The organism is Saccharospirillum alexandrii, assembly GCF_043641555.1.
GTDB lineage: Bacteria > Pseudomonadota > Gammaproteobacteria > Pseudomonadales > Natronospirillaceae > Saccharospirillum > Saccharospirillum alexandrii_A.
In genome coordinates, this window is sequence record NZ_JBHZRJ010000005.1 from 403,500 (window position 1) to 460,565 (window position 57,066).

At 58.6% G+C, this 57,066-nt stretch carries 47 protein-coding genes and 1 pseudogene (1 of these 48 cut by a window edge); 20 read left to right on the top strand and 28 right to left on the bottom strand.

What is annotated here, in order from left to right; genetic code table 11:
• Both ACHUE7_RS18800 and ACHUE7_RS18805 read left to right on the top strand, forming a co-directional pair.
• A protein-coding gene (locus tag ACHUE7_RS18800; RefSeq protein ID WP_394171421.1) for a 3-hydroxybutyryl-CoA dehydrogenase crosses the window boundary here: on the top strand, positions 1-209 show its 3' end. Its footprint begins 667 nt before the window's first position; the window shows 209 of its 876 coding nt (coding positions 668-876); the start codon falls outside the window, past its left edge; it ends in the stop codon at positions 207-209.
• Positions 210-341: 132 nt separating this feature from the next.
• Positions 342-3,689: a methylmalonyl-CoA mutase family protein gene (locus ACHUE7_RS18805; RefSeq protein WP_394171422.1), complete on the top strand. Its 3,348-nt coding sequence runs from the start codon at positions 342-344 to the stop codon at positions 3,687-3,689.
• Between the two features lie 281 nt (positions 3,690-3,970).
• Here the strand turns inward: ACHUE7_RS18805 and ACHUE7_RS18810 are convergent, their stop codons facing one another.
• The 8 genes from ACHUE7_RS18810 to ACHUE7_RS18845 all read right to left on the bottom strand — a co-directional run bounded on the left by ACHUE7_RS18810 (position 3,971) and on the right by ACHUE7_RS18845 (position 13,155).
• The gene (locus tag ACHUE7_RS18810; protein ID WP_394171423.1) at positions 3,971-5,578 is read right to left on the bottom strand and encodes a diguanylate cyclase domain-containing protein; all 1,608 of its coding nucleotides are present in this window, start codon (positions 5,576-5,578) and stop codon (positions 3,971-3,973) included.
• 62 nt (positions 5,579-5,640) lie between these two features.
• Positions 5,641-7,365 carry a BatD family protein gene (locus ACHUE7_RS18815; RefSeq protein WP_394171424.1) on the bottom strand — a complete coding sequence of 575 codons (1,725 nt, stop codon included), beginning with the start codon at positions 7,363-7,365 and terminating at the stop codon, positions 5,641-5,643.
• A complete protein-coding gene (locus ACHUE7_RS18820; protein WP_394171425.1) occupies positions 7,359-9,038 on the bottom strand; it encodes a VWA domain-containing protein in 1,680 nt (559 codons plus the stop codon). The genes ACHUE7_RS18815 and ACHUE7_RS18820 overlap by 7 nt, the downstream gene beginning before the upstream one ends.
• On the bottom strand, positions 9,035-10,006 hold the full coding sequence (locus ACHUE7_RS18825) for a VWA domain-containing protein (RefSeq protein WP_394171426.1): 972 nt from the start codon (positions 10,004-10,006) through the stop codon (positions 9,035-9,037). Before ACHUE7_RS18825 ends, ACHUE7_RS18820 begins: the two co-directional genes overlap by 4 nt.
• Positions 10,003-10,458 (bottom strand): DUF4381 domain-containing protein, encoded by a 456-nt coding sequence (locus tag ACHUE7_RS18830; protein WP_394171427.1) that lies wholly within the window; start codon positions 10,456-10,458, stop codon positions 10,003-10,005. Before ACHUE7_RS18830 ends, ACHUE7_RS18825 begins: the two co-directional genes overlap by 4 nt.
• Positions 10,440-11,354, bottom strand: coding sequence for a DUF58 domain-containing protein (locus tag ACHUE7_RS18835; protein WP_394171428.1), 915 nt, complete (start codon positions 11,352-11,354; stop codon positions 10,440-10,442). The genes ACHUE7_RS18830 and ACHUE7_RS18835 overlap by 19 nt, the downstream gene beginning before the upstream one ends.
• Before the next feature lie 16 nt (positions 11,355-11,370).
• A complete protein-coding gene (locus tag ACHUE7_RS18840; RefSeq protein ID WP_394171429.1) occupies positions 11,371-12,327 on the bottom strand; it encodes an AAA family ATPase in 957 nt (318 codons plus the stop codon).
• Positions 12,328-12,786: 459 nt separating this feature from the next.
• The gene (locus ACHUE7_RS18845; protein ID WP_394171430.1) at positions 12,787-13,155 is read right to left on the bottom strand and encodes a DUF6164 family protein; all 369 of its coding nucleotides are present in this window, start codon (positions 13,153-13,155) and stop codon (positions 12,787-12,789) included.
• Between the two features lie 270 nt (positions 13,156-13,425).
• Between ACHUE7_RS18845 and ACHUE7_RS18850 the strand changes: the two genes are divergently transcribed.
• Together ACHUE7_RS18850 and ACHUE7_RS18855 are read left to right on the top strand one after the other, a co-directional pair.
• Positions 13,426-13,797 (top strand): hypothetical protein, encoded by a 372-nt coding sequence (locus tag ACHUE7_RS18850; RefSeq protein ID WP_394171431.1) that lies wholly within the window; start codon positions 13,426-13,428, stop codon positions 13,795-13,797.
• Positions 13,798-13,849: 52 nt separating this feature from the next.
• The gene (locus ACHUE7_RS18855) at positions 13,850-14,335 is read left to right on the top strand and encodes a YajQ family cyclic di-GMP-binding protein (protein WP_213676359.1); all 486 of its coding nucleotides are present in this window, start codon (positions 13,850-13,852) and stop codon (positions 14,333-14,335) included.
• A gap of 194 nt (positions 14,336-14,529) precedes the next feature.
• Here the strand turns inward: ACHUE7_RS18855 and ACHUE7_RS18860 are convergent, their stop codons facing one another.
• From ACHUE7_RS18860 to ACHUE7_RS18890, 7 genes and pseudogenes are all read right to left on the bottom strand, one after another.
• A complete protein-coding gene (locus tag ACHUE7_RS18860; protein WP_394171432.1) occupies positions 14,530-15,036 on the bottom strand; it encodes a copper chaperone PCu(A)C in 507 nt (168 codons plus the stop codon).
• A gap of 114 nt (positions 15,037-15,150) precedes the next feature.
• Positions 15,151-15,522, bottom strand: a complete 372-nt coding sequence (locus ACHUE7_RS18865) for a hypothetical protein (RefSeq protein ID WP_394171433.1) — start codon at positions 15,520-15,522, stop codon at positions 15,151-15,153.
• A 58-nt stretch (positions 15,523-15,580) separates the two neighbouring features.
• Complete coding sequence (locus tag ACHUE7_RS18870) at positions 15,581-16,639, bottom strand: amidohydrolase family protein (RefSeq protein WP_394171434.1); 1,059 nt, start codon at positions 16,637-16,639, stop codon at positions 15,581-15,583.
• A gap of 13 nt (positions 16,640-16,652) precedes the next feature.
• Complete coding sequence (locus ACHUE7_RS18875; protein ID WP_394171435.1) at positions 16,653-17,279, bottom strand: DUF6962 family protein; 627 nt, start codon at positions 17,277-17,279, stop codon at positions 16,653-16,655.
• A 9-nt stretch (positions 17,280-17,288) separates the two neighbouring features.
• Positions 17,289-18,488 carry a pyridoxal-phosphate-dependent aminotransferase family protein gene (locus ACHUE7_RS18880; protein ID WP_394171436.1) on the bottom strand — a complete coding sequence of 400 codons (1,200 nt, stop codon included), beginning with the start codon at positions 18,486-18,488 and terminating at the stop codon, positions 17,289-17,291.
• Positions 18,489-18,539: 51 nt separating this feature from the next.
• Positions 18,540-19,253 carry a helix-turn-helix domain-containing protein gene (locus ACHUE7_RS18885; protein ID WP_394171437.1) on the bottom strand — a complete coding sequence of 238 codons (714 nt, stop codon included), beginning with the start codon at positions 19,251-19,253 and terminating at the stop codon, positions 18,540-18,542.
• Between the two features lie 392 nt (positions 19,254-19,645).
• A pseudogene (locus tag ACHUE7_RS18890) lies at positions 19,646-21,326 on the bottom strand (putative bifunctional diguanylate cyclase/phosphodiesterase).
• A gap of 249 nt (positions 21,327-21,575) precedes the next feature.
• Here ACHUE7_RS18890 and ACHUE7_RS18895 point away from each other — a divergent pair.
• The 3 genes from ACHUE7_RS18895 (at position 21,576) to ACHUE7_RS18905 (ending at position 26,395) form a co-directional block, all read left to right on the top strand.
• Positions 21,576-23,177 (top strand): methyl-accepting chemotaxis protein, encoded by a 1,602-nt coding sequence (locus tag ACHUE7_RS18895; RefSeq protein WP_394171438.1) that lies wholly within the window; start codon positions 21,576-21,578, stop codon positions 23,175-23,177.
• A gap of 231 nt (positions 23,178-23,408) precedes the next feature.
• Positions 23,409-24,158, top strand: a complete 750-nt coding sequence (locus ACHUE7_RS18900) for a TVP38/TMEM64 family protein (protein ID WP_394171439.1) — start codon at positions 23,409-23,411, stop codon at positions 24,156-24,158.
• Complete coding sequence (locus ACHUE7_RS18905; RefSeq protein ID WP_394171440.1) at positions 24,155-26,395, top strand: hypothetical protein; 2,241 nt, start codon at positions 24,155-24,157, stop codon at positions 26,393-26,395. The genes ACHUE7_RS18900 and ACHUE7_RS18905 overlap by 4 nt, the downstream gene beginning before the upstream one ends.
• Before the next feature lie 4 nt (positions 26,396-26,399).
• Here the strand turns inward: ACHUE7_RS18905 and ACHUE7_RS18910 are convergent, their stop codons facing one another.
• A complete protein-coding gene (locus ACHUE7_RS18910; RefSeq protein WP_394171441.1) occupies positions 26,400-27,134 on the bottom strand; it encodes a glucosaminidase domain-containing protein in 735 nt (244 codons plus the stop codon).
• Positions 27,135-27,287: 153 nt separating this feature from the next.
• Between ACHUE7_RS18910 and ACHUE7_RS18915 the strand changes: the two genes are divergently transcribed.
• Together ACHUE7_RS18915 and ACHUE7_RS18920 are read left to right on the top strand one after the other, a co-directional pair.
• Positions 27,288-27,563: a hypothetical protein gene (locus tag ACHUE7_RS18915; protein ID WP_394171442.1), complete on the top strand. Its 276-nt coding sequence runs from the start codon at positions 27,288-27,290 to the stop codon at positions 27,561-27,563.
• Between the two features lie 39 nt (positions 27,564-27,602).
• On the top strand, positions 27,603-28,592 hold the full coding sequence (locus ACHUE7_RS18920) for a Tll0287-like domain-containing protein (protein WP_394171443.1): 990 nt from the start codon (positions 27,603-27,605) through the stop codon (positions 28,590-28,592).
• A gap of 27 nt (positions 28,593-28,619) precedes the next feature.
• Here ACHUE7_RS18920 and ACHUE7_RS18925 read toward each other — a convergent pair whose 3' ends face one another.
• Positions 28,620-29,951: an RsmB/NOP family class I SAM-dependent RNA methyltransferase gene (locus tag ACHUE7_RS18925; RefSeq protein ID WP_394171444.1), complete on the bottom strand. Its 1,332-nt coding sequence runs from the start codon at positions 29,949-29,951 to the stop codon at positions 28,620-28,622.
• A gap of 280 nt (positions 29,952-30,231) precedes the next feature.
• On the opposite strand from ACHUE7_RS18925, the gene ACHUE7_RS18930 reads away from it, so the two are divergent.
• From ACHUE7_RS18930 to cls, 3 genes are all read left to right on the top strand, one after another.
• Entirely contained in the window at positions 30,232-31,017 is a 786-nt protein-coding gene (locus ACHUE7_RS18930) for an SDR family NAD(P)-dependent oxidoreductase (RefSeq protein WP_394171445.1), read from the top strand.
• A 203-nt stretch (positions 31,018-31,220) separates the two neighbouring features.
• Positions 31,221-32,465, top strand: a complete 1,245-nt coding sequence (locus ACHUE7_RS18935; protein WP_394171446.1) for an HD-GYP domain-containing protein — start codon at positions 31,221-31,223, stop codon at positions 32,463-32,465.
• Between the two features lie 87 nt (positions 32,466-32,552).
• Positions 32,553-33,995: a cardiolipin synthase gene (gene cls / locus ACHUE7_RS18940; protein ID WP_394171447.1), complete on the top strand. Its 1,443-nt coding sequence runs from the start codon at positions 32,553-32,555 to the stop codon at positions 33,993-33,995.
• A 51-nt stretch (positions 33,996-34,046) separates the two neighbouring features.
• On the opposite strand, the gene ACHUE7_RS18945 is transcribed toward cls, so the two are convergent.
• From ACHUE7_RS18945 to ACHUE7_RS18960, 4 genes are all read right to left on the bottom strand, one after another.
• On the bottom strand, positions 34,047-34,649 hold the full coding sequence (locus ACHUE7_RS18945) for a hypothetical protein (protein ID WP_394171448.1): 603 nt from the start codon (positions 34,647-34,649) through the stop codon (positions 34,047-34,049).
• The gene (locus ACHUE7_RS18950) at positions 34,646-35,728 is read right to left on the bottom strand and encodes a GGDEF domain-containing protein (RefSeq protein WP_394171449.1); all 1,083 of its coding nucleotides are present in this window, start codon (positions 35,726-35,728) and stop codon (positions 34,646-34,648) included. Before ACHUE7_RS18950 ends, ACHUE7_RS18945 begins: the two co-directional genes overlap by 4 nt.
• A 226-nt stretch (positions 35,729-35,954) precedes the next feature.
• Positions 35,955-36,419, bottom strand: coding sequence for an FKBP-type peptidyl-prolyl cis-trans isomerase (locus ACHUE7_RS18955; RefSeq protein WP_394171450.1), 465 nt, complete (start codon positions 36,417-36,419; stop codon positions 35,955-35,957).
• 237 nt (positions 36,420-36,656) lie between these two features.
• Complete coding sequence (locus ACHUE7_RS18960; RefSeq protein ID WP_394171451.1) at positions 36,657-37,256, bottom strand: alpha/beta fold hydrolase; 600 nt, start codon at positions 37,254-37,256, stop codon at positions 36,657-36,659.
• Positions 37,257-37,413: 157 nt separating this feature from the next.
• Here ACHUE7_RS18960 and ACHUE7_RS18965 point away from each other — a divergent pair, with 157 nt between their 5' ends.
• Positions 37,414-38,202 (top strand): hypothetical protein, encoded by a 789-nt coding sequence (locus ACHUE7_RS18965; RefSeq protein WP_394171452.1) that lies wholly within the window; start codon positions 37,414-37,416, stop codon positions 38,200-38,202.
• On the opposite strand, the gene ACHUE7_RS18970 is transcribed toward ACHUE7_RS18965, so the two are convergent.
• On the bottom strand, positions 38,197-40,773 hold the full coding sequence (locus tag ACHUE7_RS18970) for an EAL domain-containing protein (protein WP_394171473.1): 2,577 nt from the start codon (positions 40,771-40,773) through the stop codon (positions 38,197-38,199). The two genes, ACHUE7_RS18965 and ACHUE7_RS18970, sit on opposite strands and share 6 nt — an antisense overlap.
• A gap of 313 nt (positions 40,774-41,086) precedes the next feature.
• Here ACHUE7_RS18970 and ACHUE7_RS18975 point away from each other — a divergent pair, with 313 nt between their 5' ends.
• Positions 41,087-42,736: a methyl-accepting chemotaxis protein gene (locus tag ACHUE7_RS18975; RefSeq protein ID WP_394171453.1), complete on the top strand. Its 1,650-nt coding sequence runs from the start codon at positions 41,087-41,089 to the stop codon at positions 42,734-42,736.
• A 42-nt stretch (positions 42,737-42,778) separates the two neighbouring features.
• Here the strand turns inward: ACHUE7_RS18975 and ACHUE7_RS18980 are convergent, their stop codons facing one another.
• A complete protein-coding gene (locus tag ACHUE7_RS18980) occupies positions 42,779-43,714 on the bottom strand; it encodes a CAP domain-containing protein (RefSeq protein WP_394171454.1) in 936 nt (311 codons plus the stop codon).
• A 201-nt stretch (positions 43,715-43,915) separates the two neighbouring features.
• On the opposite strand from ACHUE7_RS18980, the gene ACHUE7_RS18985 reads away from it, so the two are divergent.
• Complete coding sequence (locus ACHUE7_RS18985; RefSeq protein ID WP_394171455.1) at positions 43,916-44,533, top strand: LysE family translocator; 618 nt, start codon at positions 43,916-43,918, stop codon at positions 44,531-44,533.
• Between the two features lie 10 nt (positions 44,534-44,543).
• Here ACHUE7_RS18985 and ACHUE7_RS18990 read toward each other — a convergent pair whose 3' ends face one another.
• From ACHUE7_RS18990 to ACHUE7_RS19010, 5 genes are all read right to left on the bottom strand, one after another.
• On the bottom strand, positions 44,544-44,975 hold the full coding sequence (locus tag ACHUE7_RS18990; protein WP_394171456.1) for a COG4315 family predicted lipoprotein: 432 nt from the start codon (positions 44,973-44,975) through the stop codon (positions 44,544-44,546).
• A gap of 148 nt (positions 44,976-45,123) precedes the next feature.
• Positions 45,124-45,930 carry a hypothetical protein gene (locus tag ACHUE7_RS18995; protein ID WP_394171457.1) on the bottom strand — a complete coding sequence of 269 codons (807 nt, stop codon included), beginning with the start codon at positions 45,928-45,930 and terminating at the stop codon, positions 45,124-45,126.
• 115 nt (positions 45,931-46,045) lie between these two features.
• Positions 46,046-47,017, bottom strand: coding sequence for a calcium/sodium antiporter (locus ACHUE7_RS19000; protein ID WP_394171458.1), 972 nt, complete (start codon positions 47,015-47,017; stop codon positions 46,046-46,048).
• 130 nt (positions 47,018-47,147) lie between these two features.
• On the bottom strand, positions 47,148-47,675 hold the full coding sequence (locus tag ACHUE7_RS19005) for a DUF3833 domain-containing protein (RefSeq protein WP_394171459.1): 528 nt from the start codon (positions 47,673-47,675) through the stop codon (positions 47,148-47,150).
• A gap of 142 nt (positions 47,676-47,817) precedes the next feature.
• Positions 47,818-50,085 carry an ATP-dependent helicase gene (locus ACHUE7_RS19010; protein WP_394171460.1) on the bottom strand — a complete coding sequence of 756 codons (2,268 nt, stop codon included), beginning with the start codon at positions 50,083-50,085 and terminating at the stop codon, positions 47,818-47,820.
• 194 nt (positions 50,086-50,279) lie between these two features.
• On the opposite strand from ACHUE7_RS19010, the gene ACHUE7_RS19015 reads away from it, so the two are divergent.
• The 5 genes from ACHUE7_RS19015 (at position 50,280) to ACHUE7_RS19035 (ending at position 56,930) form a co-directional block, all read left to right on the top strand.
• Entirely contained in the window at positions 50,280-50,726 is a 447-nt protein-coding gene (locus ACHUE7_RS19015) for a chemotaxis protein CheW (protein ID WP_348476712.1), read from the top strand.
• Positions 50,727-50,809: 83 nt separating this feature from the next.
• Positions 50,810-51,562, top strand: coding sequence for a TSUP family transporter (locus tag ACHUE7_RS19020; RefSeq protein WP_394171461.1), 753 nt, complete (start codon positions 50,810-50,812; stop codon positions 51,560-51,562).
• Positions 51,563-51,706: 144 nt separating this feature from the next.
• A complete protein-coding gene (imuA, locus tag ACHUE7_RS19025; RefSeq protein WP_394171462.1) occupies positions 51,707-52,357 on the top strand; it encodes a translesion DNA synthesis-associated protein ImuA in 651 nt (216 codons plus the stop codon).
• Positions 52,350-53,768 (top strand): Y-family DNA polymerase, encoded by a 1,419-nt coding sequence (locus ACHUE7_RS19030; protein WP_394171463.1) that lies wholly within the window; start codon positions 52,350-52,352, stop codon positions 53,766-53,768. The genes imuA and ACHUE7_RS19030 overlap by 8 nt, the downstream gene beginning before the upstream one ends.
• 3 nt (positions 53,769-53,771) lie before the next feature.
• Positions 53,772-56,930, top strand: a complete 3,159-nt coding sequence (locus ACHUE7_RS19035; RefSeq protein ID WP_394171464.1) for an error-prone DNA polymerase — start codon at positions 53,772-53,774, stop codon at positions 56,928-56,930.
• Positions 56,931-57,066: the final 136 nt, after the last annotated feature.

A 57,066-nucleotide genomic window follows, 5' to 3' on the forward strand; every position in this document is an offset into this window, starting at 1 on the left:
ATTCGGTGATGACACTGGGCATGAACCACCCCATGGGCCCGCTTAAACTCGCCGACATGATCGGGCTCGATACCTGCCTGTTTATCATGAACGTCTTACACGACGGTTTTAAAGACCCGAAATACCGGCCCTGCCCGTTGTTAGTACAGATGGTGGATGCCGGTTACACCGGCCGTAAAAGCGGCCGCGGGTTTTACAACTACGACTGAAGTTGCCGCTTTCACACAAGTTTCGGAGTTCGCTTGGGAGACTAGCACCCGGTGCGGGCCAACACCACTGACGTGAACCGAACTCCGAAACTTGGTTGATAACCTCACAGACACCTGTTGGGAAAACGCTTTATGAGCCAAGCTGAAAACACCGCACCGCTGCGCATCATTACCGCCGCCAGCCTGTTCGACGGCCACGACGCCGCCATCAACGTAATGCGCCGTTTGATTCAGGATCGCGGTTGCGAAGTGATTCATCTCGGTCACAACCGCAGTGTTGACGATTTGATCAAAGCCGCCCTGCAGGAAGATGCCGATGGCATTGCGATCAGCTCTTATCAGGGCGGGCATATGGAGTATTTTCGGTATCTGGTCGATCGGCTAAGAGCCAGCGGTGCCGGTTATATGGCCATTATTGGCGGTGGTGGTGGGACCATTACGCCCGAAGAAATCGCTGAACTCGAAGACTACGGCGTTACCCGTATTTACCACCCGAACGACGGCATGAAGCTTGGTTTGCCGGGCATGATCGACGATGCCGTGGCACGCATTCGGGCCGCGCGCGATGCCAGGCCTGCCTCGCTGCCCAGCGATGCCCACCCGGATCTGATTCAGGCATGGGCCCTGTCGGACATTGAAGCGCGTCGCAAAACACCAGACACCAAAAACAAAGGCGCACCAACGCTCGGTTTAACCGGCACCGGCGGCGCAGGCAAATCGAGCCTGACCGATGAACTGGTGCTGCGTTTCGCCACTGAATTCCCCGACAAACGTTTTGCCGTACTGGCGATCGACCCAACCCGGCGTCGTACCGGCGGTGCCCTGCTGGGTGACCGCATACGAATCAACAGCCTGCGCCTGCCCAACGTCTATTTTCGCAGCATGGCGACACGGCGCCAGCACCTGTCGACCAGCGAAGTATTGCAGGATGCCATTGCCGAACTGAGCCACCAGGGGTTCGATCTGGTGTTCGTGGAAACCGCCGGTATTGGCCAGTCCGACAGCGCCATTGTCGACCTGGTCGATTTACCGGGCTATGTGATGACCCCCGATTACGGCGCCGCCAGTCAACTGGAAAAAATCGACATGCTCGATCTGGCCGACTGGATCGTGATCAATAAATTCGATGGTAAGGGCGCCGCCGATGCCTTGCGCGATGTGCGCAAGCAATGGCGACGCAACCGCATTGATTTCGAAGCCAAAGACGCCGACTTGCCGGTCTTCGCCACCATCGCCAGCCACTTTTCCGACCCCGGCGTAAACCGCGTGTTCAATCATCTGTGCCGGCGCCTCAGCGAGACAACCGAGTCTGACTGGCTGTCTGAACTGACCGAGGGTGACCCGGAAGCGCATGTATTAATCCCCGGGGCACAGCAACGCTACCTGGCAGAGATTGCCGAGCAGGGACGTTCCCTGCGCGAACAGCTGCAGAACCAGGCCGACTGCGCCCGTACCGTGCAGCACTTGTATGAAAGCCTGCGCTTGCTCGGCATGGACGATCTCGCGCCATTGACAGAGGTCGCACCCGAAGGCCTCGACGCTGCACAAAAAGTGCTCGCCGAACGGCACAACGCCGCACTGGAACAACTGCTGCCGGAAAGCCGGCGCACCTTGCTCGACTGGGATGCCCTGATGGACTCGGTGCAACGCGACACCTTCGAATACCAGGTGCGCGGCAAGGCCATCACCGGCGACAACTACCGCGACACCCTAAGCGGCAATCGCATCCCCAAAGTCAGCGCCAACACCAGCCAGGACTGGGGCGAACGCGTCTGGTTCAGCGGCCAGGAAAACCTGCCCGGCTACTTCCCCTACACCGCCGGTGTTTACCCCTACCGGCGCAGCGGCGAAGACCCGACACGAATGTTCGCCGGCGAAGGCCCGCCGGAACGTACCAATCGTCGCTTCCACTATTTGTCGCTCGGCCAACCCGCCGCACGACTGTCGACCGCCTTCGACTCCGTCACCCTGTACGGCGAAGACCCGGCTGAACGGCCGGATATTTACGGCAAGGTCGGCAACAGCGGCGTGTCCATTGCCACGCTGGATGACATGAAAAAACTCTATTCAGGGTTTGATTTGTGCGCCCCGACGACCTCGGTATCGATGACCATCAACGGCCCGGCGCCGATCATTCTGGCGATGTTTCTGAACACCGCCATCGACCAGCAAGTTGAAAAACAGTTGCGCGACAACGGCGGATGGGAAGACGCACAACAACGCATCAAAGACATTCTGGGTGATACACCGGTCAGCTATCAGGGTGAACTGCCGGAGGGCCATTCCGGTTTGGGTCTCGGCTTGCTCGGCGTCACCGGCGACCAACTGGTCGATGCCGAAACCTACCAGCGTATTGCCGCCAAAACCCTTACCCAAGTGCGCGGCACCGTGCAGGCGGATATTTTGAAAGAAGACCAGGCACAAAATACCTGCATCTTTTCAACGGAATTCGCCCTGCATTTAATGGGCGATGTTCAGGCCTGGTTTATCGAACGGGCCGTGCGCAATTTCTACAGTGTCAGTGTCAGCGGGTATCACATTGCCGAAGCCGGGGCGAACCCGATCACCCAGCTCGCCTTCACCCTGGCCAACGGCTTCACCCTGGTCGAATATTACCGCGCACGCGGTATGGACATTAACGCCTTCGCGCCCAACCTGAGCTTCTTTTTCAGCAACGGCATGGACCCGGAATATGCCGTCATCGGCCGGGTCGCACGACGCATCTGGGCACGGGCCATGAAGTACCGCTATGGCGCCGATGCCCGCTCGCAAATGCTGAAATACCACATTCAAACCTCGGGCCGATCGCTGCACGCCCAGGAAATTCAGTTCAACGACATTCGCACCACCCTGCAGGCGCTGTATGCCTTGTTCGACAACTGCAACAGCCTGCACACCAACGCGTTCGACGAGGCCATCACCACCCCAACGGAAGACAGCGTGCGCCGCGCGGTGGCCATTCAGCTGATCATCAACAAAGAACTCGGCCTGAACCAGAATGAAAACCCGATGCAAGGCGCCTTTATTCTGGAGTACCTGACCGACCTGGTCGAGGCGGCCGTCTACGAGGAATTCGAGCGGCTGAGTGAACGCGGCGGCGTACTCGGCGCCATGGATACGATGTACCAGCGCAGCAAGATTCAGGATGAATCGATGCTGTATGAACACAAAAAGCACAGCGGTGAACTGCCGATCATTGGCGTGAACACCTTCTTGTCGAAAAAAGACAAAGAGGCCGAAGCCCCCATCGAGCTGATGCGTTCAACCGATACGGAAAAACAACAACAGATCGAACAGGTCGCCCGCTTCCAGCACCAACACAAAGATCAGGTAGCCGACGCACTCACCACCCTGGCCGATGACGCACGGGCTCGTCGTAACTTGTTTGCAACGCTGATGGACACGGTAAAAGTCGCCAGCCTCGGGCAGATTAGCCACGCGCTGTATCAGGTGGGCGGGGAATATCGTAGAAATATGTAGCAGCCGGTTGAGCTGCCACATGCCTACCTTCTCAAGTTTCGGGGTTGCCGACCAACTGAGTGTCAGGTGCCGGGTGTGCCTATCTGGGGAAGTCTGAGGCATGGACTAAAACGCCAGGAGCGTTTTAGCATGAGCGCAGCGAGCCCGAAGGGTGAATCCCAGGGAGGGGATTCATATCCCGAAGTCTAGGCCCCACGGACGGGTTCACGCCGGCCCCAGATAGGCATACCCGGTGCCCGACACGGATTCCTGGCACCAAAGCAAACCTAAACGCCGAAACTCTACCCCCGATTCAACCCGCGCTCTGCCGAGTAAACCACTACCCGGTTGCGACCCTCCTCCTTGGCCTGATACAAGGCATCGTCAGCGAATTCCGTCAGTTCTTTCAGGCTATGGTTCTCTGATGGTTTCAGTGTGCACACCCCGGCACTGATGGTGACAACCCGGGCGACGCTGGAATACTCGTGCCGCAGCGCCAGCGCCTCTATTCTGCGCCGGCACTTCTCGGCAATGTCGGCCGGGTCTTCAGTGTCGGGCAAGATCAGCGCGAACTCCTCGCCACCGTACCGGGCCACCAGATCCAGTGGCCGGGTGGCAACCTGGCGCAGGGCTTTGGCCACCTGCTCCAGCGCTGCATCACCCTCGGGATGGCCGTATTCATCGTTATAGGGTTTGAAATTGTCGATATCGAGCATGACCAGTGACAAGGCACTGTGTTGTCGCGCCGCCAGCGCCCATTGCTGTTCCAGATGCTGGTCGAAATGCCGGCGATTGGCGAGCCCGGTCAGACTGTCAGTCAGCGAAATGCGTTCCAGCTCGGATTTCGCCGCGTTCAGATCCTGGGTCTGGCGCTGGGTTACAAACACATAAATCACCAGTAACACCACCACCACCGTGCCCGAGCCAAACACCAGCCAGGGCACATAACTGCGTCGCTGGGAATACAGCGATGCTGCCGGCGTCACCTCGAAGTACCATTGCCGACCTGCCACATCGGGCAGATCGTGAACCACGGTTTGGGAAGTTAGCCAATGCTCGGACGGATCCGGCGGCATGCTGTACAACACATCTTGCGCACCCCGGGTCCTATCGACCACCTGTAACTGCATCTGCTGACTGAGCCGGCTACCGACCGACTGATTCACCAGTTCACCCACCCGAAAGACACCATTGACAAACACCACCCGCGGCTCGTTACCGATGGCTTCACGCTCGTTCACCGGCGGCAAAAACTGCGGAGTAAACACCAGAAACCCGCGCTGATTGTCGGGTTCCTGCACCAGTGTAATACCCGCAGTCGCCACCATTTTGCCACTTTCCATCGACTGCAACAGAGCCGCCAGACGGCGGGGCTCGCTGGCCAGATCAAAGCCGAGAGCCGCCTGGTTCGATTCGATCGGCTCAATCATCTGCACCGGCGCGTATTGGGGCCGCAATGACACCGGCACCACCTCGCCATTGGCATTGCGTTCGGTAACCCGGTAGCCCGGGTACCAGTCCTTCATACGGGATTCGAAGGCGACTAGCGTCTCGGGGGTCACAATCTGCGCCCAGGCAAAGGCCTGAATGGCCGGCGACCGGGCCAGAACGTCATCGGTCAGCTGATCGAAGCGGTCTGGCGTCATGGTCTCGACCAACGACACCGAGGCATTGAGCGCAAACAGAATTTCCAGATTCAGCACCACCTCTCGCTCAAACGACAGCGCCTGTTGCGCCACTTCCGCAGCAAAGGATTGATGAATAGCGTTGGTCTCAGCCTGATACAGAAACCGGGCCAGCGCTGCAAACATAAGAATGCTCAGCGCCGCCAGAATCAGTGTCACGATACGGATGATCGGTGATGCTTTGGCGATGGATGCCACTTCAGTGAAGGGCCGTTCTGACTGCACAGGCAATCCTCTGCGTGGGTATAGTAATGACACTAGCCAAATTTAGGGCGAGCGTCATCAATTCAGGGGTAAAGTGTCATGACATCCGGTTCAGGGGCTTTATCCGCCGGGTGTTGCAACGCCAATACCGCGTCGTTCAGTGCCACCAGCGCGGCCTGGTCGGGTGCTGTCGTTTCTGCACTGGCGGCGAATAAATACGCTTCCACCTGCATCAGCGTAGCCTGCTCTGGTTCTTCGAGCCGGGTGCGCAATTGTCCCGGCGTTCGTTCCGGCCGTGTTCTGAGCCAGCGCAGCAGTGCAGCATGGTAGGCACTCACATCGCCATCGCGGGCTGCTCGGGTCATCTCATCCCGGGCCGGGGGTGACGGGGGGGCTGCTTCACGCCCGGTGCTAAGCGAGGTCTCTCGCAGCCGGCGTTTCAGATAACGATTGCTGGCCCAGAACACCAGGGCCGTGGCCAGCCAGCCAATGCCCAGGCTGGCACTGACCCAGGGCCAGACGCCACTCTGACGGTCTGCCACCTGCTCTGCATCCTGCGCTTCAGCAGAGTCGCCAGAACCGGAGCCGGTCTGCCGCGCGGGGTCGGCCAGCCGGTCCATGGCTTCGTTGCTAATACCTTCTATACGAACGGTACGTGCCGGCAGTTCTGCGTACTGCAGTTCATCGGTACGGGTGTTCCACCAGGGCACGCGAACGGCAGGCAAGTCGTAGCGGCCGGGTTGTGCAAACACCAATGCCGCCTGATCGGTTCGTTGCTGCTGACCGCCGGGCTGGCTGAACTCTGGGCTGTTGCGGTAGAGCCGGAAACCCTCTTCCGCCAACGTCGTCAGTGGGTCGGGCAACTGGGTAGCAGGCTGGCCTTCAATGCGGGTAAGGATCTGCCAATCGAGGTGCTCACCCACCTCGGCCTGCACACTGGCACCCAGGTTATCGCTCAGGGTGACCGACTCGGCTGGCAGCCAGACGGCTTCGGCCGGGTACGAGGCCGGTATGGGCTTAACCTCAACGTCAAAGCCCGGGTGAATGCGGTTCATACGCATTTGCTGGCCGTAGTTGCTGCTTTCGTACTGCCCGACAAAGCGAATTTCGGGAATGGAGAGCGTGCCGTCCTGCTCCGGTGTCAGCCGGTAAACCAACTGGTAGCGCCGGTAGGGTTGGCCGCCGTGACGCGTCTGGGTGTTGTCTTCGTTCAGTTTCTCGGCATCAAAGGCGCTCAGATCCAGCTGGTCGAAATTGCCCTGTAAGCGCACCTGGTAGTCGAGATTGATGGTCAGGGTGGTGCTCTGGCCAATGTACAAGCGCTCATCATCGATCGAGACCGACAGAATCACGGCTTGCTCGGGCAAGCCTTCCTGACGGTCGGCCGGGTCCATCACGGTCACCATAATCGGGCTCGACTGGTCGCCGCTCAATGTGAAATTGGGAATTGCCAAGGTGCCGATTTCGCGCGGTTGCAACTGCAGCCGCCATTCCCGCCAGCGCTCCTGGCCCTGGGCGGTCGAGTACCGGCTTTGTGTGGTTTGCGATTGGCCAACCACCTCGAACAGGGTGGTCAGCGCCGTCAGATCCAGCGGCTCATTGGCGGCGGGAAAGTCGGCACGAATGGTCAGCGTCAGCAGTTCATCCTGATACAGCCGCGTGCGATCCACATCGGCCGTCACCGCCGCGACGGCGGCTGCGCTGACCAGCCACAGAGCCACCAGCAAGCCGGTGGCACAGCAGCGACGGCCGGCTTTCAGGGCATAGGCCGGCAAAGACATCAGGCGGTCGCGCGCGGTGTTTACCATAACGAATCAGGCTCCTCGTCCGTTGGGGCTTGTTGAAACTGGTACTGGAATTTTCGCTGCAACACCTGGCCCTGAACGGCGGGCACCCGGTTGAGCAATTGCTCCACGGCCTGGTCACGGCGCCGGGTTTCCAGGTCTGCCTCCGGTTCCGCCTGAGCATCGGCGTCTTCCGGTTCACCCGGTTCTTCATCGCTTCCGGCGTCATCCTCTTCCGGCGGCTGAGGTTCATCCTGGTTGCCCGGCTGTTCCTGTGACTGTTGAGCGGGGTCTTGCGACTCGGCCGATGGTGAGTCTGAATCGCCGTCTTGCTGGTCTTCGCTTTGCGAATCCTGTTGCTGCTGATCCTGCTGCTCTTGTTGTTGCTGTTGCTCCAGCGCTTCGGCTACCCGGTCTCTGTTGTGGCGGGCGGCGGCCAGATCGGCTCTGGCCAGGGCGTCATCGTAGGCATCGATGGCTTCTTGCAGGCGTCCCTGATGTGCCAGGGCATTGCCCCGGTTGTAGTGGGCCGCGGCGTTATCCTGCTGCTGCCAGAGCTGGGCAGCCTGCTCGTAATCGCCCTGTTCGAATGCCAGCTGGGCGGCCAGGTCTGGGCGCTCGGTCAGCGCCAGGCTGCGATCTGCCTCGCCTTCCTGATACGCCTGAAAGGCGCGCTGTTCCCGGTTTTTAAGCAGCGGGTCGGCCCAACTGGCGGCCTCTGCCGGCATGGGCTGCCACAGCAGGCCCAGCGGCAAGGCGTAGACCAGGCCACGCCGGTACCAGGGCAGTAACAGGACTAACGCCGGCAATAACAGCCAGAAACCCCACTCACGCACCTGGCGTTCACTGGAGGCCTCGCCCCGGTCGATACTGAGATCAAGATTGGCCACCGGTTGCTCCATGGGCAGCAGCGTCGCGTTCAACTGACCGGCGACATCCCGAAACCCGGCCCGGTCCAGCGTGGGCATCACCATGCGGCTGCCGTCCTGCAGGTAACCGCTGCCATCCGGCAGGGGAATCGGGCCGCCCGACTCGGTGCCCATGGGCATCAGCCAGAGGCGTTCCACCGGGGGCCGGGCTGCCAGCAGGGCGTCGATTCGGCCGGGGCTGGCGTCGTCGGTGATCCAGAGCAGCTGGCTGCGGCCCTGAAACGATTCAAGTCGCTCGCTCACCTGCTCAAACGCCAACTCTGGCCGGTTGCCGAACTGCGGCATGATGTAGGGCGACATCTGTTCCAGCTGCAACGCCAGGGTTTCGATATCCCGGGTAAGCGGTACCAGCCAGTGCGCCGAGCCCGAATACACCAGCACGGCGGTGCGTTCAAACACGCCCGACGAGGCCCAGTCTTGCACCAGACGCTCAGCTCTAACGGCGCGGGACGGCGGCGTATCCTCCACCGTCATCGACAGGGTGGCATCGAGTACCACGATCAGGTTACCTGCCGTGAGCGTCGTGCCGCCGGTCAATGGTCGCGCCGGCCCTGCTGCGGCAACAATCAACAGAACACCGGCCAGCAGCAAGGCACCTTGCGACAGAGACTGCCGCCGGGCACCGCCCTGGTAATTCAAGCGACGCAGCAGACGTTCATCCATCAGCCGGTGCCAGGCACCCAGTCGTTGCTGTCGCCGCCAGCGCCAAATAGCCCAGACCAGCCAGGGCAGCAACGCCAGCAATATCAGTGGACGCGTCCAGATCATGACGGTGCCCTCCTGCGTCGGCGCGGCAACCGGGCGTGCTGACCAATCACGATCACCAATACCGCCGCCAGGGCGGGCACCCAAAACCATTCGGCGGCCAGTCGCTGCGCCTGCCCGGCCCGGGGGCTGGGTTCCAGAGCGTCGATGCGGTCGTACACCCGGGCCAGTTCGTCGGTGTTTTCAGCGGCAAAGAGTTCACCCCCGGTCTCCCGGGCAACGCGGCCCAGGGTCTCCACATCGACCCCGGCGCCACGCATGATGCCGAAGAAATCGCCACTGCGCTGTTGCCCGAAGGCAATGGTGTGCACCCGAATGCCACTGTCGCGCGCGGCGCCGGCGGCGGCCATGGGCTCGAGTTCACCGGCGTTATTCTCGCCATCTGACAGCAGCAGGATCACCGGGTCGGTGACCGGCTGATCGCGCAGCTGCTTAACCGCCAGGCCCAGGGCATCACCAATGGCGGTACTGTCGCCCGCCATGCCGGGCAGAATATCAAACAGCAGGTCGCGCACGGCTTCGACATCCGGCGTCAGTGGTGCCTGGGTATCGGCAAATTCGCCAAACACCACCAGGCCAAGTGCATCGCCCTGGCGTTCGCGGGCAAAATCGCCGACCACCTGCTGTACCGCCTGAAACCGGCGCACCCTCTGGCCATCCCACTCCATATCCGGTTCTTCCATGCTGCGCGAGACATCCACAACCAACATGATGGCCCGGGCCGGTTGTTCGGGTTCAACCCAGGGGCCCAGCGTCTGGGGGCGCGCCAGGGCCAGCAACAGCAAGGCCCAGGCCAGCCACAGCCAGCGGCTGTGCACGGCCGAAGGTCCGCCACTCGAGGTTCCACCCGCCGACCAGCGCGCCAGCACCGGGTGATCAAGCCGGTCGCCCGCATCCACTGCCTTTACCCAGCGAGCGATCATCCAGGGCACCGGCATCAGCGCGAGCATCCACCACCAGGCCAGCGTCATCGGCACCACCGTTTGATCAGGGTGCGCGGTTCGCGCCAGTCGATGTCAACGTGGGAGTCTGGGCGATAGTGAGCATTGACCCAGGCAGGTACTTCGTTTCTGTTCAGGGTAGCCCGCACCAGTTGGGCGAAGGCGGGAGCGGATTCGGCTTTGTGCGCGGGCGCGTGCTGCGCGGCTGCGTTGCGTAGCAGTATGTGCAGCTGCTGCAACTGGCGTGCGCCATTGGGTTCCTGCTGCAGGGTTTTCAGGGCCAGCAAACAGCGCCGGCGCATGCGCCTCCGGCGCCACAGCCACGCGCCAGCGACGATGGCGGCAACCAACAGAATCACACTCAGCCAATACACCGGCGCCGGAGGCCAGAACCCCGGTGCGGCGGGCGCGGCATTCGCTTCAAGTTCGGCCAGCAAGGTCGCCAGCGCTGGATCTTGCGGACTCAGCTGTGGATTGGCCAACGGTTCACCTCCCCCCAGTCGAAATCGTGAACAAAATGGCTGATCAGCCGGGCCTGGTGTGCCGGTGCCCAGCGTTGCCAGGCCCGTTGACGGTGTTCAAAGGCCCGGTGGTGGGCGCTGCGCACCGAGGCTGAGCCGGTGTCGAGCTGAACGCGTTTATCGCGCGCGCGGCCCTGCAATACGCCAACGTCGGGCAAGTCGGATTCGAGCCGGTCGATCGGCTGCAGAATCAGGGTGCGGTTTATGCGCGCCTGCGGCAGGCAGGCAGCCAGGGCATCGGGTTGCCAGTGCGACAGGTCGGAGATCAGCCACAGGGTCGGGTTCTGGCGCAGCAGCGACGCTATGTCGCTCGACGCCGGCGGTACGGTACCCTCACGGTACTGTCCGGCCAGTTGGGCATGGGCGTCGACCAGTCGCTGGCAGAATTGAGCGACGTCACTTGAGCGGCGCAGCATCATCGGGCGGGCATCACCCACGCCGGTAATCACGGCCCGGGTCGGGTGGCGCAGCGCCAGCAGGCGCCAGGCAAGAAAGGCAGCCCAGTGGCAGGCCAGCACGGATTTCAGGGCTCTCTCGCTGCCAAAATACAGGCTGTCGGACAAGTCGACCCAGATCAGCTGCGCCGCCTGCCGGTCTTCTTCCATCACCTGCACATAGGGCGCCTGCTTGCGGGCAGTGACGTGCCAGTCGATGCGGCGTACGTCGTCACCGGGCTGATAGAGGCGCATCTCAACAAATTCGCGCCCCTGACCCCGAAACGGAGAGCGCTGCTCGCCCGCACCCAGCCCGAGCGCCCGGCGCACCGGCACCCGGCCGAGATCCGCTGCGACAAAGCGCAAGGCCAGTAACTCGTCTCGTTCTACTTCGGTACCCTCAACCGCAAAGGGTGTCGCCATGCCCGCTGTGCTCATATCACCCGACGGCCACCCGCTCCAGCAAATGGTTGACCACACTGACACCGCTCCAGCCCTGCGCCTGGCCAGACAGTGACAGCACCAGCCGGTGCGCCAATACCCGCACGGCGACCCGTTGCACTTGCTCGGGTGTGACGTAATCGTGCCCCTCGAGCCAGGCTAGCGCCCGTGCACAGCGGTCGAGTGCTATGGTGCCTCGCGGCGAGGCACCAAACTCGATTACTCCGGCCAGTTCGGCACTGTAGCGTTCGGCGGAGCGGGTCGCATCGACCAGATGCACCAGGTAATCGGTAACGGCATCGGCCATATACACGTCGTTAAGCGCCCGGCGAGCGGCAAGCACGTCATCGGGCGAAACCTGGGGCAAAGCCCGGATGTGATGGGCTTCCTCTTCCCGCGCCAGCTTTAAGATAGCGTGCTCAATGCCGACATCGGGATAATCGAGCGACACTTTCAACAGGAAACGGTCGAGCTGGGCTTCGGGCAAGGGGTAGGTGCCCTCGTGCTCCACCGGGTTTTGCGTGGCCATCACCAGAAACGGCGAGGCCAACGGGTAGGTGGTGCCGGCAACCGATACCTGGCGTTCCGACATGGCCTCCAACAAGGCCGACTGCACCTTGGCTGGCGCCCGGTTAATTTCATCGGCCAGCACCAGGTTGGCAAACACCGGACCGGGCTGAAATTCAAAGCGATGCTCATCGGCCCGGTAGATTTCGGCCCCGGTTATATCAGAAGGCATCAGGTCGGGCGTGAACTGCACCCGGCTAAAGGCGCCATGCACCCCTTCAGCCAGGGCTTTAATGGCGGTGGTCTTGGCCAGGCCCGGCGCGCCTTCCACCAGCAAATGCCCGTCGGCGAGCAAGGCCAGCAGCAGCGATTCGACCAGTTCCGGCTGCCCCAGAATCCGGTGTTGGAGGGCGTCTTTCAATTCGAGCAGAGGGTGTTGCGTTGCCATTGGCGAGCCTGTTTCATTCATGGAGTTGAATCGATCAGTGAACGCCGGTCCCGCAGACCGACCCGTCGATTCTAGAGCGCTGTCAGGCCGGGTCAACGGCACCGGCAAAAGGAGGTGGGGGGTTTACACTGACTTGACCATGCTTGTTCTTGGTTTATGGCTGTGGCGTCGTGCCCTGCGTTGGAAATTCTTGAGGGTAATTGACCTAGTGCCAACTTCAATTACAGCGTCATGCGGGCTGTCGGGCACATCTACTGGAGGCACGCTGTAAATACATCCATGTACGCTCGGAGACAAAATATGAATCCCCTCCATGGGATTCACCCTTCGGGCTCGCTGCGCTCGTGCTAAAACGCTCCCGGCGCTTTAGTCCATGTTGTCTAACGGCCACCAGTAGATGCACCCGACAGCCCTTGGGCAGCACGCAGGCAAATTAGAGAGAATTTCTAACGCAGGACACTAACCCCGCACCCAATTGAAAAATGGCCAAATCGAAATGGCGACCACTACTGCCAAACCAACCCACACCAGAATCAGAGTCGCAGGCTCGTCACGCCACCGATCTTTCCAACTGGGTGCCCGGCCCTCTTCGCGGGCTCGTTGCATGGCATCACGTTGCTCGATCTGACGCTGCCGTTGATAACGGTCGATGCAGGCTCGCGCGGCAGCATAATCGTCATCCTTAACTAACCAGATAGCGGCCACCGAAATACGCCAGCGACCCGCGCTGGTTTCATAAAACTCAAAGCCTTCTGCCGTGAGCAAGTCACGCACTTCATCTGCCTCTTGCTCACTGACGCCATTTAACCGGAATACCAAAACGGCCACGCCGTTCTCCTTTAGATTTCAATCTTAACACTTAGTAAAGTAAGAGTTAGTAGCCAAGTGAGTGCCAGGTGCCGGGTATGCCTCTCCGGGGAAGTCCGCAGCAGGGATGCTGCGGTCTAGGCCCCATGGATGGGTTGAGTAGGCGGCACCCCGCCCGACCCCAGACAGGCATACCCGGTGCCTGACACGGACCACTAACCGCCGAAGCTTGCGACTCTAACCGGTTTGGTCGTATGGTTGCTATCCCAGTCTTAGCCGGCACACCCGATCATGAACTTTGGCCCGTCCGACCTGGTTACCAACAGCGTAACCTTCACCCTGAGTAATGGCGAGCCTGCCGAGCAGCTGTGGTTGCGCGGTGGCTCTGTATTGGTGATCAGCGCGACGGCGCTGGCCCTGTACAAAGACGCCGCCGCCGTCGACGACCCGCTTGGCAATGGCCTGATTGCGCTGACCGATCTGCCCAAAACCTCACCGCTGACCCATCTCGACGGCCATTTTATGACCGAACATCGGGCCGGGTATATCGGTTTGCACGGGGAACGGATGCTGTTAATTACTCCGGTTGCCATTCAACTGTTCGATGAACGTCGGGATGCGCTGCAGAACCGCAACGAGCGGGCCCGGTTGCCGTTGGAATAACGGGTTGTGTTAAACTGCCCGCACTCTCACTTTCCGACTTAAGGACACCACCATGCCTTCCTTTGACATCGTCTCCGAAATTGATGAAGTGGCCCTGCGCCATGCCGTCGACAACGCTAACCGGGAACTGGCCACCCGCTTCGACTTTCGCGGCGTCGAAGCCAGCATCGAGCAAAAAGGCCTGGTGGTCACGCTGAAGACTGAATCTGACTTTCAACTGCGCCAGCTGGAAGAACTGTTCTCCAAAGCCTGCGTCAAGCAGGGCATCAGCGCCGCCGGTGCCGACAAGGAAGACACGCCCGTGCACAGCGGCAAGACGTTTTCCTGGAACATGACGTTCAAACAGGGCATCGACCAGCCAACGGCCAAGAAAATTATCAAGCTGATCAAAGACAGCAAGCTGAAAGTTCAGGCATCGATTCAGGGAGAACAGGTGCGGGTTAACGGCAAAAAGCGGGATGATCTGCAGGCGGTCATGGCCCTGCTGAAGCAGTCTGATATCGAAATTTCACTGCAGTACAACAACTTTCGCGACTGAGCGAACAACTCAAAAATGAGCTAACGTGGCATTGGCCCGCACCGGCTACCGGGTATGCCCCTGTGGGGTCGGCGTAGATCCATCCTTGGAGCCTAGGCCGCAGCATCCCTGCTGCGGACTACCCCACAGCGGCACACCCGGCAACCGTTGCTTGTCAGTTCAGGTACTTCAAAGCTCTATTAATCAATAAACTTCTAGTGACTCATATCACCATGGTCCATCTCCATGGCGTCCCCACCCTGATGCGGGCCCTGCTCACCCGGGCCTTCGATCGTGAGTTCAACCTCAATCTCACCAGCCTGTTCAAATTTCAGCGTCACGGTTTCACGCTCGCCTTCCACCAACCGACGCTGCAAACCGATAAACATCAGATGATAGCTTCCCGGACGCAGCACAAGTTCCTCCCCCTCAGGAACGGCTACACCGTCCGGCAGATGCTGCATGCGCATCATGCCATCGGCCATACTCGATTCGTGAATCTGAACCTCGGCAGCAAAGTCGACCACCGCTCCGATCAGACGGTCGGGCTGGTCGCCAGCATTGTTAATGCTCATGAAGCCCCCGCCAACCGGCGCCCCCGGTGCCGTTGCCCGCGCCCAGGGGTGATCGATCGACAAGGATCCCAGGGTATAGTCATGGGCTTGTGCCACAACAGAAAACAAGAGTGTGGCCAGCGCCACGGTCAGTTTGATGTTACGCATCGTTGAATTCCTCAGTGCATCGACGAAATGACGCAAGCAGGCCGATTCCGTCGTTAGATCATAGGTTTTATCAGTGATAGGCCGCGCGATGAAGACAACAGCCGATGGTATAACTTACAGGTGGGCAGTCAGGGGGGGAGCGCGGCTGAAATAGGCTTGAAACGAGGTTGCACGAGGTGAGACAAGGCGGTCTTGCCGGGTAACTACGGCCACACCTGGCAAGGTTGCAAACGGCCAGGCCTGGGGCAAACCCAGTGCCTGGTTCACGCAGGGGCAGTGTTGCGACGACGAGTCGGTCTCAACGGGCGCGTGCTCGGCTGTCTCCAGTGTATCAATCTGCACCCAGGTGACACCCAGGCCGGTGCACAGGCGCAGCCAGCCCTCAGCAGTCTGAATGCTGCTGGCATTAACGATGGGTATGGCGGTGAAGCACAGCCAGGTGATGACCTGGAGTGCCCAGCCCGCCCGGAGCTGCCGTCGGGTCACAGCGTCATGTCTCGCTATTAGGGTGGGTTACGATGACGCACGCGGCCGGGTGCGTCAATCAGCAAACCGGTGGCGCAACATCATCGATGTCGAGCAGATCAAAGTAACTCTGCCCCAGGGCGATGTAGCGAAAGGCACGTTTATCAAGAAACTGGTTGATGTAGCTGTTCTGCTCCAGTGCCCGCAGGTAATCGTTATAGCCGGTGTAGCTGGAGGCCACCAGATCAGTACCGGTCAGGATTCTGCTGGCGTATTGGTTCAGAAACCCGACATAGTGTTCACGCCGGTCTGCATCGCGGAAGTAGCCGTCGTACAGAACGTTCCAGGAAATATCGAACCAGAGGTTGGGATAAGCATCCATCAGCCGGCTCATTTGGGCGACGTGTTCTTGCGGGTCGAGTTCCATTTGCTCGCGCGACGTGCCCAGGTGCATCCACACCACGGTGTTCTCCGGGTACTGTTCCAGTACCGCTTCCATCAGGTGCACATAGCCGTAATCGTCTTCGTCGTTGCCCATGTCGGAATGCAGAGCCAGCGGCATGTTGCGCTCAGCCAATTGCTCCATAAAGGGGGCCCAGTTGGCAATGTCGTCCAGCGTGGCCGCTTCGTGGCCGTAGGAAAACAGCGCCTGCTTGACCAGATTCGCCTCACCCATCCACTGAAACAACCCCGGAAATTCCCGGTCCAGTATCGCCATGCGGTCGACTATGCCCTCGGGGTTTTGCAGATCGGGGAACGTCATTGAGGCACGCAGTTCCACCCCGGTTCTGGGGTAGGCATTCATGTTCACGCCGTTGACGAAATCGTTTTTCATCGTCGGAGCGATCACTGCACTGCCGCTGCAGTCGCCGCCGTTGAGACAAGCCCAGTCTTGAATGCGGGTCTGGCCGATGCCGTAGACATTGGCGTACTTGATGCCAGCGCGTTGCAGGTATTCGACCATGACCTGATGATCAATATGCGGGCCGCTGAAGGGTTGAAAATGCAGGTGGCTATCAACCACCAGCCGGTGCCCCTGTACACTGCGGTCATAACACATCTCTGCCAGCGCAGAACCACTGACGACCAGAGACAACAAAGCGCCCACCAGCGCTGTCTTCCTGCCACCCTGCCTCATTCCATACCCTCTTTTATTGCCTATTCTCATTCATTCTGTCAGCCGGCCAGGCAAACACCTGGACCATGCAATACGCCCAGAAAGCCAGCCCCAGATGAAATATATCCATACGCACAGGCAGCCCCAGCAAGGGCTCGGTGCCGCCGCCGATGACCAACCCATTGACCACAAACACCACGGCGGCAAGCAATAGCCAGCTCGCCTGTACGGGCTGCCCCCGGCGCCACAAGGCCACGGCTATAGCCACCGCGACCAGCGTCATGGCCAGCCCAATAACGAGTTGAAACACGGATAACCGGGCCAGCCAGTAACCGAGGATAAACACCAGCGCCGCATCGGCCAAATGCGCCAGCCATAATTTACGGTGCAGGCGCAGCCAGCCAATCCAGTCGAGCAATGCCATGGTCAGCAGATAGAGACCGGCAACACCAAAGACCCGGGAGGCCAGGGTGTGCAGGTCATCGAGCCGGGCCTGCCACTGAAAACCGAACTTGACTGCGCCAATCGCCGAGGCCAGCCCCAGCAATGCAAAACAGACTGCGGCTAAAAAGGCCGCCGACCGGCGGGTTTGCATCAAGCGCTGACTGGCCCACCAGGCACTGGCCGTCAGAATCACTTCGGCCACCCACCAGTGCGTCATCGGGCGGCCTTACTCTTCAGCCGACAGGGCTTGCAGGCGATTCTCCAGCTCGGCCATGCCCGCTGGCACATCCACCGGGTAGCCCAGAGCATTGAAGGTGGAACCAAAGGCATGCAAGGTGCGAAACAGGTTGTGAACCCGGCACTGTTCGCCCATCTGACCAATGCGCACAATGGGCGGGCCAAAGGAACCGGCGATCTCTACCCTGAAATGTTTAGAGATGTGGGCGCATACCGCTTTCGAATCCAGACCTTCAGGCAGGGCGATGCCCACCACCGAATTCAGTCGGGCCTCATTAGGCACATAGAGTGACAGACCCAAGGCTTCAATACCGCCCTGCAACGCCAGGCTGCTCTTGCGATGGCGCTGAAAACGACGCTCCAGGGTTTCTTCGCACACCAGACGCATGGCTTCGTGTAGGGCCAGCAGGCCCGATACCGGTGCCGTGTAATGATAAGAGGCTTCATGCCAGAACCGGGTGGCCAGCAGGGCATCGAGCGTCCAGTGCGGCATCGGCACCGGGCGTTGCAGAATGCGTTGCCAGGCCAGTTCGGAAAACGCGACCAGCGACACACCGGGTATTGAGCTCAGGCCTTTCTGGCCACCGGTGATCACCACATCGATGCCCCAGTCGTCCATGTTCAATTCCATGGTACTCAGCGTGCACACCGCATCGACAATGAGGCGACAGTCGTAACGCTGAGCCAGGGCGCCAATGGCAGCCAGATCTTTATTGTGAGTGGTGTTGGACGTTTCACCCTGAACAATGGTCATTACCTCAGGCTGAAACGTCTGCAGAATGTCTTCAATGCGACGGGGGTCAGCGCTGCAGCCTTCATCGACCAGCAAACGTTCGACTTCACCACCGGCCCGCAGGGCCATTTCAGACAGGCGCTGCGAAAAAAAGCCATTGCAAACGCACAGCACCCGCGTGCCCGGCCATACCAGGTTGGTAACCGCCATTTCCATCGCCGCCGAGCCGGGACCGGCCACACCCATCAGCCAGGGCGATTCGGTCTGAAAGATATAGCGCCCCATGCGCTTCACCTGATCGATGATCCGCGCCATGGTCTCGCCCAGGTGATTGATCACAATGCCGTTCGCCGCCGCCACCGGGCCGGGAATGGGCACCGGACCGGCCCCCATCATCAACAGGGGTTCTTCGGGCAATATCTGGTTGAGGCCATCAATGTGGGGAACTTGGATCATCCTGGGCGCGTCCGGCTGGGTGGGAAATCAGTAATCGAAACAGTGCCCATATCATGATGTGCGACGCCCGGCAGCGCAACCATCAGCCATGCCAGAATATGTCCCGGAGTTGTCTTTCATGGACAGAGCTCGTTCACTCGCCACCAGCAGCGCCTTGCGCTTGGCCAGCGTTTCGCTGGGCTTCTCACCGAATTGACTTGCATACAGTGCAGGCAGACGCCCCAGATGGTTCAGGCCATGTTCCAGCGCATGCCAGGAAATGCTGGGCGAATCGCCTTCACACGACAGCAAGGCCATGCGCAGTCGGAGCAGCTTGCAGCGCTGGTAATAACGGTACGGCGTCATGCCGATGTAACGTTTCATCTGGTAGTAAAGGGTGCGCTCGCTGCTGTGCACAATTCTGGTCAGGTCCTGCAGGTTGAACTCCCAGCCCGGGTTGTTGGCAATGAATTGAACCGCCTGCTCAATTTTTGGATCAATTATTCGCCGTCGGGGCAGGTTGATCTGGAAGGTCGGTTCACTCAGGCACGCCGTCAGTTGTGTCAGCATATACCGGGTCTCACGGACGGCACTGTCATAGTCCGGGAAATACCGGCTCCTCAGGTTATACTCCTCCAGCAGCGAGCGAACTTGCTGCCGTTGACGATCAGACTCCAAAAAGCTCCGGTCACTTGAGAACCTGGCAGCGTCTGATTCTGGAAACTGAACAATCGTCAATACCGAATGGCCGTCGGTAACCAGGTCAAAGGGTTCATCGGCACGCACAAGGAATACATCATTCTTAAATTGTATTCGCCCCGTGCATACCCAGATCAGCACCGGCTGACCAGCGTTCCGTCCAGTCACCCCCGTAGATCCGTCCACAACGATCTGACCCAGATTGCCACTGGCGGTATAAAGGATGGACATCCCGGGGAAACTTTTCACGCTGGGTGGGAATGAAAACTCAATACCGGGGAGACCAAGCAGTACTTTAACACTTCCCAGCCACTGCCCGGGACTTGACCGGGTAAAGCGCAAATAGGAAGCCAATCCAGATCCGTAATACATCATCAGACTCTTGTTATGGTGTCATTCGTGGGGCTCTTATATGAGACTATACTAAAACTGGATCACCCGATCGGTGCGGCGGACCACTGCAGCGATAATCTGCAACGCTATTGATCCATATCAAGGGCGTGAAACAATTGCTCGCTCCAGCGCTGGGGTTTTGCGAAAAGGAACCCCTGGCCATGTTTGCAATCTAACTGGCACAGAATCAGTCGCTGCGGTTCGTTTTCCACACCTTCTGCAACCACTTCGAGGTTCAGGGCATGGGCCATGGCCAGAATGGCCCTGACCAGAGTAATGTCAGCTTGTTGCTGGTTAAGCCTGGCAACAAAGCTCCGGTCAATCTTGAGAACATTGACCGGTAGCGACTGCAGATACGCCAGTGAAGAATATCCAGTACCGAAATCGTCAATCGCTATTCGAATGCCCTGTTCCTGCAATGACGCCAGTTTTAAACTCAGCTGATCATCAAAATGAACCAGTGATGTTTCGGTGATCTCCAGTTCCAATTCCCAGTTAAGCTGATCGGTATAACGGCGCATTCGGGTTATTTCCGAGACGAAACCGTCGTCCAGCATATGCCGGGCAGAAACGTTAATGGCCAGACGTATACCCATGGGTAGTCTGAAGGTGCTCTCCTTCAAGTGTACTTGAATATTCTGCAAAACAACGGTCGTCAACTCGGCTATCCATCCTCGTTTTTTCGGCAATCGGGATAAAGTCGCTGGGTGGTACCGGACCGAGAACTGGGTGATGCCAGCGCATTAGTGCTTCCAGCCCTGTTACTTCACCACTTTCAAGCATGTAATGTGGCTGATAAACCACACTGAATTCATGCTGGGATTCGACGATTGAGCGAGACAAATACTGCCCAATGGTTTCTTCATACAACAGCGTTCGGTTGATGTCCGGATTGAAAATCTGGTACCGAAACCGGCCCATACGCTTAGCGGAGTACATGGCCTGATCTGCTTTTTCAAGCAGCGATCTGTCTTCGTCTGCATGCAAGGGAAACAAACTGGCACCGATCGACAAGCTTATATAATGTGGCTCATCATTAACAACAAAGGGTTCTTTGAAGGCGTTCAGTATTCTCTCGCAAAACGCTTCTGTTCCGGCCATGCTGTCAACCTCGATGATGGCTGCAAATTCATCTCCTGAGAGACGCGCAAGTACATCCCCCTTGCGCAAGACCGAATGCAGCCGCTGTGCCACCTGCACCAACAACTCGTCACCCTTCGCATGACCATGAAGGTCGTTCACTTCCTTGAAGAAATCGAGGTCCAGGTACAGCACTGAGAAGTGTGCCGGGGAATGATCCTGCTGTCCGGTTCTCGATTCCAGGAATGCCTGGAACAAATGGCGGTTGGGCAGTCGGGTAAGCATATCGTAGTAGGCGAGGCTGGCCAGTTTTTCATCCATCGCAGCCAGGTCACCAACGTCCATGAAGGTGCCGACATAGCACTGCGACTCATTCACTTCGACGCCGTATATCGTCAGCCATTGTGGATATATCTCACCATTGGAACGCTGGTTCCAGATCAACCCTTCCCATCTATTTTCTATTGACAACTGTCGCCACATGCTGCGGTAAAAATCACGTCCATGATAGCCCGAGCTGAGAACCGAGGGTTTTTCACCAACCACGGTGTCGGCGTCGTATCCGGTCACCTGTTGAAAAGCCCGGTTGACGTAGACAATCCGGGGTTCCTGAGTCGCGAGCATCATGGCTCGGGGGTGGCCGTCGACAAGTGCCTTGAATTCCCTGTCCAGAATACCTGTGTCCATAAGTCAGAATGATTCAATGTGTCGGTGTGTATGAACAGGCTAGTGAAGTTTCAGGACCAGCCTATCCAGATAATGCAAATTAATGCGTCAATACATTGAAGAAGGTGACTTCTGGTTTTCGCAAGCAAGCTTTTTCGCTGGTGATTTCCTGAAAACTCCGAACCCGAATAGAAAATTTGCAAAATCTGGATGGCTGCATTTGGGTTGGCCACTCATAGTGGCTGACACCTAGAAAATCGAGACAGCAGAATGCGTAAAACAAGACCAGTCACTGGACATCAGCGGTTATACGCGGCCAGCGAACATCTGATTACTACAACAGAACTCGATAGCACCATTACTGCGGTTAATGACAGTTTCGTGGCCATTTCCGGCTACACGAAAGATGAGCTTATTGGCCAGCCACACAACCTGATACGACATCCGGATATGCCAGAAGGCGCCTTTGCAAATTTGTGGGAATCCATCCGGGCCGGCAATTCCTGGAAAGGGCTGGTTAAAAACCGGTGCAAGAATGGCGATCATTACTGGGTGGACGCCTTCGTAACTCCCATCACCAAAAACGGAAAAACCGTTGAGTACCAGTCAGTTCGGGTACTGCCAACTCCGGAACAGGTTGCACGTGCCGAGAAGGTCTACGAGGCCTGGCGTACGGGCAAACTGCCTTCACGATATCAGGCTCTGGCTTTACCCTTGCATCTCAAAATAACAGCCGCCTATTTGGCCCTCACCGGACTGCTGCTGATCAGCGGTCTCTTTCAGGCGCTATGGACCCTGGCATACGGTTTCACTGGCATGTCTTTGTTGTTTGCAGCGACGCTGTTTGCTGTCTGGCCTCAGGTAAAACTGGCCCGTGAAGCCCGAGCGGGAACTCATCCGGTTATGCCCTACCTCTACACCGGCAAGCGAGGCGACTCTGCCTGGCTGGAGTACGATCGAATGAAACGGGATTCAACGATGAGGGCCATCGCTGCACGCATGCATGCCAACGTGGGTGTCATGGGTGTGTCTAAGGAAAAGACACTCGATTGCATTCAGTTTTCAATGAACCACATTCACTCCCAGCGGGGCGATATTGTTTCAATCAATCAGGCTTTTGATGAGCTCGAATCCAGCGTTCACCGGGTCAGCGAGCTGACAAGCATTACTCACTCCGCCACTCAGTCTGCTCGTGAGTCATCAAAACTGAGCCATGAAAAAATGCAACAGATGACCGATGCCATCACTGCGCTCACGTTAACACTGGAGCAGGCGTCCACGGGTATCGAAGACCTGGCCCGTCGTAGCCTCGATATCAACAAAGTGTTGGACGTTATTACCGACATTGCTGAACAAACCAACCTGCTGGCTTTGAACGCTGCCATTGAAGCAGCCCGGGCGGGCGACGCGGGACGGGGGTTTGCCGTTGTCGCCGATGAAGTTCGCGGTCTCGCCCGGCGCACCCGAACTTCCACCGATGAAATTAGCACCATCATCAATGGTCTTCGGAACGTCACCGAATCGGTCGTGGCAACCATTCATCAGGGCCATTCGGCGTCCTCTTTGGCAACCACCATGACCCGGGAAGCGCAATCGAGCCTCAGTGATGTACTTAGTCACATTGAATTGATTGAACAACACGCTCAGGAAGTGGCCAGCGCTACCGAAGAACAATCCGCTCTCAGTATTCAGGTACAGCAGCAAAGCAGTAGCCTCGGTGCTCTTGGTGATCAATCGGTTACCAGCAGTGAGCATGCCTGCCACGAATCAGAAAATCTGGCACTTGCCGTTGACCGCGCGCAACTGCTGGCCAGCCACTTTTTAGCCATGCTAACCCGGGATATCAGAGAGGCAATCACAGAAACCCACTAACAACCAAGCACAGGCATGGCTGACACCGGTTGGCCTTCCTGGCCCGATTTTTATCAAGCCTCCGAAATCGCCACAGACCTCCAAACAAATCTTTACATCCTCTTTCATCCCTGCCACCACATAACCGCTGCAGATCACTACACTACTGAACACACCGTATTGTTTGGGCCAACCACCGGCCCGGACTCATCGACTTATGAACAGGGGAAGGACAATCAGGATCCGTTGCGAATGAAAGCACACACTCCCGCTCCCGCCAAAAGGGCTGCTTCACCCTTGCTGGGCCTTATTGCCAGCGTGGTGTTCGTGATGCTCTTGTTAGCGATCCTGCTGTATTTCGGCGTTCACTATTACATTATCGATTTGTTGCACTGGGTGGATGCCCAGGGAATCTGGGGACCTGTGCTGTTGGTATTACTCATGGCGCTGGTTGTGGTTCTCGTGTTGCCCGGTGTGTTGCTGACCACCGGTGCTGGCTTTGTGTTCGGCGTCGTTGAAGGGTCGGTTTACATTGTTCTGGGAACCACGCTGGGCGCGCTCGCGGCCTTTTTGATTGCTCGTTATTTGTTTGGCCCCTACGCGGTCGATTTTGTGCGCCGGCGCAACCGGTTGCGGCTGATCAATGAAGAGATGAGCGCCAACGGCTGGAAAATTGTCCTGCTGACCCGGTTGATTCCGTTTTTCCCCGGCAAGCTGTCCAACTACTTTTTTGGGCTGACCCGGTTTTCCTGGCAGGGGTACCTGGTCGGCTCGCTGATCGGTTTTATTCCGTTCTCTGTGCATAACGTCTACCTCGGCTCGATCGCTGCCGATGTCACTACGCTTGGCTTGCGCAATACAGAGCGCACCGGGTTTGAATGGATCCTTTACGGCGGTGGTTTTGTCATGACCGTGATCATCGTGTTCTATCTGAACCGGCTGGCACGGCGGGCCCTGAGCCAATACACCAAACCTGCTGACAACGAGGAGTCTGAATCATGAAGTGGACCAAGTGGCTGCCCTGGCGTTTTGCCATTTCCTACATTGCCAAAAAGCAGGGCATACTCGATCCCATTCCGATCATGGCGAGAGTGCAAGCTCTGGCCCAGCCCTCCGAGGTGGCAGAACCGATTGAACTGATTCGCTCCGGTGTTGTGTTCCATGCGCGCGGGCTGATCAACAGCCGCGTGATTCAGCACAACCTCGACTGGGTGTGGCCGGTCTGGATCGAACGGCAGTTCGACCCGAAAGACCCGTCTTTTATTCCACGGGCCTTTGCCATTACCCACATCAACATCAGTAATCGCAACTGGACGGCCGTGGGCTACCCCGATTGCCCGGACTTGCCGATCGTGGACCCGAATGGCCTGCTGACTCCCCTTTTCAATGGCTGGTCACTGGATGCCTGGCTGATCACCGAGAAGGGTCAGCGGTTACTGCCGTCCAAACTGAAACAGGTTGATCAGCGCCAGGAACTGGCAGACGGTCCTCTTATCAGAACGATTGCAACTGACGACGGGCTGGAGCTGCGCACCAAAGTCTGGGTTGAACGCGTCGACGGTAAAATGCAGTGTCGGTTGCACATCAGCGGCCACAGTGACCAGGCCGGGCATCTGGTGCTGGCATTGCGCCCCTACAACCCCGAAGGCATCTCCTTTATTCACGATGTTACCTTGAATGAGAGTCGCACGGGCTGGCGCATTAACGATGAAAGCACGGTTCAATTTTCAGCACCGGCAGACCGGCACCACGTTTCCCATTACCGGGAAGGCGACGTGAACATTCATCTGCACGATCGTGAAGACCAGCACAGCGGTCATTGTGAAGTGGGCATGGCCACCGCCGCGGCCCTATTCAACCTGGAGCCTGGTGTGACCAAAGAGCTGACCGCCAGTATTGAACTCGAAACCAAGCCAAGCACCCCGCTAATTGACGATGCCTGGGCGGCTGTCAACAGCCAGAGGTGCACCCTCACCTGCCCGGACCCGCACTGGCAATTCCTGTTTGATGCCGCCGCGACCTCTCTGGTATTGCATTCACCGGACGATGTATTCCCAGGCCCCTACACCTACAAACGTTTCTGGTTTCGCGATGCCGCCTACATTATTGATGCCCTGCTCAGCATCGGTTTGACGCATCGCGCGGAGCGGGCACTGGATCGCTTTATCGATCGTCAAACAGCGGCCGGCTATTTTCGCTCTCAGGAAGGTGAATGGGATTCAAACGGCCAGGTGCTGTGGATACTGGAGCGGTTTTTTAAATTCACTCACCGGCGCCCGGCCAAGTGGTTGAACATCATCAAGCGCGGTGCCGACTGGATCATCAAAAAACGGGTGTCAACGCATCTCGATGCCCCTCATGCCGGCCTGATGCCAGCCGGGTTCAGCGCCGAACACCTGGGGCCAAACGACTTTTACTACTGGGATGATTTCTGGAGCGTCGCCGGTCTGCACTGCGCCAGCCGTATGGTGGCCGCGACCGACCCGGAACTGAGCCAGCGCTATGTCGATGCAGCCCGTGATTTTGAACAATCGATCGAGCGCAGCCTGGCTGTTCAGGCCGACAAACTGCGTCGGCCGGCCATGCCTGCCTCTCCGTACCGGCGGCTCGACTCCGGTGCTATTGGGTCTGTGGTGTGCGGGTATCCGTTACAACTCTGGGCGCCGGATGATCCGCGTATGACCGACCTGGTCGAGTTTCTGCTGGAGCGTTGTTTCCTCAAAGGTGCTTTCTATCAGGACATGATTCACTCGGGCCTCAACGCCTACCTCACCCTGCACGTGGCTCAGGTCATGATGCGTGCAGACGACCCGCGCTATCTGGACCTGATCGACGCTGTGGCCGACATCGCCTCACCAACCGGGCAGTGGCCCGAAGCCATTCACCCGCTTACCGGTGCCGGCTGCATGGGCGATGGTCACCATGTCTGGGCGTCTTCGGAATGGGTATTGATGATGCGCTACTGTTTCTTGCGCGAAGAAGACGACCACCTGGTCCTGTGCCAGGGCATTCCCGAACGCTGGCTCGACGCTGAAGGCCCCATTTCATTCGGGGCCGCTCCGACCGAGTTCGGTGAAGTGACGGTGACGGTTGAAGCGAAAAGTGCCACCGAAACGGAAGTCCGCTGGGACGCCGACTGGCATGGCCCGGCGCCTGCACTGGCTATCCGTCTGCCCGGCCATCAGCCGGTCTGGATTGACGCGGGGCAGGCACAGAACCAGGCCGTGCTCAGCCGGTGAAGGGTCAGTCGTATTGTTGCAGGCCGTTGCCGCGAATCATCGCCTGCAACTCACTCACGTATTCCTGCCCCCGTTCGGAATAACGAATCAGGGCCGGTGCCAGTGCCAGGCCGCTGATGTCGTTGCCTTCGCTGCGCAGCGACGCTCGCCGGTTACGCAGATCAGCATAGGCGGGGTGGGTGTTGATGTTGTTCATGTATCGGCGCACCGATTCCCGAACCGATGCGAAAGCGGCCACTTCGTGGCTGGCCCCGGCGTTTCGCGCTTCGGGCACCAGCCCGCAACCGGCCACAAAGCACCACTGTCCGAAATAGTTGTTGCCCAGCCGGGCAAAGCGAGAGGTGCCCCAGGCACTCTCGTTAGCAGCCTGAGCCAGCGCAATGGACGGCGGTACCACGTCCAGCCGTTTGATCAGTTGCGCCCGGTCTGCGGTCTCGATCGGGTCAAATTCTTCCAGTTCATAACGTTCTGCCAACTGCAGCAGCCAGCGGCGCTCGGCCCACCCTGGCGCGCCGTGTTCCTGAATGGCCAGCAACCGCTCGCGACTGCTCAGTATGGCAGCGTTCTCCTGCTCGACCAGGGGCACCATATACTCAAAAAAAGCCGCTTTTCGGGCATCACCGGCGGCATAATCGTCGAAATTCGGGGCGGCTGATGGGCCCAGAGGCAACCAGAACCCCAACAAGGGGGCCAGAACAAACAAGACGGCTATGACGGCTAAAGGCCATATTTTGTTCATGCAAACTCCTGAAAAGTCGATTAATCACACCAACAGTCTACGTTAATAACCAGCAAGCAGGTTGATATAGCACTATTTCAGTCAACACTAGGGGGTGAATCTGGTATTTTGCCTCCTGCCCAAATGCAATCACACCTTATAACGAGACCCCCCATGGCATCACAGGGAAGCCGTTCGCAACGCCTGTTGGCAATGATCGACCATGAATTCAAATCCGCCGTCGGCCCGATTGGCGAGATACTCATAGAAGATACCCGGCAAATATGGCGCCGCAAGGGCTGGAAAGGCCCGTCAGCGCTGCGTCATTACATCAGCGAGCTGGCATCGAACATCGAGAGCGAACGGGATAAACAGGCTTTTCTGGAAGCCACCAGCAAGGTGGTTTACAGCATGACATCCGGTACCGGGCAGCCCCCGGCTCGCCGTTAATCGTATAGCAACATACAGGTATAAAAGGAGTTACCGCTCATGTTCGGAAAACGGTTTTCGATCAGCACCCAATTCGTGCTGCTGCTGTTGTGTGTCCTGGCATTAAACGCAGGCGCCTTCTTTCTATTGCTCAAGAATGTCTACATGCAAGAGCTTCGAGCCCAGGCGCAAACCGTTGTCGCCAACGTCGATGCCTTTGGCAGCTGGGTGGCAAAAACCGGGCGGGTCTGGGTGCGTGATGGGCAGGACAGTTTTCTCGGAGAATTGGACGTTCATCCGGTCGATAACCCAAGCCAGACCATCACTTTCTACTCGAAAAACCCGGCACTGGCTCAGCGTGAATTTTCAGAAACAGTGGCGGCTTCGGAATCGCCCGCCAAGTTCCGGATGACCTCGCAAAACGTGATGAACCCGGCCAATACCCCGGATGCCTTCGAATCACGGGCGCTGAACAACATTCAGTCGTTTAATTTGCCCGAGTTCTTCGAAACCGTCGGTGGTGAGTACCGCTATGCCAAGCCCGTGTTTCACACGGAAGCCTGCATCGTTTGCCATGGCAACGCAGCAAGCGCGCCGCGCGATGTACTGACCCGGTACGGCTCTGAAAATGGCTTTGGGTTTGAAGCAGGCGACCTGGCCGGCATCATCAGTGTGACCATTCCGCAACGCAACCTGCTGGCAGGCACAGTGTCGCTGTTCGGGATTGTGGAAATACTGGCCATTGCCCTGTCGATTCTGGCGATACTGTGGTTCGTAAGACGCACCATCATTCAGCCAGTGGGTGTGCTAACACAGATGGCCGACAACATTTCCAAGGGGCAGGAAACCGAACTCGATGTCAGCTCAATACCGCTGAACAGCCGCAATGAAATCGACCAGTTAAAGCTGGCGACCTCGCGCATGAAAACCAGCTTTAACCTGTCGATTCGCAAGGTAAAGGAAGCGCGCGCCGCTGCCCAGCAAGCCATTAAAGTCGCCAAAAGCCTGAAGGCACAACAGGCAAAACAGACACCGCCCAAAGAGGATTAGTTGTTAACTCGACGTTTCGAGTGCCACTCAGGTTTCCCGAACGCCCAACTTTGAGTTAAGCATCACAGCCACAAACATGGTGTCGGCGTCGTCTTCGGGCGCGCCGACCATGCTCTGGCTGAGCAAGGTAAACTCAGGGTGTTCTGACAGGAACTGGCTCACCCGGTCTTCGTTTTCCTCGACCAGCCAGCTGCAAGTCGCATACACCAAATAACCGCCCGCTTTAACCGAGGCAGACGCCTGCGCCAGCAACTGATCCTGAATCGGCTGCAGGGTGCTCAGTGAGGTTTCAGTCAGTCGCCAACGGCTGTCCGGATTACGTCGCCAGGTGCCGGCACCCGAGCAGGGGGCGTCAATCACAACCCGATCGAAGGCCCCGGCCTTCAGGTCAGCGACGGCATCCGGCCGGGTCGCATCCAGCGCCTGAGTGTGCAGATTGGTAAAACCCTGCCGCGCGGCGCGGCGTTCGGTTTCTTGCAGGGCATGGGCACGAATGTCCGTTGCCAGCACCTCACCGGCCGGCCCTACCCGACTCGCCAGTGCCACCGCCTTGCCACCACCGCCCGCACAGACATCCCAGACCCGGTGGCCGGGTTCGGCCGCCACCGCGTCAACAATGCGCTGACTGGCGCGGTCCTGGATTTCCACCCATCCGGCATCCCAGGCCTTGGTTTTGGTGATTGGGGAATCGGGCGCCAGCGCCAGCACATCGCCCGCCTGGTCCAGCACGGTGAGGCCGGCTGCGTGCAACGACCGGGCGGCCTGCTCACCCTTGCCAGGCAAGGCGCGCAACCAGATCGGTGGACGGGTCATTTGCATCGTGAGCCAATGCCCGGCCTGGGAATCCGACCAGTGGCTTGCCGCCGTGCGCTGATCCAGCCAGGGCTGCCAACCAGGCAGCCACCCCTGACTGGCGGCCTGAATACCGGGGTCGTCGCGCTGACGGTCCAGCCAGACGCGTCGCTGTGCAACGTCCGTCAACTCATTGGGCGCCTGCTCGTCCAGACCGTCCAGCAACACCAGCCAGCCCCAGAGCTCAACCGCAGGAATGGCCTTAAAGGCTAGCCACAGAGTGTCGGCAGTCCACACTGCCTGCCCGTGATTGCTGGAATCTGGCTGTGAATAACCCTGCTGCAGCATGACCGGCACCGCTGCCAGACGGCACAGCTGAAACAACCGGTCACTGTAGAACCGCCGGTCTTTGCCGCCGTAGGCCTTGCGCTCCCGAAACCGGGCGGCCAGCCAGCGATCCATCTGCGGCCACTCAGGTTCGGTCTGCAGCGCCCGCGTCAGGTCACACAGGTGCGGCCAGCGGTAGCCGGGCCACTGTGGCCGCGTTGAGGTGTCGGTGTGCGCCATGGCGAGAGGTCCTGTTGTCATTGCAAGGCAAGCGAGCCGCGCAGTATAAAGCAGCCGTAAGGTGGAATCACGGACCGCTGCCTTGCCACGCAAACCGTTCGCCCTGAGCCTGTCGAAAGGCCTTGGGGAGCATAACCAAGTGCCGGTTCAAGGGAAGCTCGACAGGCTCAGCCCGTACAGTGCTGAATACAGCGGTTCCTTGTTATCGGGTGTTTCGGTTTGTCCGGCGAAGCCACTCTGGCATGATCCCATTCGGTAATTTGCATGAGGATGCCTGTTCATGACCCACCCCCTGGCCGTAATAACCGGTGCCACCAGCGGCATTGGCGCTGCCTACGCCGACCGAATGGCCGCCGATGGCTACAACCTGCTGCTGACCGGCCGGCGCGAAGACACACTGGCTGCGGTATGCGCCCAGCTACGCCAGCGCTACCCGGTCGACATTGAGTACCGGCTTGTGGATCTGGCCGAGGCCGATCAGCGCGAGGCGCTGGTTCAGGAAGTGACCTTGCTGCCGCGGCTGGATGCTCTGATCAACAATGCCGGTTACGCCGAAGATGGCCGCTTCGGGGATCTGAACTGGTCCCGTCACCAGGCACTGCTCGATGTGCATGTCACCAGTACCCTGCAGCTGACCCATGCCGCCTTGCCCAACCTGATCCGGGCTCGAGGGCTGCTGATCAACCTGGCTTCGGTGGCCAGTTGGCTGCCCACGCCGCAAAGCGCCCTTTATGGCCCCACCAAAACGTTCGTTAGGGCGTTTACCGAGACGCTGGCGTTGAGTTATCGGCGCGAAGGGCTGCGTGCACTGGCCGTCTGCCCCGGTTTCACGGTCACCGATTTTCACGCCCGCCTGGGGCTCGACCCGGACAGTTTCTATAAACGCCACGGCATTACCCGAGCCTGGTCAGCCAAGGCCGTGGTCGAGCGCTCGCTCAACGACCTGGCCCGGGGCCGGGTGTTGTCGATTCAGGGCTGGAACTACCGGCTGATTGTTGCCGTTCTGCGCCACCTGCCGGTGCGTTGGCTGCACGCGGCACTGGACCGATCCGACCGGGCTCGCTAACAGTCGCTGACATCCGGTAACCAGGGGACGACCAAATTCGGCTTTAAGCCCGGCCTTTCGGGCCGATAATCCTAGACGGCCCGCACCCGTCCCAGACGTAAAGTTTCTCGGCATCTGGCGCAAGCGGCCCGTTATCTGCTATAAGTTGTGTGTTTATAAAGTGATGTGGTTCACATTATGTCTATAGCTCTGGATCGTCGGATTTGAGCCAATACAGTCAGCGCATTTCCGATACAACACTTCGCATGCCGGTTGCCTTGTTGCAAGTCGGTATGTTCGTGTGCCGGTTAGACAGACCCTGGCTGGGCACGCCCTTCCTGATGCAGGGTTTTCTGATTGAAAACCGCGACATGCTGCACCAGGTGCAAAGCCTGTGCAGCCAGGTGTGTGTCGACACCCGCAAGAGCCTTGTCAAATTCAAGGCGCGGCCCGGCAAAAACCAGACACCCCCAACCTTACCGGCCTCATTTGATCGCGACATGGCGCAAATGGGGTTGCGCAGCGTGCTGCCCACGTACACCCGCACGCTGAAACACGTTAAACAGGCCATGCGTGGGCTGAGCAAGGGCCACCCGCTTAACCCGGATACCCTGGGCAAGCACGTCGATGAGTGCATTACGGCCCTAATCGACAACATTCCAGCCATGACCTGGCTGTCACGCGTGAAAAGCCACGACGATTACACCTACGAGCATGCCCTGCACGTGAGCCTGCTGTGCATGGTGTTTGGCATTCACTGCGGCTGGCCCCGGGACGAGGTGCGCACGGTCGGGCTGGCCGGTTTGTTGTTCGACCTGGGCAAGCTGCGCATACCGAAATCGCTGCTGACCAAACCCGGCCCGCTGACTGAAACCGAATGGCAATTGTTTAACGAACATCCAAAATGGACGCGCTATCTTCTGGAAAAATCCGGCTTCGGTCACGATGTTGTCGCCGCTTGCTACTACCACCACGAACGGCCCGATGGCCAGGGTTACCCGGTGCAGAAGCTGGCTGGCCAAGTACCGTTGAGCGCCCGGCTGATTCACATTCTCGACGCCTTTGACGCCATGATCAGTTACCGGCCCTATGCCCAGCAACGTACGGTCTACGACGCCATTCGGGTACTCTACAAAGGCCGCTCTACGGAGTTCGATTCTGCCCTGGTCGATCAGTTCATCGAATTGATGGGGGTCTACCCCATCGGTACCCTGGTCGAGTTGAGCAGCGGTGAAGTCGCCGTGGTGATTGGCCAGAATCACGATGCCAGGCTGTTGCCCAAGATTGCCGTGGTTCGCGACCGTAACAAGCAACCGGTCAACGAACGCGTCGTTAACCTCAAACACCTGACCGGAAATGACGGCCTGCCCCTGTTTCGGGTGAAGACCATGCTGCACGATGGCAGTTACGGCATTTTCATGCAGGACTATACCCGCCAACTGGTGCTGGGAAACCAGGCCGCACGCTAACGACTCACCGACTTCACCTGCCCCGACCTTGTACCCCGCCGTACAATGGCCGACACTCTCTGAACCCCCGACAATGACTGGATACGCATGACCTGGGACTGGCTGCTGACACTGGGCCTCTGGCTCTACATTGCACTGTTGATCGCCCTGAGTTTTCGCATTCTGATGCGCAGACGCAGTGTGGGTGTCACCCTGGCCTGGCTGCTGCTGATTTACATCGTGCCGCTGGTCGGCTTTGGCCTGTATTTGCTGTTTGGCGAGCGCTATCTCGGCCGGTTGCGGGCCAAACGCGCCATGGTACAAAACCGGTTTTACAACCAGTGGCTGCATCAGGTCGGCGAACGCGACGCACTGAATACGCTGATCGATACACCACTGCGACCGGTCATGGAACTGACACTCGGCAGCCTTAAGCTACCGGCCTTGCGCGGCCACAACTGGCAATTACTGAGTGAGCCGGACACTGTCTTCGACGCCCTGCTGGACGACCTGAACCGCGCCGAGAACTGGATATTCATGGAGTTCTATATTCTCGAACCCGAGGGCCGGGTAGAGGAAGTTCTCACCGCCCTTACTGACGCCCGGGCGCGCGGTGTCGCTGTCTATTTGCTGCTCGACAGCGTGGGTTGCAACCGTTTTTTGAGAAGTGCCCGTCACCGCCAACTGGTTAAAGCCGGGGTAGAGGTACTGGACGTATTGCACGCCAACGTGCTGCGCATGTTCCTGCAACGCATCGACCTGCGCCAGCACCGCAAGCTGGTCAGCATCGACAATCGGATCGCTTACAACGGTTCAATGAACCTGGCCGACCCGGACTGGTTCAAGAAGCACAGCGGCTTTGGCCCCTGGGTCGATGTGATGGTGAGAGTCGAAGGCCCGATGGCGTCAATCATTCAGGGCACCATGATCTTCGACTGGGAAATGGAAACCGGCCACCGCCTGAACACCGCCCTAAGCTGGCCCGAAGCGGCCAGCGACGGCCCGGCGCTGATGCAATTTCTGCCGACCGGCCCGGCTTTCGATGAAGACATTCTGCTGCAGGTTTTGCTGACCGCGGTGCACAACGCCCAGCGCCGGGTGATCATCACCACGCCCTATTTCGTGCCCGACGAATCGTTATTGCAGGCGCTCAAGTCCGTCGCCAAACGTGGCCTGGCGGTCACCCTGCTGGTGCCGCGGCGCATCGACAGTCGCCTGGCCAAGTACGCAGGCCGGTCGTTCTACGAAGAGCTGCTCAGCCACGGCATTGAAATACTGCGTTTTGAAGGTGGCCTGCTGCACACCAAAAGCGTGATTATCGACGACCATCTGGTGCTGGTCGGCTCGGTCAACCTCGACATGCGTTCACTCTGGCTGAACTTCGAGGCCACCCTGGTGGTGGATGACCCGGCCTTTTGCAACGCCATGGTCGCCGTGGTGGCCGAGTATAAAAAGAAGAGTCACCGGCTCGACCTGAACCGGTGGCGTAAGCGCCGTTATCATAAGCGAGTCGTGGAGAACCTGGCGCAGCTGGCCAGCCCGTTGTTGTGAGCGCCAGAAAACCGGGCGGGCTGTAGGAGACCTGGAACCGGCCACCGGCAATTAGCCAACAGGCTTGGAATACACCCCAACCAGCATCAATACCGCAACCACACCCGTGGCCGGAATCAGCACCAGCACGAATTTAAGCGGGTGATACAACCCTGAGGCGCCGGCCATCAGTCCAATACCGCCACCCCCACCAATCAGCCAGTTGCCCGGCATATTAACGAGAACCGCCAGGGCGATATAAGGATGGCTGGCGAGTTTGTCGCTGGCAAAGCGCAGCATGCGATCGCCCGGGCGGTCACTGGTCGCAGCGGCCACCCGGTCTTCAAAGCGCTGTTGCAGACGTTGCACCTGCGGCCACTCGCGCAACCAGTAACCAATGCTGAAGGCCAGCAGCAAGCCCAGTGGCGTTGCCGCCCAGATGGCCAGAATACCGATGGGGCCGAAGGCCGCCATGATCAGCCAGCCCAACTCCACCGCAGGCAGGAAGGGCACTGACAAGGCGATGGCGTAGATCAGGGCCGTGCCGAGTACGATCCAGACATGAGGTTGATTCTGTGCTTCCAGCCAGCGCATCACCAGGCCTTGTCCGTCGGTAAAAAACACCAGCCAGATCATGGCGGCAATGGCGATCCAGGCCAGAATGCGCCGAATCATCGACCGGGGGCGCGTGACAAAACAGGGGAAGCCGTCGGCTTTTCAGCGCTGGTGCCGGGGTTAAGCAGGAACCGTTTACGCTCGTCAGCCCGCGCCAGCGCCAGCGCCTGCATCAGGCGCCGGTTGAGCGCCTGGGGCGACTCCGACATCTCGCTTAGGGTCGCGCCCAGACTGACCCGAAGCCGTTCGCTGGCGTTGCCCATTTCGAAGTTGCGCCGGGTCACGACTTCCTGCAACTGGAGCATCAGCGCTTCCGCCGACTCGGCCGACGTGGCCCGGTCACTCACCACCATGAACTGATCACCCCCCACCCGGGCCATGAAATCCGACTCCGGCAAGTGCGTGCGCAGACGTTGCGCCAGCTTACGCACCAGCACATCGGCCATTTCCTGGCCTTTGCGATGGTTTACCTCGCGAAAATCATCAATATCGAGGATCACCACCGAAAATGGCAAAGCCTGGTTATACAGTGCTGCCATACGCTCCAGACTGGCGTTGCGGTTAGGCAGGCCGGTCAGCTGATCGATCAGTGCCAGACGTTCAAGTTGGTCGCGTTGACGCAACAGCCGGGTAATGAAGGAACGGCAGACCACCGACATCGCCATCAGGCAGATCATCAGGTCGAGCCATTTGTAACCGGCATAATCGTCTGTCGACATGGGAAACCAGGGTGAGGAGCCCCGTGGCAACAAAAACACCAGCGTCATCAATACCACGGTCAGTGTTAACAGCGACAGTTGCCACTGACGCTGCTCGGGCGGCAGCACCATGAAGATCAGCGGGGGGACCAGCAGAAAATAGTATTCGGCCGACTGTTCGGGCGTGAAACCGTAGAGGTTCATGACTGAAATGCAGAACAACACTACGGCAATCATCCAGATAGAAGCCAGCAGGGGCCGGCTCAGGTAATACGCCAGGATGGCCAGGGCATGCAAGGCACCGCACAACACCAGAAACAACCCGAGTACACTGGGCGGTGCCGTCATTTCAAGCACCAGCGTATAAAGACCGTAGGCAAAAAGGCCAAACCAGAGGCAATGGCGCAGCGACTGGCTGCGTAAATCAGCATCACTGGGCACTGCGCTCGTCCAATATTTAACCGACACTGTTGTCAACCTGAGGTAGTGGATGTCGCCTGTTGTCGCTGCCTTTTCCTTGTGCAGGCGGGCTTAGTGGAGGGTTGGGTGCATCAGAAGGGCCTGATGCACCCTGGATTGCCTGCAAACAGACCCCCTTGAATGGGCCATGGGCGCAGTCGCTAGACAGCGCCTTCACCCGTCGCGGTCTGATGCAGCATGCACCGGTTTACTGATGCACGTGGCCGTGCTCGAGTTCTTCTGCGGTGGCTTCGCGGATATCCGCAACTTCACCTTTGAAGCTCAGCGATTTACCCGCCAGCGGGTGATTGCCATCGACGGTCACGGTATCGCCTTCAATGGCGGTAACGGTAACCTGCAGCGGGCCGCCCTGCGTTTGGGCGGTAAATACCATGCCTTCTTCTACTTTTTCGACACCCTGGAATGATTCCATTGGCACCGACTGGACCAGACCGTCCTGGACGTCGCCATAGGCTTCTTCCGGCGTTACCTGGACATCGAAGGCATCGCCCTGGGCCAGGCCGTCGAGGGCTTTTTCAAGACCGGGGATGATGTTCTGGTTACCGTGCAGGTAGACCAGAGGATCGCGCCCTTCGGAGGAATCTACGACAACGCCGTCTTCATCCTTCACTTCATAATGGATGGATACAACGCGTTGAGCAGCAATGTTCATAAGAGGCTCCTGTTTGGAGGTGGCTGCGTACTGCAGCCTGAGAATGTAAGACCTGTGCGTGAGTGCACAAGCCCTTGCCCTGGTTAGTCTCACTTGGGTCCGGGCACGGATCCGAAGCTCAGACCGGCAAGAATACCAGTGCAGAGCGCCGCATGAAAGGCAACCGGGGCGCTAAAGCGTTACCAAGCGTAGTGCCCAACCCCGGTTAAAATCCGACAAAAGCTCGACAGTGAGTAGTCAAACACCGATAAAACGAACCATGGCGTCGGTGGCCAGATCCAGGTTTTCAGCCAGGCTGACTCCGCTGACTTTGCGCGGCTTCAGACTGTGATCACCGTCCGGGCACCAGACCAGCGATACCGAATCCGGCAGGGTGTAGCCCGTCGCCTGCTCGCGGTTACCCAGCGCATCGCGCTCACCCTGGCAGATCAGCACCGGGCACCGGACGTCGGGCAGGTGCTCAAGCCGGGTATTTTCCGGTTTGCCCGGCGGGTGGAACGGATAGCCCAGTACGCAAACGCCTGCGACTTCCCGCTCTGTAGCCACCAGGGTCGCCATGCGACCACCCATGGATTTGCCACCGATATACACCGGCCCGTCGCCCAACTCATCCAGTACCTGATTAAAATGCGCTACCAGCCGGGGGGCTCTGTCGGGCGGGCGTTTCTTGCCCGTCGTCCGCCGCTCTGCCATATAGGGAAATTCAAACCGGATAACCCGGATGCCACGCTTGCTCAGCCGGCTGGTCATCTCATTCATAAAATCTGAGTCCATCGGTGCACCCGCACCGTGTGCCAGCACCAGCACCGGGCCGTTCTCGGGACCCTCTGCAATCATGGGTAGCTCCTCTTTCTTTGTGAACAACAGCAGAATGGTACCCCAGAAGGAAGACCCTGTTCGTCTTCGGCCTGTAAACCGACCGGACCATGCCTATGCTTCACTCCTGAAAACACTATACTGGCAGCCCTGATAGTCGCTTCGGACCTGATCTTTTATGCGCACCTACACCGCTTTGATTGCAAGCCTGGCACTGCTGACCGGCTGCAGCTCTGTCCCGCTCAGCAACGTCGACACCGAGGAACTGGAAGTCACGGTGGACTACCGCCAGTTGCCCGACCGGGTCGAACTGGATACCCAGTGGCGCACCGGCTTCTGGAATCGCCGCGTTGATGTCACCGGCAACCCACCGGAACTGGTGACACGCGGCGGTGAAATTCTGGTGCTCAATCGCGGGGCGGAAGACGGCGACTATTCCTTGTCGCTCGACCCCGAGACGGGCCCCTACCGGCTGACAACTCCAGACCTGGCCGACCTGACGTTACCGGTTGGAGAGACCGTCTCCCTGGCCGGCGCCAGCAGCATCGCCGGTGATCGCTTCGACCGTGAGGATGAGCTGGTGTTATCGGTGCGCGGCGCTACCGACCGGCCGCGGGGCTGGTCGTTCACCGCCTGGTGCGGCAACGAAAGCTGGACCATCAACCGCTCGCTACCGCGCGATGAAACCGAACTTGAACTCGATCTCGGCCGCCTGATGCAACAAATCAACAACGCCGCGGAAGCTGACCTGAACGGGCAAATTCGGGTGAGGGTCAGTTTGTGGGAAGCCTTCGACATGGACTGGCAGCCACCGTTCAAACCCGGCGTTGCCCGGGCCGAAGACCGCGTCGAGTTTGAAGTCGATACCGCCAGCTTCCGCTTCCAGGCCACAGTGCGCATTCAACTGGCGCAAAACGCCTTCTTCAGCCTGCAAAACCAGGCCTGGCCGGTGAGATACTGTTCATGACACCATCGGGCTGTGCGCAGCCAGCCAGGCGCTGAATTCCGGCAAGGGCATGGGCCGGGCAATCAGATAACCCTGAACCCGGTCGCAGCCGAGCTCGGTGCACAGGGTTAGGGTTGTCTCCTGTTCCACACCTTCGGCTACAACAATGGCGCCTATGCTGCGCGCCAGCCTGACGATGGCCGCAACGATATCCCGATCCACCGCCGACGTTTCCAGTTTACTGATAAAATCGCGGTCAATTTTTATTTCATCGGGTCGAATGCGGCTCAGGTAGGCCAGAGAACTGTAGCCAGTTCCAAAGTCATCGATGCTGATCTGACAACCCATCTGGCGCAACTTATCCAGCATGGCCATGCAGGCATCCGGGTTTTCCATCAAGACGGATTCGGTCACCTCTACCTTGAGCCGGGTCGCATCGACTCCGGTTGCCGCTATTCGCATGACCAGGTCCTGGTCGTCGACCCGGGTAATCAGATCCAGTACCGACAAATTCACCGATATGGATACCGCCTCGTCCGGGTGTGCCGACAGCCAGCGAGCCGCTACCCGCAGTACCTCCCGGGTTAGGCTGGATATCCCATAGGTTTGCTCAGCCAGCGGAATAAACTCGCCAGGCGACACGTTCCCCAGCGTCGGGTGCTGCCAGCGCAATAACAATTCGCCGCCAACAACCACTCCGCTGGCAAGATCGATAATGGGCTGCACATGACAGCGCATCTGGTCGCGCTGAATCGCCTGCGGCAATGCGCGGTTGAGTTCATTTTGACGAATAAAAAAGTCGTTTTGCTGATCGGAGTAATAATGGATGTAGTGGTTTTCACGCTCTGCAGTAATCAGCGCGACATTGAGTTTGCGCAACAGCTCATCCAGCGATTCAGTCATGTCAGTGACCGCATAGGCAGCCATTCGGGAGGACACTTCAAACCGGTGGTCATCCTCTTCCAGCACCAGGGTGCGCATGGGAGCCATGGTGGCATCGAGATCGGTCAGGTCGGCGGCATCAAAAACCGTCATGAAACTGCTGCGCGACCAAAGCACCACCGCCGCTCTCGATTGCCGGCTGCCAGTGGCGTCGGCTTCGTTCCCGGCCAATGGCATAACCCCCTGCTGGCTGAGCAGAAACTGGTTCCAGCGCTCGGTTGCCTGCATCCACAGCCGATGGGCCACCGTTGGCCCGAGCAGGCGAATCATGCTGCGAATGCCATCGATTTCGATCAGTACCACTACCGGCTCTGACATCTGCGCACTGAGCCTCGCCCAATTCGGGCTCAAGACCTTGCTGAAATAAGCCCTGCTGGGTAATCCGGTTTCCGGATCCTGCAGCAGCAATTGCTTTTGTCGGGCCTCCAGAAATCGCATGCGCGAAGTAACGGCAAACGACATTAACAACAGCTCAATGACGGTGGATGCGAAAAACGCATTCAGGGTAAACCAGGATACCGGTAACTGACCGGCGTAGGTGGCCGTACCTATAGCGCCGCCCACGATTTGAACCGCAATGGACCCAAGCAGGAAAGCCGCCGGGCCGTACCCGCGCTGAATCTGTTGCGCACTGATGTACAGCACTGGCCCGAAGGTCACCAGTTGCATCAGCACGAGCGGAATGAACAAATAGACGTCGGGCATCACCAGGCTGATCAGCGCAAACGCCAGATTCACCCCCTGCAGCGCACGCACCAGTGGCAAGCGGAACAGCAAACCCTGATCGGCGCCCTTGCCCAGAAAAGGGATGGCAAAGGAGAAAATCAGGAAAATCAGCAGGTAGTTCATGGCCATGATGTGGGTCGACAGAAATTGCACAACCGACAACGGCATAAAAAGATGACCGAAACCGGTCAGCGCCGAGAAATAAAACACAATGAGAACGTGGAACACCATGAACCAGCGGTAGGCGGCGTCGGCCCGTCCATACAACAACACGGCATTGAAGGCGAACATGGCCAGCGTCAGCACCAGCATCACCCAGTCCGTCGCAATACGGTTCTGGTTTAAGTGCTCCTGTTCCACCTCTGGCGAGATCAGTAACGCAGGGGCCAGAGGCGTCGAACTGAACAGGCGCAGCACCAGATGGTATTCGCCCGGGCCCGGTACCTGAATGCGGTCCTGGTAGCGTGCGGCGGGTCGCTTCTGCGCCAGCCCCGGCTGGTTCATGCCCAGCGGATGGGAACTGATCAGCCGGCCCCTGTCATCTAGCAAGTACAGGGTGAACTCGGCCAGAATGACGTTTTCGTTGGTCAGGATAAAGGTCTGGGGAACACCAGGTTCGCCCTGCAGCTCCAGATCGTACCTCAGCCACAGCGCCTGGCGACTGACCATGGGCGAGTCGGACCGGGCACTGAGAAACAGAACCGCTTGAACGTCTTCCAGTTGTTCTTCCGGCGCGGCCAGAACCGCCGCCTGCGGTTGAGTAAGCCACTGATGATCAGGCCAGGGGTTCATCGCCGACGCCTGGCTGGCAAACGCCAGTACCACAATAAGCGCCCGCCACCCTCTGGCGGCGTAGCATTGACGGAACCAGCGCCACCCGCCGTAAGCCTTCCCTGCTGTTTTTCCGTTATCGGGTTGGATCATCGCTGTCACGGTCGATACATACCTCACGCCCTGGGACATTCCTGCGAACTCGAAAGGCCATGTCCCTAACTGGCCAGGACCTGTTTCCAAAGTCTAGTTGGTATCTACGACAATGCAGAGCAAACCAGACTGAATTTCGCCAATTTCCCGTCGATCTGTACCCAGCGTTTATCAAAACAGAACAGTGTACGTCTTAATTCGATGCGATAATTGTCGATAATGATTATTACTGACAGCCTTATCAGGGCAACACCGTGGCAAGGTGTGTGCCTGGCCCCATTCTCCATGCTCAACCGTTCAAGGATCCGATGCTATGTCCTGGCTTAAAAACCTGTCGATCGCCAACAAGGTGCGACTCCCCCTATTACTTATTCTGATCGTCACCCTGGTCAGCACCATCAGCGGCGTACGCAGCCTAATGACCGTTACCTCCAGTTCCGATGTGCTGATTCAGCGTTACCAGCCTGCCCTGCTGACCCTGGCCGAGATGGACACCTCGCTGCATCAGGCGCTGCTGGCACAACGTGCTTATATCCAGGCGGCATCCTGGGGCTCGGTTCGCGACGAGCTCGATGGCTACCAGGCCACCTTCACGACCGAATCCGACAAGGCATTGCAACTGGCCAGCGCCACGGCCGCAACGCTGGCGACCGACAACAGTGCAGCGCTGATGACCCAGTTCACCACCGCGATTGAAGCCTGGCAGACCCTGAATACCGAGATTACCGGGTTCGCCGATGGCGGCGCCGCATCGGTTGCCCTTCAGATTGGCGAACTGGAAGGAGCGCCGTTATTCAATGAGGCCCTGGGCATTAAGAATACGCTGTCCGAGCAAATCAATACTGACTCCACGGCCCGGGTTGAAGCCGCCGAGTCAATCAGCGACCAGGCCATCATTCAGGCGTGGGTGCAATTGGCGGTTAGCCTGGCGCTGCTTGTTGCCATCGCACTCTGGCTGCCATTGTCGTTATCGCGGCCAATTGCCCGTCTGCGCGATCGTCTGAACGACCTGGCTTCCGGCGAAGGTGACCTGACCGCGCGCCTGGCGTCAGACCGGGCCGATGAAGTGGGCCAGCTGGCGCACCATTTCAACCGGCTGATGGAAAAGCTGCATCAGTCGATGTCACACATCACCCGGGTCAACGAAGAATTGCGCGACAGTAGCCACATTTTGAACCAGGCCAGCAGCGGCAACATGTCGCTGGCACAGCAACAGGAAGCAGCGCTGGAGCAAGTGGTCACTGCGGTCGAAGAATTGCACGGGTCTGCGCGCGAAGTGGCCAGCAATGCCGAACGCGGTTCCAGCACCGCCAACGAGGCACTCGAGAACGTACGCACCGGCACCCAGCGTGCTGCAGAGGCCAACAACAAAGTGACCGAACTAAAAGCCCAACTCGACAATGCCACCCAGGCGTCTCAGGTACTGGCCGAAGAAGCCACCAGCATTACCAGTGTGCTGGACGTTATTCGCAACATTGCCGAACAAACCAACTTGCTGGCGTTGAACGCCGCCATTGAAGCAGCCCGAGCCGGGGAGCAGGGCCGGGGCTTTGCCGTCGTCGCTGATGAAGTGCGCAGTCTGGCGCAAAAGACGCAGCAGTCCACCGCCGATATTCAGCAGCGCATTGAACGCTTGCAACAGGGAGTCGATAAAACGGTGAACGCCATGCAGACCGGCTCCAGCATGGTTCAGGAGACCGCTGGCAATGTCGGTGACACCCAGAGCTCCTTCATCGCCATCGAATCCCTGATGCAAGATATCAACGACATCAGCGCCCAGATTGCGACGGCCACAGAGGAACAAAGCCAGGTAGTGTCCGGCATTACCGAACATCTGGTATCTATTAGTGACTTCTCCAAGGAAAATACCCGACATTCGCAGGAAATCGATCAGGCAACCGACCAGGTAGTGGAACAATCGAGCCAGGTTCAGACAGTGTTGTCGGGGTACCGGCTGAGCTGATGCTCAGCCCATCCGGTCATCTTCGGGTGGCCGGGTTTGCTCTCAGTCGTCCGACTGTGGGTTGAGCGGTGCGGCCAGATTGAGCGTCCAGTAAACATCGCCATTATCGGATCTGGCCTGGCCCATGCCCAGCGACGTGAACTCGGCTTCCATGATATTGCGACAATGCCCCGGGCTGGCCAGCCATTGCTGAACCACATCGGCGTCGCCGGTTGCGGTCATGGCCACGTTTTCGCCCAGCGTGGTCGCTTCATAGCCCTGCTGCTGCAGGCGCCGGTAGGCATCCTGCCCATCACTGCTGAGATGACTGAGCATGCCGTGTTGCGCCATATCGTTGCTGTGCCGCTGAGCGGCACCTGCCAGGGTACACTGATAGCTCAGTGGCTCGGCGGCGGCCTGCAATACCCGGCCACAATAGCGCGCTTCGCTGCGTGCCTGGTTGACTTGTTCCAGCCAGGTCTGTTCGGTTGCATCCAGGCAATGATCGAGTGTCCACTGCGAAGTGGCGCCAATAGCCCCTGCGGTTTGAAACTGCCATTGCGCTCCGCTGTAAAGGTCGCCCTCGGCCGACATCAGCTGCGGATTCAATTGCACGCGGTAACGTTGATTCGGAATCAGGTTGGACGTCGGGATCAGGCGAAGGCTCTGGGTGTCGGCGACATAGACGGTTCTGGCGGGAACGCGCCGATCATCCAGCCACAGTTCAACACTGTTGTCGGTGATCGATTCAATTAACAGCGGGGTATCGAAGGTGATGCGGATGTCCCGCGTCAGTGCCTGGTTCTCGGCACCATCCACCGGGCTGTGATCGATAACAGAAAACGCACTGGCACTGCGCGCCTGAAGCGGCGTGCCGGCCAATACGTTGTTCGTTGCGAGCGGCTCATCGACGGCTGTATTGCAGGCGGCCAGTGTTGTTGCCACCAATACACCCAGACTGACCCGTCGCCACGTCTGTTTCTCTCTCACTGTATCCATACTCGTTTCTGTTTTTAGCAGTGTACCTGCGCGTCAGCAGGCGCCAAGACTTTTCCTGATCTTTTCATAAAACAAAAACAAAAAATGCCAACCCGGTCCGCAAAATAGGCTTAATTGAACCAACAAAGATGCCAAGCCACGCTTCACGGAAGCACAGGATACTGCGAGAATAGTGCTTTCACCGGCCCACCGAGCGTTAGCATGACCCTGACCAGTGCCCTGACCTTTTTTGTCGCCATTTTTATTTTCGGCATCACCCCGGGCCCGGGCATCTTTGCCATTATAGCCCGCGCGTTAAGTCAGGGGGCCAGAGCGTGTACGGCACTGGCCTTTGGCATGGTGATCAGCGATGTGGTGTATCTGGTACTGGCGTGTTTCAGTCTGTCGGCCATCGCTGCTAACTACGGCGCGCTGTTCACGTTAATTCGCTATGCCGGTGCGGCCTATCTGATATATCTGGGCTGGAAACTCTGGACTGCACCAGCCCCGACAGAAGCGGACGGCATACCGGTAAAGCGTTCGGGTATCGGGGCCAGTCTGCTGCAGGGCATCGCCATCTCAGCCTCCAACCCCAAGGTTATTCTGTTCTACATTGCCTTTTTGCCGACCTTTATGGACCTGACCCGACTCAGCCATACCGACATTGTGCTGGCCGCCGCGCTCACCGTTGTGGCGCTGATGGCCGGCTTGATGCTGGTTGCCTGGGGCGCTTCGAAAGCCCGCAAACTGGCCCGGTCCAGCCGGGCCATGCAACGGCTGAACCGGGCCGCCGGCAGCATCATGATCAGTGCCGGCGCCCTGCTGGCCGTCAAAAGCTGACGGCGTTGACTTACTGACCCGTCTGGGCAGCGAACCAGACGTCACTGACTTCATGGCCATTGACGTCACCGCGCTGACGATCTCCTACCCAGGTGTACAGTGGCTGGTTTTCATACGCCCATTGGTAACTACCATCTGTCCGCTCGATCACCGTGAACGCGCCCCAGATTTCAGCATTTTTTGATGCGGTGAACGGAGGCCAGCTTTCCGCACAGCCGTCGTAGCAGTTTGATACCGAAGCTGTGTCGCGGGTAAAGGTGTAGAGCGTCATCCCTTGCGTTGTGGCAAACACTTCGCCAATGGCCGTATCCACTGTCGAAACCACACCGCTTGCCGGTGATTCATTACTGCTGCCATAAGAACTCGCATAGGAGTCAGTAGCGCAACCGGTTAATACCAGTGCAGATGCCAGAGCGAGTGTGCTGAGTGTTGGTAATTTCATGGTGTGTTCCCTTTGAGTCATGATCAAGAATGTGTCGTCCAAGTGCATTGAACGGTGAAGATAGGGTCCATTGGACGTCCTACTTACCCCTCAGACGACTTGATCAGCTCAAATGGATGCAGGCACCCAAAATTTTTTTGCAGCCAGGTTAGGCAGCTACCACTCCGTTCTCATCAGATTCAGCATTCAGTTGACGCTCTTCATACAACTGCTTGAAAGACACCGACACCAGAACAACACCCAGCACCGTGTTCACACTGACAATGAGCGGCTGAAGCCACCAGTAAACGACGGTTGGCAGACTCATTTGAATCAAAATATCCAGCATTCCAAATGCCAGCAGGGGCGCCACAGTCACGGCCACCATTCGCCAGCCGTTACCTTTGGTTAATGCCATTGAACCGGACAGAGTGACCGAAGGCTGCTGGCTGATGGCCGCCGACGGCAAAATCAGTGTCATTCGGGCCCACAAATACAACATAGGCAGCATCATTAACCAGATAAGCGGCAGCGCCAGCAACGGCTGTTCAACGCCGAAAGACTCGATATTCCAGTTTGAGAAAACGGCGGCAAGAATACCAACAAGGACCAGAGCATACAGGACGGAGGGTACAATCATGACCAGGGTCAGTTTAAGCAACCCCCAGGCATAGCGCGTTTCAGCTTTCCCCCAACGAAGCGGCATCTGCCGATCAGGAGACTGCAGAAATTGACGGTGAACACTGACGGCAACTACGACACCCGCCAATAAGGCAACACCAACCACAACCCAGTATTGCCAACTAAGAACGGGAAGGTATTCAGTGGTGGGCTTGGTGAATTGCAGCAGCCCATACTGCACCACCAGAAAGGGCAGTGCCAGGATCAGCAAGGCCCGGGCATGGCTGACGCTGTAACGAAGGCTATCGGTGATTAATGCAAAAACGGGTAAACGGCGGGCAGGTACAGAGGACATGGTTGTCTTCCTTGTTGGTCATGAGTTGAATGACCCGAAGCGATCCTCGCCCCGGGCGGTGAGCATGGTAATTCCCGTTACCACGACTCACCACGGTTTCTCATCCGTTATGTGATTAACTTAACACCACCGAAATCAGGTAGCCGGTGTAGCCGGCGTACGCCAGCAATAGCATGCCGCCTTCAACCCGGTTAATGCGCCCCTGGCGGCCGCGCAGACCGATACCCATGATCAGCAGCACTATGGTCAGCGCCGCCATCACTACCCAGTCGCGGTACAGTACCTCCGGATCAACCGCCAACGGGTGAATACCGGCAGCAATGCCGACGACCGCCAGCGTGTTGAACAGGCCTGAACCCAACACGTTACCCAGAGCCAGTTCATGTTCGTTCTTCTTAATCGCCACCAGCGAAGACGCCAGTTCCGGTAGCGAGGTACCAATTGCCACGACCGTCAACCCAATAATCAGATCACTGACGCCAAAGCTCTGGGCGATGATCACAGCACCCCAGACCAGCAGACGCGAACTGATCACCAGCAATACAAGACCAACAATCAGCCAGGTGATGGCTCTGGACAAGCTCATCGGATGTGAGTCGATCTCTTTCAGGTATTCCGCTTCGAGTGTGTCAGCCGGTTTCTGCCGCCCCTGCAGAATCGACCAGCCCATGATGCCGAAAAACACCAGCAACAGAATATAGGCATCCAGCCGGCTCAGTTCACCGTCCAGTAGCTGGTAACCCCCCAGAAGCGTCACGCCGAGCAATAATGGCAGCTCTTTGGTTAGAATTCGCGATTGCACCCGAATCGGCGCTATGACCGCGACCAGGCCTATAACCAGGCCAATGTTGGTGATGTTCGACCCATAGGCGTTACCCAGTGCCAGGCCGGGGTTTCCTTGCAACGAAGCGATGGCTGAGACCACCATTTCCGGTGCCGAAGTGCCAAAACCAATAATCACCATGCCGATCAGCAACGGTGACATACCCGCGTATTTGGCGGTAACCGAGGCGCCCTCAACAAACTTGTCGGCACTCCAGACCAGTAAGGCCAGTCCGGCGATAACAGCCAACCAGGCTAACAACATAGAGCTCACTCCAGGTAGAAAATAGTGGCGCCAGTATAGCGGGGCGCGTCTTAAATGTCGGGGGTATTTTCCTGCGCGGCGTTCAACCAAAAAAGGCCCCGAAGGGCCTTTATCACAGCATTGTCCGGACTCAGAGCTTGCGCATGGTCAACACAACCTCGCCCACCCGAATGCCGAACTTGCTCATCTGGGTTACATTAATCAGCGTCTTGTCATTTACCTGGTACAACCAGTCGTCCATGGTGACGTTAATGGTATTGCCATTCGCCATTGGCACCGCCAACACGTATTTCATGTTCACCGCATTACCGGCAAAGCGCATCTCAGCCGGCTTGACCACATCCCCTGCCGTGCCGCGATAATGCTGCTCACCAACACGTTCAAAATTCCAGACCCGGGTCTGGCGTTCGCCATCGCTCCAGATGAAGACCTCATCGAGCACACCACCAGCTTCATCCCAGCGGGCGTCGATGGTCGCGTTAAAATAGCGGCTAACCTCGCCGTTGCGGCCCCGCACGACGCCTTCCGCAACCAGGGGGCCGTTAAAAAAATCAATCGGGTCGAACACCAGATCGGCGTCTTCATAGGTTGCGACGGTCACACTAGCGCACCCCGTTAGCAGCGCGACAAGCGCTGTGCTTGCAATAAGTTTCCACACAAAAGAGCTCCGTTGATTGGTTGCTCAGTTGTACGCACACCAGCGCTCTACGGATGGACTGTGGTGTTCATGTCTTGCGTCTTTTACTGTGTTTCATCCCTCAATGGCCCCCGTCCTTCAATGTCCCGCGTCGCTCAATCCCCTACAACCACTCCAGAAAAGGCTCGACCGTTGCCCGGTCGAAGGTTCGCTCCTGGCCATTGCGTACAAAGCGGATACGTAGTCGCTGTGGGTCCTGCTGCACCACCCGGCCGACGCCCCATTGCTGATGCCGCACGCGCCGGGCATCGGGCGGGGCGTCATCGTCGACAGCACCGGCAACCGCGTCAATCGGTCGCGGTGCTGCCTCCCAGTGAACGCGAAGGGCAGCGCCTACCGCATTCAGGTACCGGCTGACCATGTGCGTGTCCATCGCATCGTTCAGGGTCAGGTCGGTACTGCCGTCATTCAGGGCGTGCGCCAGGTCGGTCGACCCCAGCCAGCGCAGTTCGTTAACAAAAGGGCTATCCGGGTGTTCGCTGCGGTCGGCCGGGGTTAGCAGTACCAGGTGTTCACGGGCCCGCGTCATCGCCACATAAAGCAAGCGTCGCTCACTGTCTTCCGAGGTCGGCCGGGTCAGGTCACCTTCGGGATGGTAAGGGTAAAACCGGGCATTGACCTCGGGCAGAATCACGATCGGCCATTCGCGCCCCTTGGCTTTGTGAATGGAGGTTATGTGCACGCCCCGTTGCGACTGGCCGGAAGCATTCTGCCCGCTCTGGTGCTGCTGCCACTGGCGCAAACGCGGCGAGGCCTCAGCAGCGGGCCAGTCCTGCGCCGCAACAAACTGGGCAAAGGCTTTCACCGTCGCAACCTGATCATCCACCTGCTGGGCAGAAAACGCCGACTCTTTCAGCGCCGCGTAATACTCCGTTCCGCGAATCCAGCCACTGAGCAATTCAGAGGCACTGACTTTTGCCTCCTCCGCCTTTTGCAGCAACCGCGCCCGTTCCATCAACTGATCAGCCTGGTACCCCGACAGCGACTCGGGAATGGCATTGCGCAGATGCCGGGCGACATCCACCGCCACCGGGGCCAGCCGTTTGACCAGATCATCAATGATCGCCTTGCGGATTTTCAGATAAGGCTGGGTCAGCAGCGTTTGCCACGCCTGGCGCCGCCGGTCCGGGTCATAGCGGCTGAAATCGCCGCTGGCCAGATCAAACAGCACCCAGAAGGGGCGCAGTTCAAACCGCTCCAACACCGTCTGATGGTGATCCAGATGGTAGGGAACATCAGCCGCCATCAGCAGCAACTCAAGCCGGGCACTGTTCGCCCACAGGCGGTTCAACACCGCGACGTCGCTCAGCGGACGCTGCTGGCGAATCTGCTGAATCAACCCCAGCGCCGTGCTGGCGCCGTCGTCACTGCGCACCTGCTCCACCCGGGTGGGCGGAGTGATGACATGGGAGTAGCACAGAGTCCGGCTATCCGGATGCGAATGCCCGGCGCCGATCAGATGGTTGGCCAGCAGGCTCAGGTGGTGGCCATACCGAAAGGTCCAGCTCAGTTCGTAGTCGTGCACCGCCTCGAATTGCTCGGTAAAACCTTCGGTCAACAGCGTCGGTTCCGAACCACGAAACTCATAGATGGTCTGGTCCGGATCCCCCACCACCATCACTTGGCCGCGCCCGCCGTGCACGATCTCAAGCAACCGCTGCTGAATGGGGTTAATGTCCTGGTACTCATCCACCAGAATTTCCTGCATATGACCACCAAACCGCTCGGCCAACTCGGGCCGACTGTTCAGGCAACGCACCGGGTCGTATAGCAGATCGCTGAAGGTGACACGTCGCTCTGACTGACGCCACTGCTCGAAGCGCTCAAAGGCTTCAATGAAAATCCGGCACTGGGCAGGCAGGTGGCTTTGTTCAAACACCACCTCGGGCGGGTTCAAACTGCTTTTTACCAGTTCAAAATAAGAAAGTGCCGGTTCGACCCATTTCTTTTTACGGGTCAGAATGTCTTCGGCCTGATCATCATCGGCCAACTCCCGCAGAATACGCCAGACCAGCGGCTCTACCTGGGCATCGGACAACAGTGTCCGGTCAAACGGCGGCAAGTCACCATCCTGAACCAGGCGCTGATAAATGCGATAACCGAGCGAATGGAAAGTCCGCACTTCCGGCAAGCGCGTTCCCGCCGGGTTCTGTTCAGTCAGACGACGAGCGAAATCCCGCTGTGCGGTTTTATTGTACATCAGCACCAACAGACGCCGCGGCGACAGCCCCTCGCGAATGCGGCGGCTGACGTAAGCCGTCAGCGTCGCCGTCTTGCCCGACCCGGCCACCGCCACAATACGCGCATGTCCACCGGGGTGGGCGATGATGCGTTGTTGCTCGTCTGTGAAGTCGGTGTCGGAAAAGCGCATGCGTGGTCTATGTTTGAGGCGGCGGACAAGGCTAGCAAAGTCATGCTGACTTGTCTGCGATTTAACTATTGGCATTGCCGGTCGATAACCTGAACAATGCTTACCCCGCCAGCCCGCTTGCAAGGCCACCGGGGCATGACTAATCTGATTGAATGCGGACTGCATCCGCGCAGTAAGGCATAGGAGCCCGTCGAATGTCGATGTCGAACGAAATGTGGGTAGTAGTTCAGCTTGATACCGAGCCGCTGGCATTCCCGGCCACCCTGATCAAAGAAGTGGTTCCGTGGCAGCCTTTGCATCCTGTCCCCAGTGATGCCCTGGGCGTCATGGGGCTGGTCAGCCTGCGCGGCGAAACCCTGGCCGTTATTGATGTACAGCAGATGACCGGGTACGGCCAAATCACCGAGCCCAGCTTTCTGCTCGTGCTCGACCTGTCGGAAACTCGGGTTGGCATGGCCGTTACCAAGGTTGAAGGGGTGCAATACTTTGCCATGGAAGACGCCGACACCAACATGGCCGGCGGCTACATACAAGGTACCATCGAAAAAGACAACCGCCTGTATCAGCTGATCAGCCCCGCAGCGCTCGAACAGGTAATTGCCCAGCACACCGATGTCAAATCCCTGATCGACGAACTGTAACACCCCCGGTCCGGCCCTTCCCCTGGGTTCGGACCGCACCATTCCACCTCGCCGCAGCCACTCAAACCCCGTAAACTTGCCGCATGGACATCACCAACGCTGCCCTGCTGCTGGGCCTGTTTTTTCTGGGCAGTTACATTCAAACCGTCACCGGCTTTGCCTTCGGCCTGATCGTCATGGGCCTGAGCTCGGTTCTTGGCCTGGCCGACCTCGCCTTTCTGGCGTTCGCAACCAGCACCCTGAGCCTGGCCAACACCGGCATCGCCCTGCGCGGTCACACCCAGCATGTACACCGCCCGGCGGTCATCGCCATGCTGGCAACGGCCATCCCGTTAACCGGCCTGGGCTTATGGCTGCTCAACCACTTCAGTCAAAGCAGCCTCAGCCTGCTGCAACTGCTGCTCGGCATTACCCTGGTCATCAGTTGCCTGCTGATGATGCTCAAACCCAAACCCCGGGCCGACGTAAACGGTCGTTTCGCCTTTGCCACAGCAGGCGCCATCGCCGGCTTGCTCGGCGGCCTGTTCGCCACCTACGGCCCGCCGCTGGCGTTTCTGATGTATCGCCAACCCCTGCCACTGCTCAGCATTCGCCTAACCCTGCTGATGACCTTTTTCGCCACCTCAGTGATTCGCATCGCCCTGGCGTTACCCTTTCTGCAAGACGCAATGAACGTTCTGCTGATCTGTGCACTGGGCCTGCCACTGGTCATTCTGGGCACGCTCATTGGCAAACGCTTCGGACCTCCCCTCCCGGAACTCTGGATGCGCCGTCTGGCGTTTGCCCTGCTGATGGGGTCGGGCCTGAGTCTGCTGGCCTCGGGGTTGATGGCTTAGACATTCGCTCAGGGTCAACCACCTGTGATGACCCAAGGACTGCCCTACAAAAGCACCGATACAGATCATTACGAATCAACCACTGGCATCCTGATCGCGGCTGATTATACTGTATATCCATACAGCTTATTGAGCACTTTCATCATGTCATTGCTGAACGATCTGACCCGAAGCGGTCGGCTTTGGTCCGCCAGCGACTGGCGCATGGCCCGCATTCATGCCGCTCCCAGCGGCTACTCGGCACTGGATGCCGAGCTGCCCGGCGGTGGGTGGCCGCTCGGGGCCGTCACCGAAATTCTCTACGCCCGGCCTGGCCAGGGCGAACTGAGACTGCTGATGCCTTACCTGGCCACACTCAGCCAGACGGGCCAGCTATGGCAGGCCTGGTTCAACCCGCCTTACCGGCCCCATGCCCCGGGACTGGCCCACTGGGGGATCGATTTATCCCGGCTGTTGCTGTGCCAGGCCCCGCGCCAGGACGACCTGCTGTGGAGCCTTGAGCGCTGCCTGACCACCGGCGGCTGCCAGGCTGTGGTGGCCTGGGTCGACCGGCTCGACAACGCCCACATGCGCCGCCTGCAACTGGCTGCCGAGAGCAACCGGCTGCCGGTGTTTCTGCTGCGCCCAGAACGCTGGCGCGATCGTGCGTCCATCGCTGCCCTGCGACTTCAGGTGTGCGCCGAGCAGGCCGACCGGGTGCAGCTGCACATTCTCAAACGCCGCGCGGGCTGGCCACTGCACAACCTGGCAGTGACCGTGCCGCTGCAGCCCGACAGAGTCCAACACCATGGCTGACACCCGACTCTGGTTGTACATCGACTTTCCCCGGCTTGCCTTGCAAGCCCGGTTTGGCACCCTGGAGAGCGCCACGCCGCAATTGCTGCTCAACGCCCGGTCCGGCATTGAGCAATGCAATGGCGCAGCGACGGCCCTGGGTGTGCGACCCGGCATGAACACCGCCACTGCCTATTGTCTGCTGAGCGACGTCGAAACCACCCAGTACGATGCGCTGGCCGAACAGGAGCAACTGCAACGTCTGGCGCTGTTGCTGTATCAGGCCTGCGCCGATATCCGGCTGTGCCCGCCCTCGGGTCTCAGTCTCGAAATCGGCTCCATGTTGCGCCTGTATCAGGGGCTGGATGCCCTGGTCGGCAACCTGCAAAAGCGCCTGGATCACAGTGGTTTTCACTATCGCTGGGCCTGTGGGCACACCGCCCAGGCCGCTCAGGTGTTGGCCATCAACGACCAGCCGCTCGTCAGCAGCGACCGGCAACAACTGATCAGCGCACTCGACCCCATGGCCATCGACCGGCTAGGCCTCGACACCAAAGACGCCGCCCGGCTGAAATCCATGGGCTTGCACTGCTATGCCGATATTCGCCCGCTACCCCGGGCCGAACTCGGCTATCGTTTCGGCCCGACCCTGTTGCAGCGGCTCTCGGCTCTGGAAACCCCCGACACCCTGGGCCACCGCTTCGACATCCCCCCGCATTTCGACGAACGCCTGGAACTGAGCCACGAGGCCGAGCACAGCGCCAGCCTGCTGTTCCCGGTCAAGCGCCTGCTGACCAACCTGGAAGACTACCTCAAAGCGCGCCAATGTCTGGCCGACAGCCTCTACTTGCGCCTCACTCACCGTAACCAGCCGCCTACCCGCTTGCGCATTCAGGCGGTACAGGGCTCACGCAGCGCCCAGGAGTGGCTCAGCCTGATCAACCTGCAGCTCGACCGGCTGTTCTTACCGGAACCCGTGCTCTCGCTGCACCTGAGAGCGCGGCGCTTTCGCACCGACCCCATGCCCAGCGGTGACCTGCTCGGCACCGCCTACCCGCAAGCCGATGCCGACCGCCTGCTGTCGCTACTGGTGTCACGGCTTGGTCACCACCAGGTGCACACCCTGACAACCACCAACGATCCCAGGCCGGAATACGCCACCCGGCTAACCCCGGCGGTTGATCACACTAGGCGCCCGGAATCGTCACGCCCCCGGTTCCAGCCACTGCTGGTGCCGGATACCGAGCAACGGGTCGCGCCGCAGCAATTTCAGCTACTGAGCGGGCCCGAACGCATTGTTATGGGTCGCTGGGCACAACCGGCCCCATACCGGCGCGACTATTTTCGCGCCTGGCATCCACACCACCAGCAGGCCGTCTGGCTCGCCCGTCACGACGATGGCCACTGGAGCCTGGCCGGCTTTTTCGGATAACCCATGACCGACTCACTGCCCTACGCCGAATTGCATTGTCTGAGCAATCACAGTTTTCTGCGCGGTGCCTCTCACCCGCAGGAACTGGTACTGCGCGCGGTCGAACTGGGCTACCAGGCCCTGGCCATTACCGACGAATGCTCGGTCGCCGGCGTGGTCAAAGCCTGGCGCCTGGTCAGAGACCAGAAGCTGCCCATTAAACTGATCATCGGTGCCGAATTTCGCCTCGACGGACAGGTAGTCATTCTGCTCGCCCCCACCGAAACCGCCTACAGCCAGCTGTGCCATCTGATCACCCGGGCCCGGCGACGGTGCGACAAGGGCGAATACCGGCTAACCCGACAGGATTTCACACTGAACCTCGATGACTGTTTGTGCCTCTGGTCACCCCGGGGGCGCAGTGATGATGACGAACAGCTGGCCTATTACGCCGATTGTTTTCAGCACCGCTGCTGGGTGCTGGTGGAGAACCTGCTGACCGAAAACAGTTTCGAGCTTGCCACTCACGCCCGAGACCTGGCCAGGCAACACAACCTGCCCGCTGCCTGCGCCAACAACGTGCACATGCACACACCCGAACGCAAAGATTTGCAGGATGCCCTGACCGCCATCCGTTTCAACACCACCCTGACCGACGCCCTGCCTTACCTGTTTTCCAATGCAGAGAACCACCTGCGCTCAGCCAATAAACTGCACAGCCTCTACGGCGCTGAACTGATGCAGGAAACCCTGCGCATTGCCGACCGTTGCGACTTCACACTCGATGCTCTGCGTTACCGTTACCCGAAAGACATCCTTCCCGGCCAGTACACCGCCGAACAGTATTTACGGTTGCTGGTGCGCCAGGGTGTTGCCCGGCGCTTTCCCGAAGGCAGCACACCCGAGATCGACGCCACTATTGAGCGCGAACTGGCAATGATTCGCGAGAAAGAATACGAGCACTATTTTCTGACCGTTTACGACATTGTGCGCTTTGCCCGATCGCAAAACATTCTGTGTCAGGGGCGTGGCTCAGCAGCGAACTCGGTCGTCTGCTATTGCCTGGGCATCACCGAAGTGAACCCCAAACAGGCCTCTTTGCTATTCGACCGGTTCATATCCAAAGGACGCGACGACCCGCCGGACATTGATGTCGATTTTGAACATCAGCGGCGCGAAGAAGTCATCCAGTACATCTATCAAAAATACGGGCGCAAGCGCGCTGCACTTGCCGCCACCGTTATCAGCTACCGGCGCAAAAGTGCGTTGCGCGACATTGGCCGCGCCATGGGGTTAAACATCAGTCAGCTGGATCAGAAAATTGCCAACTATGGCTGGCGCTATCGCAGTAGAAACTGGATCGAGGAAATCATTTCGGACGGCATGGGGCTATCCGAACATCAGATTGGCGTGTTCAAACATTTGCTGGAAGGCATATTGGGGTTCCCCCGTCACCTGTCACAGCATGTCGGTGGTTTTATCATTACCGAAGGCGTCGTGGCCGATCTGGTCCCGATTGAGAACGCGGCCATGCCCGACCGCACCGTGATTCAGTGGGATAAAGACGACCTGGAAACGGTGGGGCTGATGAAGGTCGATATTCTCGCACTCGGCATGCTCAGTGCTGTACGCCGCACCCTGGATCTGATTCGCCAGCACCATGGCAAGAACCTCAAGTTACAGCATATCCCGCGCGACGATGCCGCCACCTTCGCAATGATTCAACAGGCCGATACGGTTGGTGTATTTCAGATTGAATCACGCGCCCAAATGAACATGCTGCCACGCCTGAAACCCAACTGCTATTACGACCTGGTGGTGCAAGTAGCGATCGTGAGACCCGGGCCAATTCATGGCGACATGGTGCACCCCTACCTTAAGCGGCGCATCGGTAAAGAAGCCGTACATTATCCGAATGAAGCGTTACGCCCGGTACTGGAGCGCACTCTGGGCGTGCCCATCTTTCAGGAACAGATCATTGCATTGGCTATGGTCGCTGCCGGTTTCAGTTCCGATGAAGCAAACGATTTAAGGCGCTCTATGGCCAGCTGGAAACAGAGCGGACACATTAATAAATTGCGTTCAAAACTGACCGAACGCATGCACGAAAACGGTTACCCCGATGAATTTATTCAGCGCATCAATCGCCAGATTGAAGGCTTTGGTGAATATGGCTTTCCCGAATCCCATGCGGCCGGGTTTGCGCTGATTGCCTACTTCTCGTCCTGGCTCAAATGCCACTACCCGGCTGAATTTTGCTGTGCTCTCCTGAACAGTTTGCCCATGGGGTTTTATACAGCCTCACAGCTTGTGCAGGATCTTCAGCGCCATGGCAAAACGGTTCTGCCGGTTGACATTAATCACAGTGACTGGGAAAACCAGTTGGAATGGCACAACAATGACACCGCCATTCGATTGGGTTTTTGCCGTATAAAAGGCTTCACTCAAAACAGTGCCAGCAACCTGATCAGGCATAGACCCAAACACGGTTTCAGGCGCATCAAGGAACTGGAGCAACTGCCCGGCATCAGCACAACCGATCTCGACTTGTTGGCATCAGCAGGCGCCTTCGCCGACCTCAGTCAAAATCGCTACCAGGCACGCTGGGAAAGCTCGGCATTGCGACTACAAACACCACTGCTGACCGATGCGTTCGAACCGGCAGCCGATCAACAAAGCCAGTTGCCAGCGCCGAACGAACTCGACAACCTGATTGAAGATTATCACAGCCAGGGACTGACTCTGGGACGACACCTGATCACCCTATTACGGGAAGACAACGCCATACCTCAGACCATACCCGCCAGCGATTTGCTGCCCATGATGCAGGCTGAACAACGTCGAATTGCGGGGTTATCGAAACGGCTGGGGATGAACCAGCCAGACCGGGTACGCCTGCCCATCCGTGTGCTTGGCCTGGTGGTTAACCGACAACGCCCCAAAACCAAGGCCGGGGTGACCTTTGTGACGCTCGAAGACGACACCGGAAACATCAACGTCATTATCTGGTTGCAGCAGGCCCAGCAATACATCAAAGCACTGACCACCGAGCAGTTGGTATTGGTAACCGGTTTGATTGAAAAAGCCTGGGATAACGATGTGGTTCATGTCATCGCTCAGCGGATAGATGGGTTAGGGGAAGCCAGCAAGGAGGTAAGAATTCGGTCGCGGGATTTTCATTGATGATGAATAACTGCCATAAAAAAATCGAAGCGTCGAACCGCCCGCACCATCTCTGGCTCGGGGTTGGTATTAAAAGCTTTACGAGGACCCGGGCGGCGCTCCGCTGCTCTCATGAGAGTAGGTCATCGTCCGTTGA

Bases quoted from the DNA above. Each gene is read 5' to 3' on its own strand.
- ACHUE7_RS18805 (WP_394171422.1), top strand. From the start codon at position 342: ATGAGCCAAGCTGAAAACACCGCACCGCTGCGCATCATTACCGCCGCC.
- ACHUE7_RS18815 (WP_394171424.1), bottom strand. From the start codon at position 7,365: ATGGTAAACACCGCGCGCGACCGCCTGATGTCTTTGCCGGCCTATGCC.
- ACHUE7_RS18820 (WP_394171425.1), bottom strand. From the start codon at position 9,038: ATGATCTGGACGCGTCCACTGATATTGCTGGCGTTGCTGCCCTGGCTG.
- ACHUE7_RS18825 (WP_394171426.1), bottom strand. From the start codon at position 10,006: ATGACGCTGGCCTGGTGGTGGATGCTCGCGCTGATGCCGGTGCCCTGG.
- ACHUE7_RS18835 (WP_394171428.1), bottom strand. From the start codon at position 11,354: ATGGCGACACCCTTTGCGGTTGAGGGTACCGAAGTAGAACGAGACGAG.
- ACHUE7_RS18840 (WP_394171429.1), bottom strand. From the start codon at position 12,327: ATGGCAACGCAACACCCTCTGCTCGAATTGAAAGACGCCCTCCAACAC.
- ACHUE7_RS18850 (WP_394171431.1), top strand. From the start codon at position 13,426: ATGAACTTTGGCCCGTCCGACCTGGTTACCAACAGCGTAACCTTCACC.
- ACHUE7_RS18855 (WP_213676359.1), top strand. From the start codon at position 13,850: ATGCCTTCCTTTGACATCGTCTCCGAAATTGATGAAGTGGCCCTGCGC.
- ACHUE7_RS18860 (WP_394171432.1), bottom strand. From the start codon at position 15,036: ATGCGTAACATCAAACTGACCGTGGCGCTGGCCACACTCTTGTTTTCT.
- ACHUE7_RS18870 (WP_394171434.1), bottom strand. From the start codon at position 16,639: ATGAGGCAGGGTGGCAGGAAGACAGCGCTGGTGGGCGCTTTGTTGTCT.
- ACHUE7_RS18875 (WP_394171435.1), bottom strand. From the start codon at position 17,279: ATGACGCACTGGTGGGTGGCCGAAGTGATTCTGACGGCCAGTGCCTGG.
- ACHUE7_RS18880 (WP_394171436.1), bottom strand. From the start codon at position 18,488: ATGATCCAAGTTCCCCACATTGATGGCCTCAACCAGATATTGCCCGAA.
- ACHUE7_RS18895 (WP_394171438.1), top strand. From the start codon at position 21,576: ATGCGTAAAACAAGACCAGTCACTGGACATCAGCGGTTATACGCGGCC.
- ACHUE7_RS18900 (WP_394171439.1), top strand. From the start codon at position 23,409: ATGAAAGCACACACTCCCGCTCCCGCCAAAAGGGCTGCTTCACCCTTG.
- ACHUE7_RS18905 (WP_394171440.1), top strand. From the start codon at position 24,155: ATGAAGTGGACCAAGTGGCTGCCCTGGCGTTTTGCCATTTCCTACATT.
- ACHUE7_RS18910 (WP_394171441.1), bottom strand. From the start codon at position 27,134: ATGAACAAAATATGGCCTTTAGCCGTCATAGCCGTCTTGTTTGTTCTG.
- ACHUE7_RS18915 (WP_394171442.1), top strand. From the start codon at position 27,288: ATGGCATCACAGGGAAGCCGTTCGCAACGCCTGTTGGCAATGATCGAC.
- ACHUE7_RS18920 (WP_394171443.1), top strand. From the start codon at position 27,603: ATGTTCGGAAAACGGTTTTCGATCAGCACCCAATTCGTGCTGCTGCTG.
- ACHUE7_RS18925 (WP_394171444.1), bottom strand. From the start codon at position 29,951: ATGGCGCACACCGACACCTCAACGCGGCCACAGTGGCCCGGCTACCGC.
- ACHUE7_RS18930 (WP_394171445.1), top strand. From the start codon at position 30,232: ATGACCCACCCCCTGGCCGTAATAACCGGTGCCACCAGCGGCATTGGC.
- cls (WP_394171447.1), top strand. From the start codon at position 32,553: ATGACCTGGGACTGGCTGCTGACACTGGGCCTCTGGCTCTACATTGCA.
- ACHUE7_RS18945 (WP_394171448.1), bottom strand. From the start codon at position 34,649: ATGATTCGGCGCATTCTGGCCTGGATCGCCATTGCCGCCATGATCTGG.
- ACHUE7_RS18955 (WP_394171450.1), bottom strand. From the start codon at position 36,419: ATGAACATTGCTGCTCAACGCGTTGTATCCATCCATTATGAAGTGAAG.
- ACHUE7_RS18960 (WP_394171451.1), bottom strand. From the start codon at position 37,256: ATGATTGCAGAGGGTCCCGAGAACGGCCCGGTGCTGGTGCTGGCACAC.
- ACHUE7_RS18965 (WP_394171452.1), top strand. From the start codon at position 37,414: ATGCGCACCTACACCGCTTTGATTGCAAGCCTGGCACTGCTGACCGGC.
- ACHUE7_RS18970 (WP_394171473.1), bottom strand. From the start codon at position 40,773: ATGATCCAACCCGATAACGGAAAAACAGCAGGGAAGGCTTACGGCGGG.
- ACHUE7_RS18975 (WP_394171453.1), top strand. From the start codon at position 41,087: ATGTCCTGGCTTAAAAACCTGTCGATCGCCAACAAGGTGCGACTCCCC.
- ACHUE7_RS18980 (WP_394171454.1), bottom strand. From the start codon at position 43,714: ATGGATACAGTGAGAGAGAAACAGACGTGGCGACGGGTCAGTCTGGGT.
- ACHUE7_RS18985 (WP_394171455.1), top strand. From the start codon at position 43,916: ATGACCCTGACCAGTGCCCTGACCTTTTTTGTCGCCATTTTTATTTTC.
- ACHUE7_RS18990 (WP_394171456.1), bottom strand. From the start codon at position 44,975: ATGAAATTACCAACACTCAGCACACTCGCTCTGGCATCTGCACTGGTA.
- ACHUE7_RS18995 (WP_394171457.1), bottom strand. From the start codon at position 45,930: ATGTCCTCTGTACCTGCCCGCCGTTTACCCGTTTTTGCATTAATCACC.
- ACHUE7_RS19000 (WP_394171458.1), bottom strand. From the start codon at position 47,017: ATGTTGTTAGCCTGGTTGGCTGTTATCGCCGGACTGGCCTTACTGGTC.
- ACHUE7_RS19010 (WP_394171460.1), bottom strand. From the start codon at position 50,085: ATGCGCTTTTCCGACACCGACTTCACAGACGAGCAACAACGCATCATC.
- ACHUE7_RS19015 (WP_348476712.1), top strand. From the start codon at position 50,280: ATGTCGATGTCGAACGAAATGTGGGTAGTAGTTCAGCTTGATACCGAG.
- ACHUE7_RS19020 (WP_394171461.1), top strand. From the start codon at position 50,810: ATGGACATCACCAACGCTGCCCTGCTGCTGGGCCTGTTTTTTCTGGGC.
- imuA (WP_394171462.1), top strand. From the start codon at position 51,707: ATGTCATTGCTGAACGATCTGACCCGAAGCGGTCGGCTTTGGTCCGCC.
- ACHUE7_RS19030 (WP_394171463.1), top strand. From the start codon at position 52,350: ATGGCTGACACCCGACTCTGGTTGTACATCGACTTTCCCCGGCTTGCC.
- ACHUE7_RS19035 (WP_394171464.1), top strand. From the start codon at position 53,772: ATGACCGACTCACTGCCCTACGCCGAATTGCATTGTCTGAGCAATCAC.